The 56,997-nt window shown below is 72.1% G+C and carries 49 protein-coding genes (1 of these 49 only partly in view); 27 read left to right on the top strand and 22 right to left on the bottom strand.

Annotated features, from left to right (window positions below):
* The 3 genes from ETD85_RS15455 to ETD85_RS15445 all read right to left on the bottom strand — a co-directional run.
* A protein-coding gene (locus tag ETD85_RS15455; protein ID WP_138690396.1) for an SAM-dependent methyltransferase crosses the window boundary here: on the bottom strand, positions 1 to 593 show its 5' portion. The gene continues 223 nt to the left of window position 1, outside the view; only the first 593 of its 816 coding nucleotides appear in the window; it begins with the start codon at positions 591 to 593; its stop codon lies beyond the left edge, outside the window.
* A 47-nt stretch (positions 594 to 640) separates the two neighbouring features.
* Positions 641 to 1,993, bottom strand: coding sequence for a sensor histidine kinase (locus tag ETD85_RS15450; protein WP_138690395.1), 1,353 nt, complete (start codon positions 1,991 to 1,993; stop codon positions 641 to 643).
* Between the two features lie 65 nt (positions 1,994 to 2,058).
* Positions 2,059 to 3,552 carry a glycoside hydrolase family 13 protein gene (locus ETD85_RS15445; RefSeq protein ID WP_138690394.1) on the bottom strand — a complete coding sequence of 498 codons (1,494 nt, stop codon included), beginning with the start codon at positions 3,550 to 3,552 and terminating at the stop codon, positions 2,059 to 2,061.
* A gap of 312 nt (positions 3,553 to 3,864) precedes the next feature.
* On the opposite strand from ETD85_RS15445, the gene ETD85_RS15440 reads away from it, so the two are divergent.
* From ETD85_RS15440 to ETD85_RS15410, 7 genes are all read left to right on the top strand, one after another.
* Positions 3,865 to 5,139, top strand: coding sequence for a sugar ABC transporter substrate-binding protein (locus ETD85_RS15440; protein WP_138690393.1), 1,275 nt, complete (start codon positions 3,865 to 3,867; stop codon positions 5,137 to 5,139).
* Between the two features lie 4 nt (positions 5,140 to 5,143).
* Positions 5,144 to 6,715 (top strand): ABC transporter permease subunit, encoded by a 1,572-nt coding sequence (locus ETD85_RS15435; protein WP_138690392.1) that lies wholly within the window; start codon positions 5,144 to 5,146, stop codon positions 6,713 to 6,715.
* Positions 6,712 to 7,551, top strand: a complete 840-nt coding sequence (locus ETD85_RS15430; RefSeq protein WP_138690391.1) for a sugar ABC transporter permease — start codon at positions 6,712 to 6,714, stop codon at positions 7,549 to 7,551. The genes ETD85_RS15435 and ETD85_RS15430 overlap by 4 nt, the downstream gene beginning before the upstream one ends.
* A gap of 7 nt (positions 7,552 to 7,558) precedes the next feature.
* Positions 7,559 to 9,346 carry a glycoside hydrolase family 13 protein gene (locus ETD85_RS15425; protein WP_138690390.1) on the top strand — a complete coding sequence of 596 codons (1,788 nt, stop codon included), beginning with the start codon at positions 7,559 to 7,561 and terminating at the stop codon, positions 9,344 to 9,346.
* 58 nt (positions 9,347 to 9,404) lie between these two features.
* Complete coding sequence (locus ETD85_RS15420; protein ID WP_170246689.1) at positions 9,405 to 10,652, top strand: right-handed parallel beta-helix repeat-containing protein; 1,248 nt, start codon at positions 9,405 to 9,407, stop codon at positions 10,650 to 10,652.
* A 21-nt stretch (positions 10,653 to 10,673) separates the two neighbouring features.
* Positions 10,674 to 10,973, top strand: coding sequence for a hypothetical protein (locus ETD85_RS15415; protein WP_138690389.1), 300 nt, complete (start codon positions 10,674 to 10,676; stop codon positions 10,971 to 10,973).
* Positions 10,974 to 11,052: 79 nt separating this feature from the next.
* Positions 11,053 to 11,457 (top strand): VOC family protein, encoded by a 405-nt coding sequence (locus tag ETD85_RS15410; RefSeq protein ID WP_138690388.1) that lies wholly within the window; start codon positions 11,053 to 11,055, stop codon positions 11,455 to 11,457.
* Here the strand turns inward: ETD85_RS15410 and ETD85_RS15405 are convergent.
* The 3 genes from ETD85_RS15405 to ETD85_RS15395 all read right to left on the bottom strand — a co-directional run bounded on the left by ETD85_RS15405 (position 11,444) and on the right by ETD85_RS15395 (position 13,936).
* Entirely contained in the window at positions 11,444 to 12,145 is a 702-nt protein-coding gene (locus tag ETD85_RS15405) for an SDR family oxidoreductase (RefSeq protein ID WP_138690387.1), read from the bottom strand. The genes ETD85_RS15410 and ETD85_RS15405 overlap by 14 nt on opposite strands.
* Positions 12,142 to 13,299: a thiolase family protein gene (locus tag ETD85_RS15400; RefSeq protein WP_138690386.1), complete on the bottom strand. Its 1,158-nt coding sequence runs from the start codon at positions 13,297 to 13,299 to the stop codon at positions 12,142 to 12,144. The genes ETD85_RS15405 and ETD85_RS15400 overlap by 4 nt, the downstream gene beginning before the upstream one ends.
* 73 nt (positions 13,300 to 13,372) lie before the next feature.
* On the bottom strand, positions 13,373 to 13,936 hold the full coding sequence (locus ETD85_RS15395; protein ID WP_170246688.1) for a TetR/AcrR family transcriptional regulator: 564 nt from the start codon (positions 13,934 to 13,936) through the stop codon (positions 13,373 to 13,375).
* Positions 13,937 to 13,989: 53 nt separating this feature from the next.
* Between ETD85_RS15395 and ETD85_RS66840 the strand changes: the two genes are divergently transcribed.
* Positions 13,990 to 17,112, top strand: coding sequence for a bifunctional cytochrome P450/NADPH--P450 reductase (locus ETD85_RS66840; RefSeq protein WP_138690384.1), 3,123 nt, complete (start codon positions 13,990 to 13,992; stop codon positions 17,110 to 17,112).
* 237 nt (positions 17,113 to 17,349) lie between these two features.
* A complete protein-coding gene (locus ETD85_RS15385) occupies positions 17,350 to 17,952 on the top strand; it encodes an ACT domain-containing protein (RefSeq protein WP_138690383.1) in 603 nt (200 codons plus the stop codon).
* Between the two features lie 91 nt (positions 17,953 to 18,043).
* Here ETD85_RS15385 and ETD85_RS15380 read toward each other — a convergent pair whose 3' ends face one another.
* On the bottom strand, positions 18,044 to 19,063 hold the full coding sequence (locus ETD85_RS15380) for a nitrilase-related carbon-nitrogen hydrolase (protein WP_138690382.1): 1,020 nt from the start codon (positions 19,061 to 19,063) through the stop codon (positions 18,044 to 18,046).
* Between the two features lie 127 nt (positions 19,064 to 19,190).
* Here ETD85_RS15380 and ETD85_RS15375 point away from each other — a divergent pair, with 127 nt between their 5' ends.
* The 7 genes from ETD85_RS15375 to ETD85_RS15350 all read left to right on the top strand — a co-directional run bounded on the left by ETD85_RS15375 (position 19,191) and on the right by ETD85_RS15350 (position 26,269).
* Positions 19,191 to 19,703 carry a MaoC family dehydratase gene (locus ETD85_RS15375; RefSeq protein WP_138690381.1) on the top strand — a complete coding sequence of 171 codons (513 nt, stop codon included), beginning with the start codon at positions 19,191 to 19,193 and terminating at the stop codon, positions 19,701 to 19,703.
* A 15-nt stretch (positions 19,704 to 19,718) separates the two neighbouring features.
* Entirely contained in the window at positions 19,719 to 20,882 is a 1,164-nt protein-coding gene (locus ETD85_RS15370) for an acyl-CoA dehydrogenase family protein (RefSeq protein ID WP_138690380.1), read from the top strand.
* A gap of 109 nt (positions 20,883 to 20,991) precedes the next feature.
* Positions 20,992 to 21,150 (top strand): hypothetical protein, encoded by a 159-nt coding sequence (locus ETD85_RS63115; protein WP_170246687.1) that lies wholly within the window; start codon positions 20,992 to 20,994, stop codon positions 21,148 to 21,150.
* 95 nt (positions 21,151 to 21,245) lie between these two features.
* Positions 21,246 to 22,133: a cation diffusion facilitator family transporter gene (locus ETD85_RS15365; RefSeq protein ID WP_240779161.1), complete on the top strand. Its 888-nt coding sequence runs from the start codon at positions 21,246 to 21,248 to the stop codon at positions 22,131 to 22,133.
* 60 nt (positions 22,134 to 22,193) lie between these two features.
* Positions 22,194 to 23,582: an acyltransferase family protein gene (locus ETD85_RS15360; protein WP_240779160.1), complete on the top strand. Its 1,389-nt coding sequence runs from the start codon at positions 22,194 to 22,196 to the stop codon at positions 23,580 to 23,582.
* A 447-nt stretch (positions 23,583 to 24,029) separates the two neighbouring features.
* Positions 24,030 to 25,199, top strand: coding sequence for a hypothetical protein (locus ETD85_RS15355; RefSeq protein ID WP_138690379.1), 1,170 nt, complete (start codon positions 24,030 to 24,032; stop codon positions 25,197 to 25,199).
* Between the two features lie 446 nt (positions 25,200 to 25,645).
* The gene (locus tag ETD85_RS15350; protein ID WP_138690378.1) at positions 25,646 to 26,269 is read left to right on the top strand and encodes an FMN-dependent NADH-azoreductase; all 624 of its coding nucleotides are present in this window, start codon (positions 25,646 to 25,648) and stop codon (positions 26,267 to 26,269) included.
* Between the two features lie 2 nt (positions 26,270 to 26,271).
* On the opposite strand, the gene ETD85_RS15345 is transcribed toward ETD85_RS15350, so the two are convergent.
* The gene (locus ETD85_RS15345) at positions 26,272 to 27,558 is read right to left on the bottom strand and encodes an ABC transporter ATP-binding protein (RefSeq protein ID WP_138690377.1); all 1,287 of its coding nucleotides are present in this window, start codon (positions 27,556 to 27,558) and stop codon (positions 26,272 to 26,274) included.
* Between the two features lie 230 nt (positions 27,559 to 27,788).
* Here ETD85_RS15345 and ETD85_RS15340 point away from each other — a divergent pair, with 230 nt between their 5' ends.
* From ETD85_RS15340 to ETD85_RS15330, 3 genes are read left to right on the top strand one after another with little or no spacing between them, the layout of a single operon-like run.
* Positions 27,789 to 29,270, top strand: a complete 1,482-nt coding sequence (locus tag ETD85_RS15340) for a glycoside hydrolase family 13 protein (protein WP_138690376.1) — start codon at positions 27,789 to 27,791, stop codon at positions 29,268 to 29,270.
* Positions 29,267 to 30,292, top strand: coding sequence for a LacI family DNA-binding transcriptional regulator (locus tag ETD85_RS15335; protein ID WP_138690375.1), 1,026 nt, complete (start codon positions 29,267 to 29,269; stop codon positions 30,290 to 30,292). Before ETD85_RS15340 ends, ETD85_RS15335 begins: the two co-directional genes overlap by 4 nt.
* Before the next feature lie 35 nt (positions 30,293 to 30,327).
* Complete coding sequence (locus ETD85_RS15330; protein WP_138690374.1) at positions 30,328 to 31,203, top strand: carbohydrate kinase family protein; 876 nt, start codon at positions 30,328 to 30,330, stop codon at positions 31,201 to 31,203.
* A gap of 33 nt (positions 31,204 to 31,236) precedes the next feature.
* On the opposite strand, the gene ETD85_RS15325 is transcribed toward ETD85_RS15330, so the two are convergent.
* Positions 31,237 to 32,454 (bottom strand): MFS transporter, encoded by a 1,218-nt coding sequence (locus ETD85_RS15325; RefSeq protein ID WP_170246685.1) that lies wholly within the window; start codon positions 32,452 to 32,454, stop codon positions 31,237 to 31,239.
* Positions 32,455 to 32,744: 290 nt separating this feature from the next.
* Between ETD85_RS15325 and ETD85_RS15320 the strand changes: the two genes are divergently transcribed.
* From ETD85_RS15320 to ETD85_RS15305, 4 genes are read left to right on the top strand one after another with little or no spacing between them, the layout of a single operon-like run.
* Positions 32,745 to 33,482, top strand: coding sequence for a sugar kinase (locus tag ETD85_RS15320; RefSeq protein ID WP_276617228.1), 738 nt, complete (start codon positions 32,745 to 32,747; stop codon positions 33,480 to 33,482).
* 37 nt (positions 33,483 to 33,519) lie between these two features.
* Positions 33,520 to 34,140 carry a bifunctional 4-hydroxy-2-oxoglutarate aldolase/2-dehydro-3-deoxy-phosphogluconate aldolase gene (locus ETD85_RS15315; protein WP_138690371.1) on the top strand — a complete coding sequence of 207 codons (621 nt, stop codon included), beginning with the start codon at positions 33,520 to 33,522 and terminating at the stop codon, positions 34,138 to 34,140.
* A gap of 32 nt (positions 34,141 to 34,172) precedes the next feature.
* Positions 34,173 to 34,892: a FadR/GntR family transcriptional regulator gene (locus ETD85_RS15310; RefSeq protein WP_206058326.1), complete on the top strand. Its 720-nt coding sequence runs from the start codon at positions 34,173 to 34,175 to the stop codon at positions 34,890 to 34,892.
* Positions 34,893 to 34,937: 45 nt separating this feature from the next.
* Positions 34,938 to 35,873, top strand: a complete 936-nt coding sequence (locus tag ETD85_RS15305; protein ID WP_138690370.1) for a D-isomer specific 2-hydroxyacid dehydrogenase family protein — start codon at positions 34,938 to 34,940, stop codon at positions 35,871 to 35,873.
* A gap of 89 nt (positions 35,874 to 35,962) precedes the next feature.
* On the opposite strand, the gene ETD85_RS15300 is transcribed toward ETD85_RS15305, so the two are convergent.
* The 7 genes from ETD85_RS15300 to ETD85_RS15270 all read right to left on the bottom strand — a co-directional run bounded on the left by ETD85_RS15300 (position 35,963) and on the right by ETD85_RS15270 (position 44,681).
* A complete protein-coding gene (locus ETD85_RS15300; protein ID WP_138690369.1) occupies positions 35,963 to 37,846 on the bottom strand; it encodes a serine/threonine-protein kinase in 1,884 nt (627 codons plus the stop codon).
* Between the two features lie 147 nt (positions 37,847 to 37,993).
* A complete protein-coding gene (locus ETD85_RS15295) occupies positions 37,994 to 39,136 on the bottom strand; it encodes a cytochrome P450 (RefSeq protein ID WP_138690368.1) in 1,143 nt (380 codons plus the stop codon).
* A 212-nt stretch (positions 39,137 to 39,348) separates the two neighbouring features.
* Positions 39,349 to 40,140: an IclR family transcriptional regulator gene (locus tag ETD85_RS15290; RefSeq protein WP_138690367.1), complete on the bottom strand. Its 792-nt coding sequence runs from the start codon at positions 40,138 to 40,140 to the stop codon at positions 39,349 to 39,351.
* Positions 40,141 to 40,239: 99 nt separating this feature from the next.
* On the bottom strand, positions 40,240 to 41,010 hold the full coding sequence (locus ETD85_RS15285; protein ID WP_206058325.1) for an XdhC family protein: 771 nt from the start codon (positions 41,008 to 41,010) through the stop codon (positions 40,240 to 40,242).
* Complete coding sequence (locus ETD85_RS15280) at positions 41,007 to 43,355, bottom strand: aerobic carbon-monoxide dehydrogenase large subunit (RefSeq protein ID WP_138690366.1); 2,349 nt, start codon at positions 43,353 to 43,355, stop codon at positions 41,007 to 41,009. Before ETD85_RS15280 ends, ETD85_RS15285 begins: the two co-directional genes overlap by 4 nt.
* The gene (locus ETD85_RS15275) at positions 43,352 to 43,819 is read right to left on the bottom strand and encodes a (2Fe-2S)-binding protein (protein WP_138690365.1); all 468 of its coding nucleotides are present in this window, start codon (positions 43,817 to 43,819) and stop codon (positions 43,352 to 43,354) included. Before ETD85_RS15275 ends, ETD85_RS15280 begins: the two co-directional genes overlap by 4 nt.
* 1 nt (position 43,820) lies before the next feature.
* Complete coding sequence (locus ETD85_RS15270) at positions 43,821 to 44,681, bottom strand: FAD binding domain-containing protein (RefSeq protein WP_138690364.1); 861 nt, start codon at positions 44,679 to 44,681, stop codon at positions 43,821 to 43,823.
* 86 nt (positions 44,682 to 44,767) lie between these two features.
* Here ETD85_RS15270 and ETD85_RS15265 point away from each other — a divergent pair, with 86 nt between their 5' ends.
* Positions 44,768 to 45,676 (top strand): LysR family transcriptional regulator, encoded by a 909-nt coding sequence (locus ETD85_RS15265; RefSeq protein ID WP_138690363.1) that lies wholly within the window; start codon positions 44,768 to 44,770, stop codon positions 45,674 to 45,676.
* A 46-nt stretch (positions 45,677 to 45,722) separates the two neighbouring features.
* Here ETD85_RS15265 and eda read toward each other — a convergent pair whose 3' ends face one another.
* The 4 genes from eda to zwf all read right to left on the bottom strand — a co-directional run bounded on the left by eda (position 45,723) and on the right by zwf (position 50,942).
* Complete coding sequence (gene eda, locus ETD85_RS15260; protein ID WP_138690362.1) at positions 45,723 to 46,334, bottom strand: bifunctional 4-hydroxy-2-oxoglutarate aldolase/2-dehydro-3-deoxy-phosphogluconate aldolase; 612 nt, start codon at positions 46,332 to 46,334, stop codon at positions 45,723 to 45,725.
* Between the two features lie 69 nt (positions 46,335 to 46,403).
* A complete protein-coding gene (glk, locus tag ETD85_RS15255; RefSeq protein ID WP_138690361.1) occupies positions 46,404 to 47,369 on the bottom strand; it encodes a glucokinase in 966 nt (321 codons plus the stop codon).
* A 151-nt stretch (positions 47,370 to 47,520) separates the two neighbouring features.
* The gene (edd, locus tag ETD85_RS15250; RefSeq protein WP_138690360.1) at positions 47,521 to 49,464 is read right to left on the bottom strand and encodes a phosphogluconate dehydratase; all 1,944 of its coding nucleotides are present in this window, start codon (positions 49,462 to 49,464) and stop codon (positions 47,521 to 47,523) included.
* Entirely contained in the window at positions 49,461 to 50,942 is a 1,482-nt protein-coding gene (gene zwf, locus ETD85_RS15245) for a glucose-6-phosphate dehydrogenase (RefSeq protein ID WP_138690359.1), read from the bottom strand. The genes edd and zwf overlap by 4 nt, the downstream gene beginning before the upstream one ends.
* A 143-nt stretch (positions 50,943 to 51,085) precedes the next feature.
* Between zwf and ETD85_RS15240 the strand changes: the two genes are divergently transcribed.
* Positions 51,086 to 52,297, top strand: a complete 1,212-nt coding sequence (locus ETD85_RS15240; protein ID WP_138690358.1) for an ROK family transcriptional regulator — start codon at positions 51,086 to 51,088, stop codon at positions 52,295 to 52,297.
* Between the two features lie 43 nt (positions 52,298 to 52,340).
* Here the strand turns inward: ETD85_RS15240 and ETD85_RS15235 are convergent, their stop codons facing one another.
* On the bottom strand, positions 52,341 to 53,915 hold the full coding sequence (locus ETD85_RS15235; protein WP_138690357.1) for an ABC-F family ATP-binding cassette domain-containing protein: 1,575 nt from the start codon (positions 53,913 to 53,915) through the stop codon (positions 52,341 to 52,343).
* Positions 53,916 to 53,993: 78 nt separating this feature from the next.
* Between ETD85_RS15235 and ETD85_RS15230 the strand changes: the two genes are divergently transcribed.
* The gene (locus tag ETD85_RS15230; RefSeq protein ID WP_138690356.1) at positions 53,994 to 54,647 is read left to right on the top strand and encodes a TetR/AcrR family transcriptional regulator; all 654 of its coding nucleotides are present in this window, start codon (positions 53,994 to 53,996) and stop codon (positions 54,645 to 54,647) included.
* Positions 54,648 to 54,700: 53 nt separating this feature from the next.
* Here the strand turns inward: ETD85_RS15230 and ETD85_RS15225 are convergent, their stop codons facing one another.
* Entirely contained in the window at positions 54,701 to 56,119 is a 1,419-nt protein-coding gene (locus ETD85_RS15225; RefSeq protein ID WP_138690355.1) for an MFS transporter, read from the bottom strand.
* Positions 56,120 to 56,289: 170 nt separating this feature from the next.
* Here ETD85_RS15225 and ETD85_RS15220 point away from each other — a divergent pair, with 170 nt between their 5' ends.
* Positions 56,290 to 56,730: a nuclear transport factor 2 family protein gene (locus ETD85_RS15220; protein ID WP_138690354.1), complete on the top strand. Its 441-nt coding sequence runs from the start codon at positions 56,290 to 56,292 to the stop codon at positions 56,728 to 56,730.
* Positions 56,731 to 56,997 lie beyond the last annotated feature (267 nt).

The raw sequence follows: 56,997 nt of genomic DNA, 5'->3' as shown, positions 1-56,997 counted from the left end.
CGCTCGGTGGCCACGTCGTTGCCCACGTGCGAGATCGCCAGATAGCTGCCCGGCGCCAGCGCGTCGCGATAGGCCGCCAGGAAGCCGTGCGGGTCGTCCTCGTCGGGGACGAAGTGCAGGACGAACATCATCAGGACGGCCACCGGGCGGTCGAAGTCCAGCAGCCCGCGCACCTCCGGCGTGGCCAGGATCTCCTCCGGCCGGCGCGCGTCGCCGAGCACCATGGCCACCCGGTTGGGGTCGGCCAGCAGCGCCCGGCCGTGCGTGGCCACCACCGGGTCGTTGTCCACGTAGACCACGCGGGCCTCGGGGGCGTACCTGTGGGCCACCTCGTGCACGTTCTCCTGCGCGGGCAGGCCGGAGCCGAGGTCGAGGAACTGCGTGATGCCCTGGTCGCACAGGTACTTCACCACCCGGCCGATCAATGCCCGGTTCTCTCTGGTCCCGTCGCGGACCTCGGGCATCACGCTCAGCACCATCTCGGCGAGCTCCCGGTCGGCCTGGAAATTGTCCTTGCCGCCGAGGAAGAAGTCGTACATGCGCGCCGCGTTCGGAATGTGGGGGTCGACGCCCTGCGGCGCTCGTTCCGTCATGAAACCATGATCCACGACCGGAGCGCCGGAAATCTACAGAATCGCGGTCAAACGGCAGGTAGGCGGAGGACGAATCTGGCGCCGTGCCGGTAATCCTCCACGCAGATCGTGCCCCGGTGCGCCATCGCCACGTCCCGCGCGATCGCCAGGCCCAGGCCGGTGCCGCCCGCGTCGCGGCTGCGAGCGGCGTCCAGGCGGGTGAACCGCTCGAAGATGCGCTCGCGGTCCTCCGGCGCGATCTCCACGCCGTCGTTCTCGACCGCCAGCACGGCGACCGCGCCCGCCGGGCCGCTCTCCCGGGAGACCGTGACCTGGACGGTGTGCTCGGCGTGCCGCTGGGCGTTGTCCAGCAGGTTCGTCAGCACCCTGGCCAGCTGTAGCCGTACGCCCTCGACCATCACCCCCTCCTCCAGGTCCACCTGCACGGGGAGCTTGTCGCTGCGTACGGCCAGCTCCTGGCGCACCAGCTCGGCCAGGTCCACCCGCTCCTTGGCCACGTCCACCCGGGAGCCGATCCTGGCCAGCAGGAGCAGGTCGGTGATGATGGCCTCCAGCCGGTCGGTGTCGCGCAGCGCGCTGTGCACCAGCGACTCGATGTCGGTGTCGTCCGGATAGAGCTGGGCGCTCTCGAGCTGGGCGCGCAGGCCGGCGATCGGCGTGCGCAGCTCGTGCGAGGCGTCGGAGGCGAACTGGCGCTGCTGCAGCGAGGAACGTTCCAGCCGGGCCAGCGTGCTGTTGACGGACCTCGCCAGCTGCGACACCTCGTCGTCGCCGGACGGCTGGGTGACGCGGCGGCTCAGGTCGCCTGCGTGCACCGCGTCGAGCTCGGCCCGCATGGTCCCCACCGGCCGCAGCGCCCGCCCGGTGACCAGCCACGTGGCCCACGACGCCAGCGCGATCAGCACGGCCACCTGGCCGAACACGACCACGTCGAGGACGTGCGACGCGAGCACCTCGGGCGTGCTGCGGCCCGCGTAGACGATGGGGGAGTCGGCGAACATGGTGACCCTGACCGCCGACAGGTGGATGCACTCGGTCGGCAGGCAGTTCGTGGTGCTGATGACCCGGTTCTCGGCCGTCGGGCGCACGTCGCTGAGCTGCGGCAGATTCCTGGCGGCGTCGCTGGTGGCCAGGATGCGCCCGTTGGCGCCGACGACCTGGATCAGGTCCACCGAGGGGATGGGCACGGGGATGGCGGCGCCCATGGGCAGGGCGCCGCCGCGCATCTCGTACGCGATCCGTTCGGCGGTGTCCCGGGTGTCCCTGAACACGCTGGCCGCGACCAGGGTCTTCGACGCGGTCACCCCGGCGATGCCCACGGGGATCAGCACGAGGGCGGCTACGGCCGTCGCGATCAGGGTGACGCGTCCCCGCAGGGACCTGGTCCACCGGGCGCCCACCCCCTGAGGTTACCGAGAGTGATTGCCGCCAAATGCCGCGTTAAGGGAAAGATTCCACCAATGGTTCAGCGCTGGACCCAGACGGCGGTGTCCGGCGGGATCGTGCCGTCCGCGCCGAGCGGGCCGCTGGACAGCAGCACCCGGCCGCCCAGGTCGAGGCGTACCGGCTCCTCGCCCGTGTTGAGCAGCACGACCAGCCCGGGGTCACGCTCGATGGCCAGCACGTCCTTGGGGGAGTCCAGCCAGGTGAGCGTGCCGCCGCCGAGCGCGGGGTGCTCCTTGCGGATCTTCAGTGCGGCCCGGTAGAGGTTCAGGGTCGAGGCGGGGTCGTCCTCCTGGGCCTCGGCCGACAGCGGACCCCAGGAGGCGGGGATTGGCAGCCAGGGGTCGCGCCAGCCGAAGCCGTCGGAGGCGGTCCAGGGGATCGGCACCCGGCAGCCGTCGCGGCTCTCGCCGGTGCGCAGGAACGCCGGGTCCTGGCGCAGCTCGTCCGGCAGGTCGAGGACCTCGGGCAGGCCCAGCTCCTCGCCGTTGTAGAGGTAGGCCGAGCCGGGCAGGGCCAGCATGAGCAGGGTGGCCGCCCGGGCGCGGGCCAGGCCGCCGTGCCGGGTGACGTGGCGGGGCTTGTCGTGGTTGGACAGCACCCAGGTGGTGGGCGCGCCGACCAGCTCCGCCTCCTTCAGCGACTTCTCGATCACCGTACGGAACGACTTGGCGTGGAAGTCCGCCATCATGAACTCGAAGTTGAACGCCTGGTGCAGCTCGTCGGGCCCGACGTAGCGGGCCAGCCGCTCGGGCGAGGACACCCACGCCTCGGCCACCGCCATCCGGCCGCCGGGGTAGGAGTCGAGGATCGGCCGCCACTCGCGGTAGATGTCGTGCACGCCGTCCTGGTCGAAGTAGGGGACCTGCTCGTCGCCGAGCATCTCGGCTTGGCGGCCCTCCTTCGGGCCCACGTCCGGCAGCCCGTCGGCCTTGATCATGCCGTGCGCCACGTCGACCCGGAAGCCGTCCACGCCCCGGTCCAGCCAGAAGCGCAGGATGTCGCGGAACTCGGCGCGCACGTCCGGGTTGTCCCAGTTGAGGTCCGGCTGCTCGGGCGCGAACAGGTGCAGGTACCACTGCCCGTCCGCGGTCTGCGTCCAGGCGGGGCCGCCGAAGATCGACTCCCAGTCGTTCGGCTCGTCCCTGAAGATGTAGCGGTCGCGCAGCCCGGCCTGGAACCAGGGGTGCCGGTCGGAGGAGTGGTTCGGGACCAGGTCCACGATCACCCGGATGCCGCGACCGTGCGCGTCGCGGACGAGCGCGTCGAAGTCGGCGAGCGAGCCGAACATGGGATCCACGTCCCGGTAGTCGGCCACGTCGTAGCCGCCGTCGGCCATCGGCGAGGTGTAGAAGGGGCTCAGCCAGAGGGCGTCCACGCCCAGGTCCGAGAGGTAGCCCAGCCGGCGGCGCACGCCTTCGAGGTCTCCCGTGCCGTCGCCGTCGGCGTCGGCGAAGCTTCGGGGGTACACCTGGTACACGACGGCGTCGCGCCACCAGTCGTCGTTGCCGAGCATGGTTGTCCTTCCCCCGGATGCCCCGAGATGTCGGGTGATGTTCTGCTGCGAGGATGTCGCGATCTCTCGCGGACGGTCAAGTGCAAGTTTCGGAAAGTTGCAAATCTCACCGTTGGCCTGCGCCAGGCGTCGTTCGCGAGGTCAGAGGGGTGCAGGTGGGATGTGGTTCGGGTAACGCTCTTTCGCAAGTTCTTCCAATTCTTGCAAAGAGCCGCTAACGTCCCGGAAACATAACCGCGGAAGCGGATCAACGATCTTTTGGGCGGCGGTGCTCGCGGGCGCCGCCGCTCCTCCATGACCTCAGGAGGTCCCATGCGCATGCGGGCTCTGGGTGTGGCCGCCCTCGCGACACTCGCGTTCGCCGCCACGGCCTGTGGCGAGTCCCCGTCGGCCACTCCGGCGGCGCCCAGCGGATCGGCGAGCGCCTCCGCCTCCGCTTCCGCGGCCGGCGGCACGCTCGTGATCTGGGCCGACCCCAACCGCGTCAAGCCGCTCAAGCCCTTCGCCGACCAGTTCGGCGCGGAGAACGGCGTGAGCGTCGAGGTGAAGGAGATCAGCAAGGACAACCAGCAGACCTTCCTGACCGCCTCCCAGCAGGGCAGCGGCCCCGACATCGTGATCGGTGCGCACGACTGGATCGGCAACCTCGTGCAGAACGGCGCCATCGACCCGGTCACGCTGACCGACGCGCAGAAGGCGGCCTTCTCCGAGAAGGCGATCCAGGCGGTGACCTTCAACGGCCAGATCTACGGAGCCCCGTACGCGGTGGAGAACATCGCGCTGATCCGCAACACCGAGCTCGCGCCCGACGCGCCCGCCACGATCGAGGACCTGATCGAGAAGGGCAAGGCGCTCAAGGCGGCCGGGAAGGTCAAGGAGGTGCTCTGCCTGCCCGTCGGACTGAAGGGCGACGCCTTCCACGTCTACCCGATCTTTGCCTCCGGCGGTGGCGCGCTGTTCGGCACCACCGGCACCGGCGACCCCGACCCCAAGCAGGTGCTGCTCGGCTCCACCGGCTCGGTCGAGGCGTTCGAGAAGCTGAAGGACCTCGGCGAGAAGGGCGACGGCGGCCTGCGCACCTCGCTCACCAACGAGAACTACATCGTCAACTTCGCCGGCGGCAAGTGCGCCTACCTCGTCTCGGGCCCGTGGGCCATCAGCGAGGTCAAGAAGGGCGGCATCAGCTACGACATCACCGCCGTCCCGCCGTTCAAGGGCGGCAAGCCCGCGACGCCGTTCGTCGGCGTGCAGTCGTTCTTCGTCGCCTCCAAGGGCAAGAACAAGACCCTGGCCCAGGAGTTCGTGGCCAACTACGTGACCAACAAGGACGTCGCCAAGGCCCTGTACGAGGCCGACCCGCGGCCCCCGGCGCTGACCGCGGCGCTCCAGGAGGTCCAGGCGAGCGACCCGGACGCCGTCAAGTTCATGGACGCGGGCAAGGACGGCCTGCCGATGCCGGCCATCCCCGAGATGTCGGCGATCTGGGAGCCGTTCGGCATCGCGGAGACCGCCGTGGTCAAGGGCGGCGACGCGGCCAAGGCCGCCGCGGCGGCGCAGAAGGCCATCGACGGCGCGCTCAAGAACTGACGACATGGCTCTCGACGTCCGAGAGAAGGCCGCAGCGCACAGGGTGCCGCCGCGGCCCCGCCGGGAGATCACCACGGCGTTCGTGGTGAGCAGGATCGCGGTGCTCGCCGTGGCGGCCGCGATCCTGCTCTACGCCGTGCCGCCGCTGGTCGCCACCGGGTCGTGGGTCTCGCTCGCGCTGCTCGGCCTGGCCAGCGCGGCCATCGCCGGCCTCTACCTGACCCGCCGCCTCATCCCGGCCAAGTACCTGGTGCCCGGCACCGTCTTCCTGATCGCCTTCCAGGTGTTCCCCGTCGCCTACACGGTCACCACCGCGTTCACGAACTTCGGCGACGGTCACCGAGGCGACAAGGCGGCCGCCGTGACCGCCATCGAGACCGGCTCCGTCCGCCAGGCCCCCGGCTCGCCCGAATACGCCCTGACCGTGGCGCTGCGCGACGGCGAGCTGGTGTTCCTGCTCGTCGACCCCGCGACCAAGCAGGCGCGGCTGGGCACCGCGGAGGGCCTGTCCCCGCTGGACGGCGCCCAGGTGGGCGTGACCGGCAAGGTGCTCCAGGCGCCGGGGCTGACCGTGCTCAAGGCCCCGGAGGCCGCCGCCCGCGGGCAGGAGATCTCCGCGCTGGCCGTCCCGGCCGGCGACGGCGTGATCAAGGCCAACGGGCTCAGCAGAGCCGTCGAGGGCAAGGCGGCGCTGGTCTACGACGCGGCCTGCGACTGCGTCAAGGGCAACGGCGGCACCTGGACGGCCGACGAGAGCCAGGGCTACTTCGTCAACGCCGCGGGCGAGCACCTGGCGCAGGGCTGGCAGGTCGGCGTCGGATTCGGCAACTTCGCCCGGGTGCTGACCAACCCCACCATCTCCGGCTATTTCGCGGGCGTGCTGGGCTGGAACCTGGTCTTCGCGCTCGCCTCCGTGCTCGGGACCTTCGCGCTCGGCATGGGCGTCGCGCTGGCGCTGCACCATCCGCGCATGCGCGGCACGCGGGTCTACCGGATCGCGCTGATCCTGCCGTACGCGATGCCCGCCTTCGCGATGCTGCTGGTGTGGCGCGACATGTTCAACCGCGACTTCGGCCTGGTCAACCAGCTGCTGGGGGTCAACATCGACTGGCTGGGCGAGCCGCTGACCGCCAGGCTCGCGGTGATCCTGGTCAACCTCTGGCTCGGCTTCCCGTACATGTTCCTGGTCACCACCGGCGCGCTGCAGGCGATCCCGCGCGAGCTGACCGAGGCCGCCTCGATCGACGGCGCCACGCCGTGGAAGGCGTTCCGGCGGGTGACGCTGCCGCTGCTGCTGGTCGCGCTCACGCCGCTGCTGATCTCGTCGTTCGCGTTCAACTTCAACAACTTCAACGCGATCGCGCTCACCAGCGAGGGCGGGCCGTTCCCCGCGGAGAGCCCGCAGGTGGGAGCCACCGACCTGCTGATCACGTACACGTTCCGGCTGGCCTTCGGCGCGGGCGGCGCCCAGTTCGGGTTCGCGGCGGCGATCTCGGTGTTCATCTTCGCGATCGTGGCGCTCATCTCGGCCGTGGCGTTCCGCCGCACCCGCAAGCAGGAGGAGGTCTACGCATGAAGCTCGTGCTGCGGCACGCGTTCGTGCTGGTCATGTGCGTGTTCGCGCTGTTCCCGATCCTGTTCGTGGTCTCCGCCGCGATCAACCCGAGGGGGACGCTCGCCTCCACCGACCTGCTGCCCTCCGGCGCGAGCCTGACCAACTTCGCGAACCTCCTCGGCTCCGACACCTATCCCTTCGCCCGGTGGTTCTTCAACTCGGTGTTCATCGCGCTGACGGCCTCGTTCGCGAGCCTGCTGCTGTCGATGTTCGCCGCGTACGCCTTCAGCCGCATGCGCTTCGCCGGCCGCCGCGCCGGGCTGCTGGCGCTGCTGCTCATCCAGATGTTCCCGCAGTTCCTGGCCATCGTGACGATCTTCATGATCTTCACCGAGGTGACCGAGCTCTACCCGGCCTTCGGCTTCAACACCGTGTGGGGCCTCATACTGCTCTACCTCGGCGGCGCGCTCGGCGTGAACACCTGGCTGATGAAGGGCTTCCTCGACACGGTGCCGAAGGAGCTGGACGAGGCCGCCACCGTGGACGGGGCCACGCACGCGCAGATCTTCTGGCGGGTCATCATGCCGCTGGTCACGCCGATCCTCGCGGTCACCGCGCTGCTGGCGTTCATCGGCACCATGAGCGAGTTCCTCATGGCCAACGTGTTCCTGCGCGACCCCGGGAGCAAGACCCTGGCCGTGGGCATGTACGGGATGATCGCCGGCGACCACCGGAACGCGAACTTCGGCATGTTCGCCGCGGCCACGCTGCTCACCGCCATCCCCACGGTGGGTGTGTTCCTCTGGTTGCAGAAGTACATCGTCTCCGGGCTCACCGCCGGGGCTGTGAAGGGATAGGACCGCATTGCGCTTCATCGGGGAGCCGCACCACGACGGCTCAGCTCTGTACGTCTCCGACCAGACGCCCGCGCTCGGCTCGCGGGTGACACTCTGGCTGCGGGCGCCGCTGGCCGCCGGGGTCGCCGCCGTGCACGTGCGCACCGTGCACGACGGCGAGCCGCGTTACGCGGCGGCGGCCGTGGACGCCACCAGGAGCCGGGCGGGCGGGTACGGCGCCACCGACGTCTGGTGGCGCGCCGAGATCACCGCCGTCAACCCGGTCACCCCCTACCGCTTCCTGCTGCGCACCGGGAAAGGCCAGTCCTGGCTGACCGCGGGCGGGCTCGTGGCCCACGACGTGACCGACGCGAGCGACTTCCGCCTGGTGTGCCACCAGCCGCCGCCCGCCTGGATGACGGACGCGATCGTCTACCAGATCTTCCCCGACCGCTTCGACCGCTCCAGGCCGATGTCCGAGCTGCCCGAGCTGCCCGACTGGGCGCTGCCGCGCGACTGGGACCGCGACCCGGTCATCCCCAGCGGCCCCGGCACCTCCCAGCAGTTCTACGGCGGCGATCTCGACGGCATCACCGGGCGGCTCGACCACATCCAGAGCCTCGGGGCCGACACCGTCTACCTGACGCCGATCTTCCCGGCCCGGTCCAACCACCGCTACAACGCGGCCGGCTTCGACCGGATCGACCCGCTGCTCGGCGGCGACGAGGCGCTGCACCGCCTGTCCGGCGCGCTGCACGCGCGCGGCATGCGGCTGCTCGGCGACATCACCACCAACCACTGCGGCGACACCCACGAGTGGTTCACCGCCGCCGTGTCCGACGTGAACGCGCCGGAGCGGGAGATGTTCTACTTCGACCCCGTCACCGGCGACTACGAGTCCTGGTGGGGCGTCAAGACGCTGCCCAAGCTCAACTGGGGCAGCGACCTCGTGCGGACCGGCATGACGAGCGTGCTGAAGAAGTGGCTGGGCCCGCTCGACGGCTGGCGCGTGGACGTGGCGAACATGACCGCCAGGCGGGGCGCCGACGACCGCAACCACGAGGTCGCCGCGCTGCTGCGCGCCGGGATCGGCCCGGAGGCCGCCTTCATCGCCGAGCACAACCACGACGCCTCGCTCGACCTCGACCGCGACGGCTGGCATGGCACCATGAACTACGGCGGCTTCACCCGCCCCGTCTGGGCCTGGCTGCGCGGGCCCGAGCTGGACCTGGACCACTTCCTCGGCGTGCCGGGCGGCGTGCCGGCGCGCGACGGGCAGGCCACGCTCGCCACGCTGCGCACGTTCGCCGCGGCCATGTCGTGGCGCTCGTTCGTGCACTCCTGGCAGCTTCTCGACTCGCACGACTCGCCGCGCATCCGCACAGTCACCGGCTCGCGCGCGCGCCACCTGCTCGCCCTCGGCCTGCAGGCCACGCTGCCCGGCACGCCGATGGTGTTCGCCGGCAGCGAGTTCGGCCTGACCGGCGTGAACGGCGAGCACTCGCGCACCCCGATGCCCTGGAACCGGCCGGGCGACCAGGACCTGGAGACGCTGGCCGGCTACCGCGCGCTGCTCGGCCTGCGCAGGAGCGAGCCCGCGCTGCGTCACGGCGGCCTGCGCTGGCTGCACGCCGACGCCGACTGCCTGGTCTTCGCGCGCGAGACGTTCGAGGAGTCACTCATCGTGTGCGCGCGCCGCGCCCCGGGTGAGCCGCTGTCACTCGGCGTCGCCGCCGCCGGCGTGCACGAAGCCGAGGACGGCGACATCCTGCCAGGCGACGGACCTTCGCTGCGTATCTGGCGCCTCACACGCTGATCACGCTACGGTTGCCTCTGCCGAGTCTCCGTTCCCAACTAGATAGTGGTGTGCTCGCATGAGGTTGCTCTCCGTAGCCGTCCTGTCCGCGCTCCTGCCTGCCGTGCCGTCCGCGGCCCTCGCTCAGGCGAGCACGACCTACTACGTGGACTCCAGAGCGGGCGACGACGCGGCCGCGGGCACCAGCGCCACCACGCCGTGGAAGTCGCTCGACAAGGTCAACGCCGCGGAGCTCAAGCCCGGTGACAGCGTCAGCTTCAAGCGCGGCAGCGCCTTCACCGGCGGCCTCACCCTCACCGCCAGCGGCACCGCGGCCCGGCCCATCGTGATCAAGGCGTACGGGAGCGGCGCCCTGCCCAAGATCAGCGGCACCGAGGCCGACTGCGTGGTGGTCAAGGGCAACCACTGGCGCATCAGCGGCCTGCGGGCCTCCGGCTGCCGCTGGTCCGGGTTCGAGCTCGACGGCGACTCCAACGAGCTGTCGGGCGTGCAGGCCGACCGCAACATCGCCGGCGTCTTCGTCACGCCGTCCGGCTCGCGCAACACCATCCGCGACAGCGTCCTGACCGACAACAACCGGATGAGCGTCAACGACTCGGGCGGCGACAACGACTCCGGCGCCTTCGGCGTGCTCCTCAACGGCGACGACAACGTGGTGACCGGCAACACCATCACCGGCAGCTACGCCAAGAGCGAGGACTACGGCACCGACGGAGCCGCCGTCGAGATCTTCAACGGCGACCGCAACCGCGTCACCCACAACATCTCCAGGAACAACGAGACCTTCACCGAGCTCGGCGCCCAGAAGGGCAAGACCGCCACCGGCAACATCTTCGCCTTCAACGTCGTGACCTCCTCCCGCAGCCGCGGCTCCTTCCTCATCACCCGCGGCCCCCGCCACGTCGTCGGCCCGGTCAAGGGCACCGTGGCCGTCCACAACTCGGTCAACCTGCCGGCCAGGGACACCATCGGCTGGTCCTGCCACGACGGCTGCGCGCCGTCGATCCTGAGGCTGCGCAACAACGTCATCGTGGTCGGCGGCGAGAGCGGCTGGGAGGACGGCGCGGGCGCCGACGAGGCCGGCAGCGTCTACAAGGGCCGCACGGCCAGGTTCAAGCTCGGGCCCAAGTCCGTCATGGCCGACCCGAAGTTCGTCTCCCGCACCGACCTGCGGCTGCGGCCCGGCTCGCCGGCGCTCGGCCGCGGCGTGACCCTCACCCCCGCCTGGTACGGCGGCAAGGCCTTCGCCAAGGACGTCAACGGCAAGCCGCTGAGCAAGCCGGACGCGGGCGCCTACCAGAGCTGACTGGGCTCTAGAGTGAGGGACGTGGTTCCAGATCTACGCCAGCCGCTGGTGCGGCAGCTCGCCGAGTCCGAGGCCCCGCGCCACTACTGGCACATGGCCGACGAGGACGGGCGGGCGTGGCTGTTCGAGAGCGTCGAGGGCGACGGCGAGCACTGGGCGACCAGGCAGGTCGAGGTCGGCCCCGATCGCGTCGCGCGCCGCTACTGGTGGCGGCACCTTCAGGACGAGCGTGGTTTCCTCACCGACCAGCCGCTGGAGATCTGGGAGCTGACCGAGATCCCCGAGACGGCCTTCGAGGCCGTCTGGGAGGCGGGCGGCTGAGCCCTCCTGTCGATCCGGGCACCGTTCGATCGACGCCTTGGTGACAGGCGAGAACAGAACGCGTGAAAGGGAGAACCCCATGGAGTGGAAGCTCGAAGTGGTCCCGATCCCGGTGTCCGACGTGGAGGAGGCGAAGCAGTTCTACAGCGAGCGGCTGGGGTTCGTGGTGGACCACGACACCCAGATCGGCCCCGGCGTGCGGGTCGTCCAGCTCACCCCGCCGGGCTCGGCCTGCTCCGTCGTCATCGGCGCGCCCACCGGCACGACGCCGGGTGCGATGCAGGGGCTCCAGCTCGTGGTGCCGGACATCGACGGCGCCCGGGCCGAGCTGGCCGGGCGCGGCGTCGAGGTCGGCACCGTCAAGCATTACGAGCAGGACGGCACCCTGGCCGAGGGCAAGGGCGGGCGCTGGAACTCGTTCGTGTTCTTCAACGATCTCGACGGCAACGGATGGATCCTGCAGGAACGCGCTACCGGCGAGTGACCAGCGCGGGATAGAGGAGCTCAAGGCCGCCCGAGAGGGCGGCCTTCGTCTCCCGGCTGAGGTCGTCGGCGAAGACCTCGTACGCCCCGGCCTCCAGCCCGTCGAGCGTCCGGCCGGCCACCTCCGCCGCGCTGGTCTTGGGACCTTCGACGCCGGCCGCCATGTCGGTGTCGATGTAGCCGGCGTGCACGCCGACCACCTGCGTGCCCTGCTCGGCCAGCTCCACGCGCAGCGCGTTGGTCAGCGACCAGGCCGCGGCCTTGCTCGCCGCGTACGTGCTGAGCTGCGGGAACGTCACGAACGACAGCACCGACAGCACGTTCACCAGCGCGCCGCCGCCGTTGTGGGCCAGGACCGGGGCGAAGGCGCGGCTCATGGACAGCGTGCCGAAATAGTTCGTCTCCATCTCGGCGCGGGCCGCGTCCGGGCCGGGGGAGCTCGACAGGGAGACGCCCGCGTTGTTGATCAGCAGGTCCACGTCGGCGCAGCGGGCGGCCGCGGCGGCGACGGAGGCGGGGTCGGTGATGTCGAGCGCGACCGGGGTCAGCTCCCGGTCGGTGACCGTGTCCGGATTGCGCGCGCCCGCGTAGACGGTACGCGCGCCCCGGTCGAGCAGGGCGCGGGCGAAGGCGGCGCCGAGGCCGCGGTTCGCGCCGGTGACGAGGACGGTGCTGCCGGAGATCTTCATACTCGCTCCAGAATGAGGGCGTTGGCCAGTCCGCCCGCCTCGCACATGGTCTGCAGGGCGTAACGGGCGCCACGCTCGCGCATGGCGTGGACGAGGGTGGTGGTGATGCGGGCGCCGCTGGCGCCCAGCGGGTGGCCGAGGGCGATCGCGCCGCCCTTGACGTTGACCTTGGCGGGATCGGCTCCGGTCTCCTGCTGCCAGGCGAGTACGACGCTCGCGAACGCCTCGTTCACCTCGAACAGGTCGATGTCGGCCAGCCGCAGTCCGGCGCGGCGCAGCACCTTCTCCGTGGCCGGGATCACGCCGGTGAGCATGAGGAGGGGGTCGGAGCCCGTGACGGCGAACTCGCGCAGCCTGGCCAGCGGGCGCAGGCCCAGCCGGGCCGCCGTCTCCGACGTGGTGATCAGCACGGCCGCCGCGCCGTCGTTGATCGGGCTGGAGTTGCCCGCGGTGACCGACCAGGAGATCTGCGGGAAGCGCTCGGCGTAGCCGGGGTCGGCGAAGGCCGGCTTGAGCCCGGCGAGGATCTCCGGGGTGGTGGCCGGGCGTACCGACTCGTCCCTGCCGAGTCCCGCGAGGGGCGCGAGCTCGTCGGCGAAGGAGGCGGCGGCGGCCTTGGCGTGCGAGCCGGCCGAGAACGCGTCGAGCTGCTCGCGGCCGAGCGACCACTTGGCGGCGATCAGCTCGGCGCTGATGCCCTGCGGTACCAGGCCCTCCGGGTAGCGCCCGGCGAAGGCGGGGCCGAAGGGGTCGGCGCCCGCGGGCACGTTCGACCACATGGGCACCCGGCTCATCGACTCCACGCCGCACGCCACCACCAGGTCGTACGCGCCGGAGATGACGCCCTGCGCGGCGAAGTGCACGGCCTGCTGGGACGAGCCGCACTGCCGGTCCACGGTGACCGCGGGCACGGAGTCGGGGAAGCCGGCCGCGAGCCAGGCGTAGCGGGTGGTGTTCATGGCCTGCTCGCCCACCTGGTCCACGCAGCCGCCGATGACGTCGTCCACCAGGGCCGGGTCCACGCCGCTGCGCTCGATCAGCGCGCGCAGGGCGTGGGCGAGCAGGTCCACCGGGTGGACCCCGGACAGGGCGCCGCCGGGTTTGCCCCTGCCGATCGGGGTGCGTACGGCTTGCACGATGACGGCGTCGCGCATCGCGGCCTCCTTGTTGGTTGGAAAACCCAACCCACTCTAGCGCCAGTGGGTTTGGTTTTCCAACTAACAACAATCAGGACGCGAAGCCGGCCAGCCCGTTGATGATCAGGTTGAGGGCCGTGTCGAAGTTGCGGTCGATCTCTCCGGGGTCGTCCGGCATGTGCCCCTGGATCTCGCCGATGATGAACCCCGTGACGAACGCGTGCAGCACGTCGCTCGTCCGCCGCAGCTCCGACTCCGGCACCCCGGCCAGCCGCAGGACGCGATAGAGCGTCTCCCAGACCGGCAGCCGGCGGTCGGCGATCAGCTCCGGATGCAGGTGCACGTAGGTCCACATGGCCGGATGCTCCCGCGCGTGCTCGTGGTAGGCCGTCGCCAGCGCCCTGAGCTGGTCCTGCCAGGGGGTGTCGTCGTCGGGCGGCATGTGCATGCGCTCGGCCGCCGTCGCGCACATCTGGGCGAGCAACGCCTCTTTGCTCTCGACGTGGTGGTAGAGCGACATCGGGTTGACGTCGAGCTCCGCCGCCAGCTTGCGCATGGAGAGCCCCTCCACGCCGCCCGCGTCCATCAGGCGCAACGCCGTGGAGCTGATCTCTTCGAGACTCAGGGGTGCACCCCTGCGCGCGCTCACTGCCATACACCGTATGGTAGCGTCAGCCATACGGTGTATGGCTACTCAAGGGAGCACTCATGGCGCGGATCCCCGCCCCGCAGGGCCTGCCGATCGTGGGCAACACGCTGCAGATTCCCTCTCACTCGCCGGTGGAGCACTTCGTGGAGGTGGCCGCCGGATACCCCGAGGGCATCTTCAGGATGGAGATCGCCGGCCGCACGGTCGTCCTCGTCTACGACCCCGACCTGGTCGCGGAAGTGTGCGACGAGAGCCGGTTCGTCAAGCGGATCCGGCCGCCGCTGTCGATCGTGCGCGACTTCGGCGGCGACGGGCTGTTCACGGCCGAGCCGCACGAGCCGGTGTGGGGCCACGCCCACCGCATCCTGATGCCCGCCTTCAGCCAGCGCTCGATGAAGGCGTACTACCCGCAGTTCCTCGAGGTCGCCGAGCAGCTCGTCGAGTCGTGGGCAGGTCGCCAGGGGGAGGACCTGCCCGTCGCCGACGACATGACCCGGCTGACCCTGGACACGATCTCGCTCACCGGGTTCGGCTACCGCTTCAACTCCTTCGACTCGCCCGAGCTGCACCCGTTCCTGCAGGCCATGGGCGGTGCGCTGACCGAGGCCATGCTGCGCAACCAGCAGCTCCCGTTCGTCACCAAGCTCAAGCGCCGGCACGAGGAGACCTACCGGCGCGACATCGCCACCATGCAGGCGCTCGTCGACGACGTGATCAAGCAGCGCCGCGCCGAGGGCGGCAGCGGCGCCAAGGACCTGCTCGGGCTCATGCTGGAGGCGTCCGACCCGCAGAGCGGCGCCCGCCTGTCCGACGAGAACATCCGCAACCAGGTCCTCACCTTCCTGATCGCCGGCCACGAGACCACCAGCGGCCTGCTCTCCTTCGCCCTGTACAACCTGCTGCGCGAGCCCCACACCCTGGCCCGCGCCTACGACGAGGTGGACCGGCTGCTGCCGGGCGACGAGCCGCCGACCTACGAGACGATCATGAAGCTCGACGTCATCCCGCGCATCCTGGAGGAGACGCTGCGGTTCTGGTCGCCGATCCCGGTGTTCGGCGTGAGCGCGGTCGAGGACACCGTGATCGGCGGGCCCGGCGGCTACGAGGTGCCGGCCGGCCAGGGCGTCGGCGTGCTGCTGCCGCCGCTGCACCGCAGCGCCAAGGCGTGGGAGCGGCCGGAGGAGTTCGACATCGACCGCTGGCTGCCCGAGCACAGGAAGGGCCACCACCCCGGGGCGTACAAGCCGTTCGGCAACGGCGAGCGGGCCTGCATCGGCCGCCAGTTCGCGCTCACCGAGGCCAGGCTGGCGCTGGCGATGATCCTGCGGCGCTTCGCCCTGTCCGACCCGAACGTCTACCGCATGAAGATCAAGCAGACCCTCACCCTCAAGCCGGACGGGTTCACCCTGAGGGTGCGCGAGCGCCGCGCCCACGAGCGGGCCGTTCCGGCCGCCGTCCAGGAGACGGCGAGCGAGCAGCAGGACATCGCGGTCACCGGCGTGCCGCTCACCGTCGCCTACGGCTCCAACCTCGGCACCAGCGCCGACATCGCCGAACGCCTGGCCGAGCGGGCCGGCCGGGCCGGCTTCGCCACCACGCTGACCACCCTGGACGAGCTGCGGCCGCCCGGCGAAGGACTGCTCGTCGTGGTCGCCTCCTCCTACAACGGCAAGGCGCCCGACAACGCCCAGCGCTTCGACGCCCTGGAGACGCTGCCCGACCTGTCCGGCGTGCGGCTGGCCGTGCTGGGCTGCGGCAACACGCAGTGGCCGACGTACCAGGACTTTCCCCGGCGCGCCTTCGAGAAGCTGACCGCGGCGGGAGCCGTGCCGCTGGTCGAGCGGGGCGAGGCCGACACCGACGGCGACTTCGACGGCGACGTGTCCGCGTGGACGGCCCGGCTGTGGGCCGCGCTGGCCGAGCAGTACAGCACCGGCTCCGACCTGGCCGCGGGGCCGCGCTACGAGATGGAGGTGCTCAGCGAGGCCGAGGTCAGGCCCGCGGTCGTCTCCGAGCGGGCCTTCCCGCTGACCGTCGTCTCCAACGAGGAGCTGACCGGCGACCCGGCCGGGCTCTGGGACTTCTCGATCGAGCCGCCTCGCCCCGGCGTGCGCTCCATCGTGGCCAGGCTGCCCGAAGGCGTCACGTACGCGGCGGGCGACCACGTGGCCGTCTTCGCCAAGAACGACCCCGAGCTGGTGGAGTGGGCGCTGCGCTGCCTGCGGGTGCCGCGCGAGCAGGTGGTGCGGCTGCGCGCGGCCGGATCCACCCACCTGCCCGTGGACACGCCGGTGACGGCGGGCCTGCTGCTGACCGAGTTCGCCGAGCTGCAGGAGGTGGCCACCAGGGCCGATCTGGCGGCGCTGGCGGCGCACACCGGCTGCCCGTGGACCCGGGGGCAGCTCGACGCGCTGACCGCCGGCTACGCCGACGAGATCCTGGCAAAGCGCGTGTCCCCGCTGGCCCTGCTCGAACGCTTCCCGGCGATCGAGCTGCCGCTGCCGGTGTTCCTGGAGATGGCCGGGCCGATCAAGCCGCGCTACTACTCCGTCTCCTCCTCGCCCGCCGCCGACCCCGGCCTGGTGCGGCTGACCGTCGGCCTGGTCGAGGGGCCCGCCTGGTCCGGCACCGGCACCTACCAGGGCATGTGCTCGGCCTACCTCGCCGGGCTGGCCGAGGGCGAGGTGTTCTACGGCTACGTCCGCGTGCCCGCGCCGCCGTTCCGGCTGCCGGACGACCCGGCCACGCCGGTGATCCTCGTCGGCCCCGGCACCGGGTTCGCGCCGCTGCGCGGCTTCCTCGAGGAGCGCGCGCTGACGGGGGCGACCGGGCGCGCCGCGGTGTTCACCGGGTGCCGCCATCCGGCGCACGACCTGCTGTACGCGGGGGAGGTGGCGGCCTGGGGCGAGCGGGACGAGGTCACGGTGCACGCGGCGTACTCGGCCGTGGCGGGGCACCCGTACCGGTTCGTCCAGGACGCCGTCGCCGCGCACGGCGACGAGGTGTGGGAGCTGCTCACGCGGGGCGCGCACGTGTACGTGTGCGGCGACGGGCTGCGGATGGCGCCCGCCGTCCGGCAGGCGCTGCTGGACCTCCACCGGGAGCGGACCGGCGAGGACGGCGCGGACTGGCTGGCGGGGCTGGAGGCGGACGGGCGCTACCAGCAGGACGTGTTCGCCTGACCCCTCCTTTGCCCGACGCCGGGCGGGCTTTCCTGCCGGGGGCAGGCAGGGCTCGCCCGGCGTTCCGGGCGTGTCGCCGGGGTGGGGCTACAGCAGGCATAGGGCGGGCATCAGTATCGACAAATCCGGACTTAACCTTGCATCCTGGGATATAACCGCAGCATGTGCGACATATCCGTGGAACATGCGCGAAACCTTTCCACGGCACTGTGAGAGCCTCTGGAAAGGGGGCGGGCAATGCTGTTGCGACTGAGAGTGTCACTGCCGGACCGGCCGGGCGGTCTCGGCCAGGTGGCCAAGGCTCTGGGCGCGCTCGGGGCCGACATCCTGCAGGTCACCGTCCTTGAACGCGAGGGCGGGCGGGCGGTGGACGACTTCACCGTCGCCTGGCCCGGCCCGGTGACCGCATCCGAGGCGCGCGAACGGCTGTCAGCCATGCCCGGCGTACGCGTGGAAGGTGTCTGGCCGACCAAGGAGGCGCCGGGCTCGGCGCTGGACTACGACCTGCTCATGCACGTGGTGGCCGAGCCGGCTCGGGGGTTCGCCACGCTGGTGGACGCCCTGCCGGGGCTGTGCGGCGCGGAGTGGTCGCTGGCGCTGGCCGACGGCGCCGTCCGGCACGCGTCACTGGCCGCGCCCGAGAAGTTCGACCTGCCCGAGCCGCCGCCGCGGGCGGCCGCCATGGGGGCGCAGGAGCTGCAGCTCATGCTGCTGCCCGTGGTGGCGCAGGGGTTGCACGTGGTCGTGGCCCGCGCGGACGGCCCGGTGTTCCACCGGGCGGAGGTGGAACGCGCCGTCCGCATCGTGGACGTGGTCGCCAAACTCGCCGCCCGCGCCTGACCACCGGACCACCTGCTCCGATGGTGCGTGCCCGATGCCGGGTCCGGGCTGTCCCGGGGCGCGCGTGCCTGAGCGGTCGCCGGCCGGCGGGTCAGGATGTGGGGTCGCCCGGCCCGTACCGGCGTTCGATGATCTCGCGCTGCCTGCGGGCGAACCAGTTTCGCTCCGGCGCCGCCTCGGCGAGGCCGTTGGGCTCCTCCCCGCGGTGCCTGGCGTACTCGGCGGCCCACAGGCCCGTCTTCACCCGGGCCGGCAGGTTCGACATGCCGGGCCTGCGGCGGGCGCGGCGCAGGGCGGCCAGGTCCAGCTCGGCCGCGGCGACGATCGACTCGCCCGAGGCCGCCTGCGCCAGCGCCCGCCCCTCGTGGTCGATCAGCTCCGAGCCGCCGTTCGTGGAGTCGCGCGGGATCGGCAGGCCGTCGAGGCCGCCCGAGTTCGCGCTGACGACGCAGGCCAGGTTCTCCACGGCGCGGGCGCGGCGGGCGACGGCCTTCGGCGTGAGGTGCGGGGCGGAGATCTCCGAGGTGGAGTGGCAGAACACCTCGGCCCCGCGCAGGGCGAGCACCCGCGCCAGCTCCGGGTAGAGGATCTCCTCGGAGGCCACGCACGCCAGGTTGCCGATCTCCGTGGCGGCCACCGGAAAGACCGCGTCGATGCCGTAAATTTCCAGATATTCGTCCCAGACGTCGTACGGCGTCGGCGAGAACATCGAATGCAGCCGCCGATACCGCAGCACCACGTCGCCGCCGGGCCCCAGGATGAACGACGTCTGGAAATACAACTCGGGAAAATGCGGATCGCTCTCGTAGGCGTTGCCCGCCAGGAACACCGAATGCCGCGCCGCCACCTCACCGAGCAGCGCGTACTCGGCCCCGTCCGGCGCCAGCGCCGCCTTGGCCAGCCACTCGGCCGCGCTCTCGCCCATCGGGAACCCGGTCAGCACGTATTCGGGCAGCACCACCAGCCGCAGCTCGGGCCCGTACCAGGCGCGGGCCCCGGCCAGCCGGTCCGCCACCCGCTCGACGGCCCGCAGGATCTCGCCGCGCGGTTCGGCCGCCCTGTTCACCGCCTTGGTCGCGACCTGCAGGGCCAGTGCCAGGAAAGCCGTCATCCGCACCCGTCCCGATCTTCGGCTTTCTGGAACCTAGACCGGAGGCTCGCCCGTACGCAAGCAATTGACCCCCAAATCATCAGACGATTAACGTGTGCGTTCTGATCAGTGTGAACAGGAGCCGCCCGTGACCGTTCACGAGCCGAGCATCGGCCGTTACTACGAGGACTTCACCATCGGGGACGTCTATCAGCACCCCTTGGGACGCACGATCAGCGAGACGGACAACACCTGGTTCACGCTCCTGACCATGAACACGAACCAGAACCACTTCAACGCCCATTTCGCCGCGAAGGCCCCCACCGGCAAGATCATCGTGAACTCCGGGCTGTCCGTGGCCATCGTGCTCGGGCTGTCCGTGATCGACGTCAGCCAGACGGCCATCATGAACCTCGGCTGGGACGGCATCAAGCTCACCCATCCGGTGTTCGTGGGCGACACCGTCTACGCCGAGTCGAAGGTGACGGCGAAGCGGGAGTCGAAGTCGCGCCCGTACGCGGGCATCGTCACGTGCTTCACCCGCGGCCTCAACCAGGACGGCGACGAGATCATGTCCTGGACGCGCACCGTCATGGTCTACAAGCGCGACGCCCCGCACGACAAGGACTACTTCCCCCAGGCCAAGAGCGGCCCGCTCTGAGGATGTGAGAGACACGTGGACTTCGAGCTGACCGACGAGCAGAAGGCGTTCCGCGAGACCCTGCGCGCGTTCGTGGAGAAGGAGATCGTGCCGGTGGCGACCGAGTGGGAGCACTCCGGGCGCTATCCGACGGAGATCGTCGAGAAGATGAAGCAGATGGGGCTGTTCGGCCTGTCCGTGCCGGAGGAATACGGCGGGCTGGGGGCGGACATGGTGTCGTTCGCGCTGGTCTTCGAGGAGATCGCGCGCGGCTGGATGGGCGTGGCGGGCACGATCGGCTCCCACTCGCTGGCCTGCTCGATGATCGCCCGCCACGGCACCGACGAGCAGAAGAACCTCTACCTGGCGGACCTGGCCAGCGGCGTCCGGCGTACCGGGATCGCCTTGACCGAGCCCGGCGCGGGCACCGACCTGCAGGGCATCCAGACCCGGGCCGTCCGCGACGGTGACCACTACGTCGTGACCGGCACCAAGACGTGGATCACCAACGCCCGCCACGCCGACCCGCTGCCCGTCCTCGTCAAGACCTCCGTCGTCGAGCCCGCGCACAAGGGCATGTCGGTCCTGCTCGTCGATCCGTCCTCGCCGGGCTTCAGCGTCAGCCGCGACCTGCCCAAGCTCGGCTACAAGGGCACGGAGACGTGCGAGGTCGTGCTGGCGGAGGTACGCGTACCGGTGTCGAGCCTGCTCGGCGGCGTCGAGGGACGCGGCATGCAGCAGGTGCTGGGCGGGCTGGAGATCGGGCGCATCAACATCGCCGCGCGGGCGGTGGGCGTCGCCCAGGCCGCGTACGACGCCGCGCTCGCCTACGCCCGCGAGCGGACCGCGTTCGGGCAGCCGATCGCCGAGTTCCAGGCCATCCAGCTCAAGCTCGCCGACCTGGCGACCGAGATCCAGGCCGCCCGCCTGCTCACGTACTGGGCCGCCACCCAGGCCGACTCGGGCAAGCGGGTGGACATGGAGGCGGGCATGGCCAAGTACTTCGCCTCGGAGGTGGCGCTGAAGGCGTCGCTGGAGGCGATGCGGATCCACGGAGGGTACGGGTACTCGCAGGAGTACATGGTGGAGCGGCTCTACCGGGACGCGCCGCTGATGGCGATCGGGGAGGGCACCAACGACGTCCAGCGGATGGTCATCGCCCGTGCGCTCGTCTCCGGCTCCGGCAAGGTCGGGTGGTGACGGCCGGGCCGGCGGCGGCGTGGACAGGTGCTCGGCGGGGATGAGTTGGGTAAGTGAGGGGGTGCCATGTCTGATCAGCGGGATTCCACTCCGGCGCCGCACCGGCCCCATGGAGACGGCGCCGGCGGCGGAGACGGGCACCCCGGACCCGACGCCGACGCACACGCACAGGACGCGCACGCACAGGACGCGGACGGCCACGGGCACGACCACGGCCATGGGCACGGGCACGGGCACGCCGCGGACGGGGCTCGTCGCGGTGGCGTGAAGGCGTTCTTCGGGCGTGCGTTTCACGCTCTGACCCCGCACAGCCACGACAGCGCCACCAAGACCGACACCGCTCTGGAGACCAGCAGTCGCGGCATGCGCGTCCTAGGCATCTCCTTCGCCGTCCTGATGTTCACCGCCGCCGTCCAGGCGGTGATCGTGGTCGCCTCCGGCTCGGTCGCGCTGCTCGGCGACACCCTGCACAACGTGGCCGACGCCCTCACGGCCGTCCCGCTGGCGATCGCGTTCTCGCTCGGCCGCCGCGCCGCCAACCGCCGCTTCACCTACGGTTACGGCCGGGCGGAGGACCTCGCGGGCATCGTCATCGTCCTGATCATCACCGCCTCGGCCGCCCTGGCCGGGTACGAGGCGGTCAAGCGGCTGCTCGACCCCCAGGACATCCGCGCCGTCGGGTGGGTGGCGGCCGCCGCGCTGATCGGGTTCCTCGGCAACGAGTGGGTGGCCCGCTACCGGATCAAGGTCGGCAGGGAGATCGGCTCGGCCGCCCTGGTGGCCGACGGCCTGCACGCCAGAACCGACGGCTTCACCTCGCTGGCCGTCCTGCTGGGCGCGGGCGGCGCGGCGCTCGGCTTCCCGATCGCCGACCCCGTCGTGGGCCTGCTGATCACCGTGGCCATCTGCTTCGTCCTGCGGGACGCGGCCCGCGAGATCTACCACCGCCTCATGGACGCCGTGGACCCCGCCCTCGTGGACGCCGCGGAACAGATCCTGGCCAGGGTCGAGGGCGTCCGCCGCGTCGGCTCCGTACGGCTGCGCTGGATCGGGCACACCCTCCACGCCGAGGTGGAGATCCTCGTGGATCACGACATGTCGGTCGTGGACGCGCACGCGGTGGCGGTGGAGGCGGAGCACCGGCTCATCCACGACCTGGCCCGCCTGCGGGCGGCCACCGTGCACACCGATCCGGACGGACCTCCGAACGCCGACCACCACGCCTCCCTGACCGCCCACCGCACCCGGTAGACGGGGAACGCCGCTTCCCGGATAACCAGCCGCATCACTTGCACCGATACGGGTATGTTGATGCGGGTGTCCGCAGCCGCCTCCGTTCAGCCTGCCGCCGTCCCCGCGCCCACCGGCTCGTCGAGCAGGCTCGCCTGGCTGGACGCGCTTCGCGGCCTCGGCGCGCTGGCGGTAGTGGCCGAGCACCTCCTGCCCTGGTTCCTGCCGGAGCTGCGGCCGTACTGGTTCAGCCTCGGCGTCTACGGCATCCTGGTGTTCTTCCTGGTCAGCGGCTACATCATCCCCACCTCCCTGGAACGCCACGGCGACGTGCGGGCGTTCTGGATCAGCCGGCTGTTCCGGCTCTACCCGCTCTACCTCGCCGTGATCGTCCTCGTGCTGGCCGTGGCCTGGTGGGTGCCGGTACGCGGGGAGGTGCCGCGCGACGGGAGCGCGGTGGCGGCGCACGCGACCATGCTGCTCGACGTCGTGAGCGTCGGCGGCGTGGCCGACACGATGTGGACGCTGTCGTACGAGATGGTGTTCTACCTGCTGGTCACCGCGCTGTTCCTGATCGGGGGACACGGCCGCAGCGGGCTGCTGTCGATGCTGTTCGCGGCCGGCTCCGTGGTCGTCGGGCTGGTCGCGTCGGGGGCGGTGGTGGCCGGGGCGTGGCCGGCGTACCTGTCGTGCGCGGTCTTCGTGGTGGGGCTCGGCTGCGTGCTCCAAGGCCGGCTGCGTACGGCGTCAGCTTGCGTGCTCGCCCTCATGGCGGTGGCGTTGCTGCTGCTGAGCAGCCGGGTGCCGTGGCTGGGGGTGGCGGTGCTGTCGGTGATGTTCGCGGGGACGGCCATCCACCGGTGGGAACGCGGCACCGGCCGGCTCTGGCCGGTCGCGGTCACCACGGCGCTGGTCGCGATCGCGCCCCTGTGGGCCGTCGAAGGCGGCTGGTGGTGGGTGCAGGCCGACGTGTGGTTCACCACGATCGCGCTGGCCGGTGCCACGTTCGCGGGCGGCATGGCGTTGCGCGGGCGGCGGCTGCCCAGGGTGCTCACCTGGCTGGGGCTGGTCAGCTACTCGCTCTACCTGGTGCATCATCCGCTGCTGAAGTACTTCGTGGAGATCACCGGTGACCTGCGGCGGGCGGAACGGCCGTACCAGCTCGCCATGGCCGCGCTGGCGGTGGCCGTGATCCTGGCCGCCAGCGCGCTGACCTACAGGTACGTCGAGAAACCCATGCAGGCACTGGGCCGCCGCTTCGCACGCCGGCACGCCGGGCGGCCTGGTGCCGCAGGCCGGCCCTCCCGCGGGCTTCGTGTCTCAGGCCGGCGCGCCGGCCGGCTCCAGGGCGGGGCCGATGCCGGGGTGGCGGGACAGGACGCGAGCCACGACGGGGTCCTCGGCCACGAGGAACGCCAGGTGCCTGATGGCGTGCGCGACCACATTGGCCAGGGTGACGCGGTCAGGTGACGGCATCGACGGCGCCTCGCCGCGGGCGATCTCCAGCACCGGCAGCTCGATCGCGGGCAGCCACGGCGCCGGATCAGGACACACCGCATATGTCAGCACGACCCGCCCCTCAGGCTCATACCGCCAGCTCGTCGAGTGCACGACGACCCGCCGGTCACCCGGCTCGACCCCGCCGAGCCTCCGCGCGGCCTCGTCGGGACTCTCGCCGTGCACAGGCTGGGTAATGGCATGCCGGTACGACCAGCGATTGCCGGTACCCACCCGTAGCATGAGCGTCTCAACCGAGACCACGTGTCTTCCCGTCACCGACAACAACTTACTGCCAACCATATGCAAGTACGTTCATGACGCATATGTGAACCCGCCCTTGAACACCCCGGCGGGCCGGGCTGTAGTCGATAGCGTGCGAGAGAGAGGCCGACATCCATGCCCGGTTTGCTGGTTCTGATGGGATCGGGCGAGACGAGCCCGACCATGGTCGAGATCCACCGCGCCGCGGCCCGGACCCTGCGCCCCGGCGCGCGGGCCGTGCTGCTCGACACGCCCTACGCCTTCCAGGAGAACTCCGCCGACATCTCCGCCCGCGCCTGCCGGTACTTCGGCCGCAGCGTCGGCCTGGATGTTGAGGTGGCGGCCGGGATCGCCGGTGCCGACTGGGTCTTCTCCGGCCCCGGCAGCCCCACCTACGCCCTGGATCGGTGGGCCGGCTCGGGTGTGGCCGGGGACCTGCGCGCCCGGATCCGCGCGCGAGAGGGGGTGACGGTCCTCGCCTCCGCGGCGGCCTGCACGGCGGGTCTGGCCACCGTGCCCGTCTACGAGATCTACAAGGTCGGGGCCGAGCCGCACTGGCGTGCGGGCATCGACCTGCTGGAGCCGCTCGGCCTGCAGGCCGTCCTGATCCCGCACTTCGACAACGCCGAGGGCGGCACCCACGACACCCGCTACTGCTATCTCGGCGAACGCCGGCTGTCGCGCATGGAGCGCGAGCTGCCGCCCGGCACCGCGGTGCTCGGCATCGACGAGCACACCGCGCTGGTCATCGACCTGGAGACCGAGTCGGTGCGGGTGGCGGGCCGGGGCGGCCTGACCGTCCGGCGGCCGGGCTCCCAGACGATCCTGCCCACGGGCGCCCGTACGGACCTCGCCGAGCTCCGCCGCCTGGCCGAGGGCGCCACGGCCGGCCCGCTCGCGCCGCCGCCACCCGCGCCGGAGGACGCGCCCGTCCAGGTCACCCTGGAGGAGACGATCCACTCGTGTGAAGAGGTGTTCAAGGCCGCCGTCGCCGAGCCCGACATGGTGGCGGCCGCGCAAACCGTGCTCGACCTGGAGGCTGAGCTGGTCAAGTGGGCCGCGGACACCGAGGAGGACGCCGGGGGCGTGGACCAGGCGAGGGAGCTCATGCGGCGGCTGATCGCCCGGCTCGGCGAGCTGGCCGCCACGGCGAGCCGGCACTCCCAGAGCCTGGGCGCGCTGGTGGAGCCGCTCCTCGGGCTCCGGGCCGAGCTGCGCGCGCGGGGCGGCTACGAGAACGCGGACGCGCTGCGGGCGGCGATGCTGGCGGGCGGCATCGCGGTCGAGGACACCCCCGACGGCCCCCGCTGGACCCCGATCCCGTGACCCCGGCCTGGTGACCCCGGCCTGGTGACCCTGTACTCCGTCTGGCCCCGCACCTCGTCTGGCCCCGCACCTCGTCTGGCCCCGCACCTCGTCTGGCCCCGCACCTCGGTCTGACTCCGCACCTCGTCCGGCCCCGCATCCGTCGCCCGCCCGCGACCTCGTTTCGCCCAGCTCGCCTCACCCCTCCCCTCCACCTCGCCTGACCTCGGCTCACTCCATCTCGCCTTCATCGTGTCCAGCAGCGCCATCATCGCGAAGTGCTCGGCCTGGGGGCGAGGGGCGAGCCACCAGCCCAGGACGCGCACCTGGCGTCCGATGAGCCGTCGAGGAACTGGAGATCACCCGCCTCGCCCGCGCGCCTCGATTTCGGATTGACGAAACGGACCGTAGTCCGTATGGTCGTGGACAACAAACGGACCACAGTCCGGAAAGGATGGCACACACTCATGAGCAGACTGCTGCACATCTCCGCCTCGCCGCGCGGAGGCGAGTCGATCTCGCTGGGGATCGCACGGACGTTCACCGAGGAATACCTGGCCGCGCACCCCGGCGCCACCGTCGACCACTTCGACCTCTGGGACGGGACTCTCCCCGAGTTCGGGCCGGCCGCCGCCGGGGCGAAGATGACGGTGTTCGGGGGCGGCACGCCGGAGGGGGAGCAGGCCGAGGCGTGGGCGGCGGCCGTGCGGACGTTCGACCGGTTCGACTCCTTCGACCGCTACCTGTTCAGCGTGCCCATGTGGAACGGCGGCGTGCCGTACAAGCTCAAGCAGTTCATCGACGTCGTCAGCCAGCCTGCGATGATCTTCGACGTGCATCCGGAGACCGGCTACCGGCCCCTGCTGACCGGCAAGCGCGCGGCCGTCGTCTACACCAGCGCCGTGTGGGGCCCCGGGCTGGGGCCCGAGTTCGGGACCGACTTCCAGTCGGCGTTCTTCGGCGACTGGCTGCGCTGGGCCGGCGTCACCGACGTCCAGGAGATCCGCCACCACCCCACGCTCACGGGTTCGTACGAGAGCGAGCGCAAGCAGGCCGACGAGCGCGCCCGCCAGGTGGCGAGGACCTTCTGAGCTCAGCGGCGGGGCGGGTCGATGCGGGCGCCGTCGCTGGTGAAGATCATCAGCCGGGACAGGTCCACGCCCACCTTGGCGGCGTCGCCGGCGCGCCAGATGGGCCGGTTGCCCAGGCGCACGATCAGGTCGGAGCGGCGATGGATGCCGCTGTTCGGGTGCTGGCCCACCCGCTCCTGATCCTGGTGCTGCTGCTGCTCCTCGTGCGAGAAGAGCCGGCGCACCAGCTTGGTCAGCCTCCCCGACCCGTTCTGCTCGCCGTTGACGCGCACGCGCGGGTCCGGCGGCTCGGGCACCGGTACGGCGGGCATGCCGCACTCCAGGTACGCCAGCCACTCGTGCCCGTGGTACTCCAGCGCCCGCACCCGCCCGTAGAAGGACGGCCCCTCGTACGACTCGGGCACCGGGGCCAGCCCGTCCGGCCGCATACCCACCAGCACCTGGCCGCCCGTGTGCTGCGAGATGGCGTACGCCCTGGGATCGCTCCAGGGCAGGGTCAGCCGATGAGGGCCGAAATCGAGCATCACATATTGGTTCTGCGGGGTCCTGACATTGGCCGCCAACAGGTTCAACTGCTGGGAGTTGAGAAAGGCGGCCACGAACGCCGTCGCTGGATCGTTGTAAATCTGGGCCGGAGTGCCGACATCTTGCAAGACCCCGCGATTCAGGATGGCGATCCTGTCGGCCAGGGTCAGCGCCTCGACCTGGTCGTGCGTCACGTAGATCGTGGTGACGCCGAGGGATCTGACCAGCGCCGAGATCTCCATGCGCAGCTCGGTCCGCATGCCGGCGTCGAGGTTGGACAGCGGCTCGTCCATGAGGAACAGCTTGGGCTGCCGGACGATCGCCCGGCCCATCGCCACGCGCTGACGCTGGCCGCCGGACAGCGTGCCGGGGCGGCGGTCCAGGGTCTCGTCGATGTGCAGGGCCTTGGACAGCTCCGTCACGCGCTCGCGCACCAATGCGGGGTCGGACTTGGCGATTTCCAGGGGGAAGGCGATGTTGCCGCGTACGGTCCTGTGCGGGTAGAGCGCGCCGTTCTGGAACACCATGGCGACGTCACGGTCACGGGGCGCGAGGTGGTTCGCCATCTGGCCGTCCAGCCAGAGGTCTCCTTCGGTGATCTCCTCCAGGCCCGCGATCATGCGCAGCAAGGTGGACTTTCCGCATCCGGACGGACCGAGGAGGACGAGGAACTCGCCGTCTTCGGCCCTGAGGCTCAGCCGGTCGACTGCTAGGTAGTCGCCCGGATACACCTTGGTCACTTTGTCAAGAACGACCGAGCTCATGGGCTCACACCTTGCGCGCGTGTCACCTGTGACGAGGCTGATTGAAGAGGTAGTACATCGCGCCTTAACGCTAGATGTCCACCCTTGACATAAAGAATCTCGTTCCAAGGCGTTTCGGTCGGGGGTTTTGGGTGTCCGTACACCGAAATTTCCGGATCTGGGGTTGATGGAAGGGCTTGCGTAAACTTGCGGCAAGGGCTTTCATAGTCCGGGACGTTCGGGGGGAGACTATGACCGCTTGGTGGCGGAACGCTGCGATCTACCAGGTCTACGTGCGCAGCTTCGCAGACGGCAACGGCGACGGCGTGGGTGACCTGATCGGTGTTCGCGATCGCCTGCCCTATCTGGCCGGGCTGGGCGTGGACGCGATCTGGCTGACGCCGTTCTACACCTCGCCGATGGCCGACTTCGGCTACGACGTGGCGGACTACCGGGACGTCGACCCGCTGTTCGGCTCGCTCGCCGACGCCAAGGCGCTCATCGACGAGGCGCACGGGCACGGCCTGCGGGTGATCGTGGACGTCGTCCCGAACCACACCTCCTCGGCCCACCCCTGGTTCCAGCAGGCGCTGCGCGGCGAGCACCGCGAGCGCTACATCTTCCGCGACCGGCCCAACGACTGGGAGTCGATCTTCGGCGGGCCGGCGTGGACCCAGGTGGCGGACGGCCAGTGGTACCTGCACCTGTTCGACCCCGCTCAGCCCGACCTCGACTGGGAGAACGAGGAGGTGCGCGGGGAGTTCGAGTCGATCCTGCGGTTCTGGCTCGACCTGGGCGTGGACGGCTTCCGGGTGGACGTGGCGCACGGCATGGTCAAGCCGCGCGACCTGCCCGACATCGGCCGGGGCAACCAGGCCAGGATGGTCGGCAGCGAGCCGGTGCCGTTCTTCGACAACGACGGCGTCCACGAGATCCACCGGGCCTGGCGGCGCGTGCTCGACTCCTATCCCGGAGAGCGGATCGGCGTGGCCGAGGCGTGGGCGCCGACGGCCGAGCGCCTGGCGATGTACGTCCGGCCGGACGAGCTGCACCAGGCGTTCAACTTCCACTACCTGTTCACCCCCTGGGACGCCGCCAGGCTGCGCGAGGTGATCGACTCCTCGCTGGCCACGGCCGGATCCGTGGGGGCGCCCACCACCTGGGTGCTGTCGAACCACGACGTCAAGCGGCACGTCACCCGCTACGGCGGCGGCGAGACGGGCCTGCGCAGGGCCCGCGCCGCCGCGCTGCTGACGCTCGCGCTGCCCGGCTCCGCCTACGTCTACCAGGGCGAGGAGCTCGGCCTGCCCGAGGTGCTCGACCTGCCGGCCGAGCTGTGCCAGGACCCGCAGCGGCTGCGCGACCCCGACAGCGGCCGCGACGGCTGCCGCGTCCCGCTGCCCTGGACGCGCGAGTCCGGCTGGCAGGAGCCGTGGCTGCCGATCCCGGCGGAGTGGGCGGAGCTGAGCGTGGCGGCCCAGCAGGGCGTGCCGGGCTCGACGCTGGAGCTGTACCGGGCCGCGCTGCGCCTGCGGCGCTCGATCGACGGCGACCTGACCTGGCACGACTCGCCCGAGGGCACGCTGGTGTTCTCGCGGGGGTCGTTCGTCTGCGCGGTCAACCTGACGGAGACCCCTGTGGACCTCGGCGTCGAAGGGGAGCTCCTGATCGCCTCGGATGTGCCTGGAGCAGGGGATTCGGCGGCCTGGTGGAAAGTAAAGTGTGGGACATGAACGGTCACGCTCGCCTCGCCGACATCGCCGCCCAGGCCGGGGTGAGTGAGGCCACGGTCAGCCGCGTGCTCAACGGCAAGCCCGGAGTCTCCGCGGCCACCCGCCAGGCGGTGATGGCCGCGCTCGACCTCATGGGCTACGAGCGGCCGCCCCGGCTGCGGCAGCGCAGCAACGGCCTGATCGGCCTGGTGACGCCGGAGCTGGACAACCCGATCTTCCCCGCGTTCGCGCAGGCCATCGAGAAGGCGCTCACCCAGCACGGCTACACGCCCGTGCTGTGCACCCAGCTCCCCGGCGGCGCGCCCGAGGACGAGTTCACCGAGCTGCTGGTGGACCGCGGTGTCAGCGGCATCGTGTTCGTCTCGGGGCTGCACGCCGACACGACCGCGCGCATGGACCGCTACACCCGCCTGACCGACCGGGGCCTGCCGATCGTGCTCGTCGACGGCTACAGCGAGCACATCGACGCCCCCTTCATCTCGCCCGACGACCGCCTGGCCGCGCGGCTGGCCGTGCAGCACCTGGTCGATCTCGGCCACGAGCGCATCGGGCTGGCGCTGGGGCCGCGCAGGTTCGTGCCGGTGATCAGGAAGATCGAGGGCTACAAGCAGGCCATGGCCCAGCTCCTGGGCGCGACCGGCGTGGACGAGCTGATCTCCCACTCGCTGTTCTCCGTCGAGGGCGGCCAGGCCGCCGCGGCGCAACTGCTCGCCCGCGGCTGCACCGGCATCGTGTGCGCGAGCGACCTCATGGCGCTGGGCGCGATCCGCGCCTGCCGGGAGAAGGGACTGTCCGTGCCGGGAGAGGTGTCCGTCGTCGGCTTCGACGACTCGCCGCTGATCGCCTTCACCGATCCGCCGCTCACCACCGTGCGCAAGCCGATCGGCGCGATGGCGTCGGCGGCCGTGCAGACGCTGCTCGAAGAGGTCAACGGAGTGCCGGCCAAGCACGTCGAGCTGGTCTTCCAGCCGGAGCTCGTCGTCCGCGGCTCCACCGGCTCCGGCCCGCTGGTCAACCGGTGACCGCCTCGCCTCTCCCGAAGCCGGGCCACGAACACGTGACACGCGACATCCTGGTCCTCGGCGGCGCCGGGGTCGACACGACGGTGTACGTTCCCGAGCTGCCGCTGCCGTACAAGGACACCTACCATGTGCCGCCGGTCGCCGACCGGATCGGCAACACCGGCGCGGGCGTGACGCTCGGGTGCCACGCGCTCGGGCTGCGGGTGGCGTTCGCCGACCTGATCGGCGACGACCCGCAGGGCGCGCTGATCCGGCACGCGCTACGCGACGTCGACTGCCGGTGGGGGCGGGCGGAGGCGGGCACCCGGCGCAGCGTCCTGCTCGTCGGCCCGGACGGCCGGCGCACCTCCTTCTTCGACCCCAAGGCCACGCCCGGCGAGCGCCTGGCGCGCGAGCTTTACGCGGACGTGCGGCCGCGGCACGTCCACGTGTCGATCACGGACTTCTGCCGCCACGTCTACCCCGACCTGAACGGCACGCCCGTCTCCAGCGACCTGCACGACTGGGACGGCGTCGCCGACTACCAGAAGGACTTCGCCTACCGATCCGACCTGGTGTTCATGTCGGCCGCCGCGCTGGCCGACCCGGCCGCCACGATGCGCGGCATCCTCGGCCGGGGCCGCGCCCACACGGTCGTGTGCACGCGCGGCGCCGACGGCTGCCTCGTCCTGACCCGCGACTCCGGCCTGCGGGCCTTCCCGGCCGCGCCGCTGCCCGGCCCGGTGGCCGACAGCAACGGCGCGGGGGACGCGTTCGTCTCCGGCTTCCTGTACGGCACGCTGCACGGCCGGCCGCTGGAGGAGTGCGTCCGGCTGGGCGCGATCGCGGGGGCGCACGCCTGCACGGTCGCCGGCACGCACGAGTCCCCGATCACCGAGGACCTGCTGCTCGGCCGGTCCGCCACCGTGTGATCCCACGCTCGCCCGGCTGCCGCGTGGCGGGGCTCAGGTGCTCGCGGCCTGCTGGCGGTCCAGCTCCCGCCAGGCCCGGAAGACGAACGGCGGGATCGACGCCAGCAGGTACACGCAGGCGAACGCGGCGAGCGTGAACGTCAGGCCGGTCAGCTCGGTGAGCGAGCCCGCCAGCAGCCCGCCCACCGGCATGCCGGCGTACGCGGCGGCCGTGATGCTGCTCAGCACCCGCGCCCGCAGCCGCACGGGGATCCGGCCGAACTGAAGGACGCCGAGGATCGGATTGATCGCGCCCGCCGCGAACCCGGACAGCGCCGTCACCCCGAGCGCCACCGGGAACGGGGCGCCCAGGGCCAGCACCAGGATCCGCGGGACACCGGCGAGCAGGAAACAGCATCCGTAGGTCAGCCTGCGGGGTAATCGCTCGCCGGCCGCGCCGTAGACGATCGTCCCGGCCACCGCGCCCGCGCCGAGCGCCCCGGTCAGCAGGCCGAACGCGCGGGGGTCGCCGGTGACCTCGCGGGCGTAGAGGGCCAGCAGCACCTGCGTCACGCCCGTGTCGAGCATGTTGGTGACCACGATCATCGTGGTGGCGCTCATCTGCAGCCGGTCGCGCCAGAGGAACGTCAGCCCGTCGCGCAGGTCGCTCACGTACCCGCTCGATCCGCGCCGCGCCCGCTCGTGCCCGGTGCGCGGGACCCCGAGCCCGATCAGGGCCGCCGAGAGCAGGAAGGTGATCGCGTCGAAGAGCAGCAGCGCGCTCGGGCCGAGCCACAGGATCAGCACCCCGGCCACCGGCGCGGCCACCATCGTGGCCCCCCGGCTGACGCCGTCGTAGGCGGCCGTCGCGCGTTCGATGCGGACGCCTCCGAGCGCCGACAGGTCGGGCAGCATCGCCTTGCGCGCGGTCTCGCCCGGGGTGGCCGCCAACCAGCGGACGAACAGGAGCAGCAGCAGGGCCGGATAGCCCAGCCCGGTCGTCACGAACAGCACGGGGATCGCCAGGACGATGAGCCCGCTCATCAGATCGGACACCACGCTCGCGGCCCGGAATCCCATCCAGTCCACGATCGTCCCGCCGAAGGCCGCCGAGACGACGACGGGGAACGTGGTCGCGAACGCGGCCAGCCCGGTGAGCCCGGCGCTGCCCGTGGTGTCGAGGACGAACCACGGCACGGCGAGCATGGACAGGATGTTGCCCGTGACGGAGAGAGCACTGGCGGCCAGCAAGGTGATGAATGGACGCCTCACGCGCGATGCCCCCCGGTTTTCAGCGTTGCTCATGCCCGGCGGCCGGTCAAGGGAGCCGCGAGGGGGCTCCCGGAGCCTGAGGGGGTGAGCGCGGCCGGCCGGGCCCGGCGTCCGGTGGCGTCGGCAAACATGATTTGATATCACCAATCATGATCGGTGGAGAAGGTGCGGGAATGATCGAGGAGCCGGCTCTGTGAGCGTCGCCGGGTCCGCGCCGAGCCTGCCTATCCAGCGCACGTCGTGGCCGAGCCGGGCCAGGCCGGCGGCCACGTTGGACTCCGGGCAAGTCCGTGCCGGCGATGCTCAGGGCGGAGGGCATCGACACCCGCCACGCCGTCGTGGACCCGTCCGCGCCGACCGGGTTGCTGCTGCGCGACAGCCACCCGTCCAGGGCGATCGACGTGCAGTACTACCGCGCGGGCTCGGCCGCCTCCCGGCTGTCGCCCGGCGAGCTCACGGCGGAGATAGTGCGCGGCGCGCGGATCGTGCACATCACCGGGATCACGCCCATGCTGTCCGGCTCCGCGCACCAGGCCACGCTCCGGCTGCTGGAGCTGGCCTCGGAGGCGGGGGCGCTGGTCTCGTTCGACCCGAACATCCGGCTCAAGCTCGGCACGCCCGGCGAGTGGCGCGAGCGCGTCGCGCCGCTGCTGGCCCGCGCCGACGTGGTGCTGGCGGGCGCGGACGAGCTCGGCCTGCTCCAGGTGGACCCGTCCGGGCTGGCCGGCCTCGTCGTGATCAAGCACGGCGACAAGTCGGCCACCTGCGGCGAGCTGCGGCAGGAGGCGTTCCGGGTGCCGGTGACCGATCCCGTGGGGGCCGGGGACGCGTTCGCCGCCGGATTCCTGTCCGGGCTGCTGCGCGGGCTGCCGTACGAGGTGTGCCTGCGCGAGGCGGCGGCCGTCGCGGCGCTCGTGGTGCAGTGCGCCACCGACACCGACGGGCTGCCCGACCGGGCGGGCCTGGACCGCGCGCTGGCGGCGTTCACCGGGGCGTCCGCCGGCACCGGCGAGACCGTCCACCGTTGACCCGTGTGATCGGGGATCACGCGTAAGAAGGGAAGTCATGTACCGCTGGGAGATCGTCCAGGCCGTTACCGAGCAGCGCGTGTTCGGGATCGTCCGGACCGCGGGGCCCGACGAGGCGGTGGCCGCCGCGCAGGCCGTGCTGGACGCGGGGCTCAAGGCCGTGGAGGTGGCGCTCACCACGCCGCGCGCGCTCACCGCCGTCGCGCGGCTCACCGAGCAGCGCCCCGAGGCGCTCGTCGGCGCCGGCACCGTGCTCGACGCCGCCGCGGCCCGCGCCGCCGTGGAAGCGGGCGCGCGGTTCCTGGTCTCGCCGAACCTGCACCCCGAGGTCATCCGCGCCGGGCACCGCTACGGCGTGCCCGTCTTCCCCGGCGTGTCCACCCCGACCGAGATCGTCCGGGCGCTGGAGGAGGGCGCGGACGCGGTGAAGATCTTCCCCGCGTCCGCGGTGTCGCCGTCCTGGCTGCGGGACGTGCGGGCCGCGCTGCCACAGGTCCCCGCAATCCCCACCGGCGGCGTGACCATCGACAACGCGCCGGAGTGGATCGCGGCCGGTGCCGTGGCCTGCGGCATGGGCTCGGCACTGACCTCGGGCGGCGCGCAGGCGGCGGGCGAGCGGGTCACCGCGCTGCTCGCCAAGCTCGCCGTAGCCCGCTGACCAGCACACCCACCAGAGCGACGGAGATCGGCGTGGAGCTTCAGGGCCTGCACGGACAGGTGGTCGACCGGATCGGCCGGTCGCTGGCGGCCGGGGAGCTCCGCGCGGGCGAGGTCCTGCGGCTGGAGGACGTCCAGGAGCGCTACGGCGTCTCACGTACGGTCGCGCGCGAGGCCGTACGCGTGCTGGAGTCCAAGCGGGTGGTCACCAGCCGCCCCCGCGTCGGCGTCACCGTGCGCCCGATGAGCACGTGGAACCTCTACGACCCCCAGGTGATCCGCTGGCGGCTGGCCTCGCCCCGGCGCGAGGCGCAGCTGCGCGAGCTGGCCGAGCTGCGGGCCGCGGTCGAGCCGCACGCCGCCGCGCTGGCCGCCGCGCACGCCGGGCCCGGCGTGCGCCAGGAGCTGATCGCCCACGCGCGGGCCCTGACGAGCGCGGCGCGGGCCGGTGACCGCGAGGGGTTCGTGGCCGCCGACTCGGCCTTTCACCGGGTGCTGCTCACGGCGTCGGGCAACGGCATGTTCGCCCAGCTCGCCGACGTGACCGAGGAGCTGTTCGCGGCCCGGCGCGACCTGCTGCTCCTGCCGGAGAAGCTCGACACGGACGCCGTCATGAGGCACCTCGACGTGGCCGAGGCCATCGCGGCGGGCCGCAGGGCGGAGGCGGCGCAGGCGGTCGGCTCCATCCTGGAATCGGCCCGCAACGAGGTCGAACGCCTCCTCGAAGGCGGCGCCTGCGCCCTGACGGGCTAGCGCGTCCACCGTACGCACCCACCTCGAACACCAGGAGAATCACCCATGACCGTCGCCGTCCACGTCGGCCCGGAGCCCGTGCCCGCCCTCATCGACGCCGTACGCCGGGCGGGCGGCGACGTGGTGCCGCTGGAGCGGGCCGAGGCCATCGTCTATTACGGCAGCGACGACCCGGCCGAGCTGCGCGCCATGCTGCACGACCGCATCCGGTGGGTGCAGCTCCCGCACGCGGGCGTCGAGCGATGGGCCGACGCGGGCGTGTTCACGGCTGCCGATCCCGGGTCCGCTCCCGGGTCTGCGGGGCCGGTGTTCACCGCCGCCGCGGGCTCCTACGGGGCGCCGGTCGCCGAGCACGCGCTGGCCCTGATGCTGGCCGCGGCGCGCGGGCTGCACCGGCTGGCCAGGGCGACGGAGTGGGGGCCGAACCGGTCGCGGGAGCTGGCCGGCTCGACGGTCGCGATCGTGGGCTGCGGCGGCATCGGGCGCGCGCTGATCCGGATGCTGGAGCCGTTCGGCTGCACGATCGTGGCGGTCACCGACAGCGGCGCGGCGCCGGGCGCGACCACCGTGCTGCCCCGCGCCCGCTACCGCGACGCGCTGCCCGAGGCCGACTACGTGGTCATCGCGGCGCCCGCCACGCCCGAGACCAGGGGCATGTTCGGTGCCAAGGAGCTCGGGCTCATGCGGACGGACGCCTGGCTCGTGAACGTCGCCAGAGGCGGCCTCGTCGTGACCGGCGACCTGGTGGAGGCGCTGCGTGCCGGCCGCATCGGCGGCGCGGCGCTCGACGTCACCGACCCGGAGCCGCTGCCCGCCGGTCATCCGCTGTGGCAGATGGACAACGTGCTCATCACGCCGCACTCCGCGAACCCGCGCCCGGCCTACTGGCGTGGCCTGGCCGAACGCGTGACCGCCAACGTACGGCGTTTCGAGGAAGGCGCGCCGCTGGAGGGCGTGATCTCCTCGACCCAGGGCTTCTGAGCCGGCTTGGGCCAGATTCGGGCCCGGTCTGGGCCCGGCTTGGGCCCGGTCTGGGGCCGGTCTGGGGCCGGTCGCCCGGGACGGAACTGCTAGTCCGCCAGCCTGACCCGGGCGCCCTGGCTCAGCCCCGAGTCGTGCACCTCCAGGCCCGCCGGCTCCAGCCCCTTGGGCAGCTCGAACACCAGCGAGCCGGTGAACGCCGCCCCCGCCTCGATGCGGATCGGCGTGATCTCCTTGCCGGCCTCGTCCAGCAGCTTGGTGCCGCCGTGCAGCGCGTCGTCCTCGTCGATCAGCTTCTGCTGGCCCGGGTAGAGCACCCTGGCCTCCTGGCCGACGTTGTTCACCTGCACGCCGACCTGGCAGGTGCGCTTCGTCGCGGTCTTGGCCGGCTTGGGGCACTTCGTGCTCGTCACCGCGAAGCGCAGCCTGCCGTCCTGCACGGGCCCGTCCGCGCCGGCCGAAGGCGAGCGGAGCAGCCACGCCACCACGGCCACTACCACCACCATCAGCACGACCGCGATCACCAGCGCGGTCAGGCAGCCCGTGAACAGGCTCCGCTTGCGCCTGGGCGGCGGGTAGCCGGGCAGCGGCCCCTGACCGGTGGTCGCATGGTGGGGCAGCGGCCCCTGCCCGGTCGGGTGGGGGAGCAGCCCGTGACCGGTCGGCAGCGGGCCGGTCCGCTCGGGAGGCGGCGGCTGGTGCCCGCGCGCCGTCCCCGGCACGGGCCCGGTGCGCTCGACGGGCGGCGGCATCTGCGGGATGCGGCCTGCTCCGGGCGTGGGTCCGGTGCGTTCGGCGGGTGGGGGTTGCTGCGGGATGCGGCTGGCTCCGGGCGTGGGTCCGGTGCGTTCGGCGGGCGGCGGCTGCTGCGGCCCCCGGCCCGTGCCGGGCACCGGTCCGGTGCGCTCAGGGTGCGGCGGGGCCTGCGGGCCGCGGGCGGACGCCTCCGGGTGCGGGCCGTGCCGGTCGGGACGCGGACCGCGGCCGTCCGGGTGCCGCGGCGGCTGCGGCCGCCCCGAGCCGGGGACGGCGCCCGTGCGGTCGGGCGGCATCCGGTGCGGCGCCTGCGGCATCTGCGCCAGCGGCGGGAACTCCGAGGCGTTCCACGCGCTGGTCAGGTGTTTGGTCGCGGCGAGCTGCGCGGCCGGCTCGTCGGCCGCCTCCACCAGCTCCAGCAGCAGCTGCCTGGCCGCGGGCCGCCGTGCCGGGTCGGGGTGGATGGCCGCCGCCACCAGCCGGTCGAGCGGCGCGGGCAGCCCCCGCAGGTCCGGCGGCGCGGTGCGGGCCCTGGCCGCCATCACGTACGCGTCACCCTCGCCGAACGGATGCCCGCCCAGCCCCGCGTAGGCGATCAGCGACCCCCACGCGAACACGTCGCCCGCCGGGCTCGTACGCCCCTCGAAGACCTGCTCGGGAGCGATCCAGCCGGGCGTGCCCATGACCATGCCCGCGTTCGTGTGGCGGGAGTCCACGTGCGTCGAACGGGCCAGCCCGAAGTCGATCACCCGGGGCCCGGCCAGCGTCAGCATCACGTTGGCCGGCTTGAGGTCGCGGTGCACCAGCCCGGCGGCGTGGATCGCGGTCAGCGCGGCGGCCACGCCCACGGCGGCCGCGTGCAGCACCGACGGGGACAGCGCCCCGTGCTCGATGAGGTGGTCCTCCAGCGAGATGCCGTCGATGTACTCGGTGACGAGGTAGAGGACGCCGTTGTCCTCGCCGTGGTCGAGCACCCGCGCCGTGCAGAACGAGGCGACCTTGCGCGCGTTGGAGACCTCTTCGTTGAAGCGCGCCCGGTAGACCGGGTCCGCGGTGTAGTCGCGCCGGATCGCCTTGAGCGCCACCCGCGAGCCGTCGGCGGCCTTGGCGAGGTAGACGACCCCCATGCCGCCGGAGCCGAGACGGCTGATCAGCTCGTAGGGGCCGATCGCCGGCGGATCTTCCGGCTTCAGCGGAGTGCCTGCGGAGCGCCCCAACGTCGCCGTCCTCTCGCCGTCGTCATCCCGTCTCAACCCGAACCGATCCTCCCGCCGGCCCGTTATCGTGAAACCCGAACCGTTCCGCCGCCCGGCATGCCGTTTGTACCCCAGACTCTAACGGAGGAAGGGCCTGCCCGTTGGCCACTAGCCCTGAGCAGGCCGGCGTCGCGCGGGACGCAACGTCACCCGCAGGGTGGCCATGTTGAGCGTGTGCGGCAGGGGGCGATGGGGGGAGAGCACCCGCCCCACCGGCTTGGGCCGGGCCGCCTGCAGCAGGCCGCCGAGGAAGGCCGTGCCGACGGCCAGCGTCAGGTGCACGCCGTCGCAGCCCGGCATGGCCCACCACTCCTCCGCCGCGGTGCCGTCCAGCCAGATCTCGGGGGTGAAGGCGTTGGCGTACGGCAGGCTCGGGTTGCGCTGGTGCGTGGCGAGCGGCACGAGCACGGTCACGCCCGGGGGCAGGGTGGTGCCGTACCAGGAGGTCTCCGTGGTGGTGACGCGCGACAGCGCGGGCACCGGCGGCCACAGGCGCAGCGCCTCGCGCAGGCAGGCCCGCAGGTAGTCGCAGTCGGCGCGGGCCGACTTGCGGTGGGCCGGGTGGGCGGCGAGCAGGGCGAGCGTCTGCATCAGCCCGGTCGCGGCCACGCCGAGGCCCATCAGCCAGAACGCCGCCTGCATGAGCCCGCGCGACTCGGCCTCAGCGGGGGTCTCCGCGATCAGCCCCGCCAGGCTGCCCGGCTCCGCGCGGCGCAGGTGGTCGATGATCCGCGCGTCGTAGCGGCCGGACAGGAGGTCCTGGCGCCGCCGGGCCCGCCGCCGCCCGGCCCGGGTGACGCCCTCCAGCAGCCGGGTGAGCTCCTCGTCGCCGGCCGCGCCGTCGCCGTAGACGCAGCGCCTGGCCACGCGCTGCCAGCGGGCGCCCAGCCGGGCGTGGTCCACCGTGCCGACCATGCCCTGCGCCTCCTCGCGGGCGATCTCGATGAACCCCGGCCGCAGGACGTCGGTCGGCAGCGCGAAGGCGCGCTCGTGGCCGGCCGGCGCGTAGGAGTCGTCGTCGCCCGCCAGCACGCGCAGGGCGTCGCGCCCGGACAGGATCAGCAGCGCCTGGCCGCCGCGCACGCGGATCAGCACGGGACGGCCGCCGTACTCGGCCTCGAGGTTCGCCAGCAGCGAGCGGGAGCGCAGCAGGTCGCGCCCCGGGGTCATGTGGGGGGTGCCCGGCGGGATGAAGGCCGAGGCGAGGCGCAGGCTCTCGAAGGCGGTGGCTCTGGGGAGGCCCCTAGGCACGCGCGGCCTCCAGCGATCCGGCCGCCCGCGCCCGCGAACTCGCGACCGCCCGGGGCCGGCCCCGGTGGGTGGCGGGCGTCTTCATGGTGGCCGGAGCGGGAAGGACGTTCATATTCCAAGGTGATCGCCGTGCCGCCGCGTTCGCAATCGAGGTTTCGGTTACCGGAACACTTCCGTCACGTGCTTCACAGGTGTTCCGGTGGCCGGAACGCTCAGGCGCCGAGCAGGGCCGCCGAGATGGCCTGCGCCGCGCCGCGCACGGAGATGCCGAGCTTGGCCAGCGGCGCGGCCGAGGCGGGCGCGGCCACGCCCACCGACATGCAGACGCGGCCGCCCGGGCCGAACACCGGGGCGGCCACGCAGGCCACACCCTCGGTGTACTCCTCCTGCGCGTAGGCCACCCCGTGCCTGCGGACCTGGGCCAGCTCCCGCTCCAGGGCGGCCAGGCTGGTGATCGTCCGGCGCGTCATCCGCTCGAACCCGCCGCGCGCAAGCAGCTCCTGGCGCAGCTTCGGGTCGAAGGCCAGCAGCGTCTTTCCGGTCGCCGTGCAGTGCAGCGGCGCCCGGTCCCTGCCGTCGGAGCGGGAGCCGACCCGGTTGTGGCCGTACAGGCGCTCGACGTAACGGGTCTCCAGGCCCGCGGGCACGGCCAGGTTCACCGTCTGCCGGGTGGTCTCGTACAGGTAGAGCAGGTAGGGGAGCACCGCCCTGCGGCTGCCGGGCACCCGGGTGCGGGCGCTGGCGGCCATCGACTCCAGCAGCTCACCCGGCAGGTACGCGTTGCCCGTCCGCGTGGCCAGCTCGCGCGAGCACAGCACGCCCAGGAGGCGGTGCGCGGTCGACTTGGGCAGGCCGGTGCTGCGGCACAGCTGGGACAGGGTGACCGGGCGGGTGGCCGCCCCGAGCGCGATGAGCAGGTCGATCCCGCGCTCCAGGCTGCCCGGCTGCGTCGCCGCCCGGACGAGGTCGAGAGGTTGTTCCTGACTGGCCGTTCTCGTCGGCATTGCGCTCCCTTTCGCTTTCCGAGGAGCGGAAGGGAGCTTCCCGGGGCGGCGGTTTTACATCCCCTGGCCTACCCGGTCGCGCCCGCACGATACCCCTGCTCAGCGAAGACCGATGATCTCCGCGAACACGGAAACCGCCACCTCACCAGGCGTTCTGGCTCCTATGTCCAGACCTGCTGGGACATGTACGCGCTCGCCTCCCTCCACCTGTGCCAGCACCGCCGCGCCGCGCTTGCGGCTGGCGATCAACCCGACGTACGGCACGCCCTTGGCCAGGGCGTCGCGCAGGACCGGCTCCTCGGCCACGCCGTGCGAGGCGACGAGGACGGCCGAGGTGTCCTCCGCGACCGCGGCGAGCGGATCGGCGGTCGACTCGACCTGGTAGCCCATCGCCGTGCCGACCGAGGCGAAGGCGCGCGCGATGGGGCTGTCGCCGTACACGTGGACCAGCAACGCCGGCAGCACGGCCTCCAGGAAGATCTCCAGCGTGCCGCCGGACAGGCACGGCTGGCCCACCGCGACCAGCCCGTCCTCCTCGTGCGGCGCCTCCGCCTCCGGGGTGATCCGCAGCAGGGTCGCCCGCCCGGTGTGCCGCAGCAGGCGCAGGCTCTGCGCGCGCACGGTGTCGGTTGCGCACACGCCGCCGACGAACCCCTCGATCGTCCCGTCGGGCAGCACCAGCGCGCGGTCGCCCGCCTTGGCGCTGGTCGGCCGCTGCGCCCGCACGACGGGGGCCAGCACGTACGGCTCCCGCCGCGACCGCAGCGCCGCGAGCCTGGCCTCCAGGTCCGCCACCGCCACTGCCACCGCCACCGGCGCCCCGCCGCGAGGGCGGGGACGGGGCGCCGGCATGCCGATGAACTCGGTCACGGGATGGCCAGGTCCGTGCGGAAGGGGTCGCCGTTGACGACGCGCCACACGTTCGCCGGGGTGAGCGGCATGTCGGCGTGGCGCACCCCGTACGGCTGGAGCGCGTCGATCACGGCGTTGACCACGGCGGCCGGCGACCCGACGGTGGCCGACTCTCCGACGCCCTTGGCCCCGATGGGGTGCGTGGGCGAGGGCGTCACCGTCTCGCCCAGCTCCCACGACGGGCACTCCATCGAGGTCGGCAGCAGGTAGTCCATGAACGACGCGCCCAGGTGGTTGCCGTCCTCGTCGAACGCCATCACCTGCATGAGCGCCATCCCGACCCCGTCGGCCAGCCCGCCGTGGATCTGGCCCTCGACGATCATGGGGTTGATCCGCACTCCGCAGTCGTCCACCGCCACGAACCGGCGCACCTTCACCTGCCCGGTCCCCGGGTCCACGTCCACGACGCAGATGTAGGCGCCGAACGGATAGGTCAGGTTGGGCGGGTTGTAGACCGTGACCGCGTCCAGGTGGCCTTCGACGCCCTCGGGCAGCTCCAGGTTCGAGTGCGCGGCCAGCGCGATCTCGGACAGGGACTTGCCGGTGGCCGGGTCGCCGACGACGGACCAGCGGCCGTCGGCCCACTCCAGGTCGTCCGGGGCGGCCTCCAGCATGGCCGCCGCCACGATCTTGGCCCGGTCCCGCACCTTCCTAGCCACGATCGCCGTGGCGGCGCCGGAGACGGGCGTGGAGCGGGAGCCGTACGTGCCCAGGCCGAACGGCGTCTGGTCGGTGTCCCCGTGCACCACCTCCACGTCGTCGGCCGGGATGCCCAGCTCCTGCCCGACGATCTGGGCGAACGTCGTCTCATGCCCCTGGCCCTGCGACTGGCACGAGACCCGCAGCACCGCCTTGCCCGTCGGATGCACCCGCAGCTCGGCGCCGTCGGCCATGCCGAGGCCGAGGATGTCCATGTGCTTGCGCGGGCCCGCCCCGACGGCCTCGGTGAAGAAGCTGATGCCGATGCCCATCAGCTCGCCCCTGGACCGCTTGTCGGCCTGCTCGGCGCGCAGTTTGTCGTACCCGGCCATGTCCATGGCCAGGCGCAGCGCCCTGGGGTAGTCGCCGGAGTCGTACTCCCAGCCGGTGGGGGAGTGGTACGGGAACTGCTCCGGCTTGAGCAGGTTGCGCATCCGCACCTCGGCCGGGTCGAGGCCCAGCTCGGCGGCCAGCACGTCCACCATGCGCTCGACCAGGTAGACGGCCTCGGTGATCCGGAAGGAGCAGGCGTAGGCGACGCCGCCCGGCGCCTTGTTGGTGTAGACGCCGGTGACCTCGCAGTGGGCGGCCTCGATGTCGTACGAGCCGGAGAAGACGTGGAAGAACCCGGCGGGGAACTTGGTCGGCTGCGCCGTGCCGTTGAACGCGCCGTGGTCGGCCAGCACCTTGACCCTGATCGCCTGGATCCGGCCGTCCCGGGTCGCGGCCACCTCGCCGCGCATGTGGTAGTCGCGGGCGAAGGCGGTGCTCATGAGGTTCTCGGAGCGGTCCTCCATCCACTTGACCGGCTTGCCGGTGACGATCGAGCCGACGATCGCACACACATATCCTGGATAAATCCCGACTTTGCCGCCGAAGCCGCCGCCGATGTCCGGCGAGATCACCCGGATCTTGTGCTCGGGCAGCCCGGCCACCATCGCGTACAGCGTCCGGTGCGCGTGCGGGGCCTGCGTGGGGCACCAGACGGTGAGCTTGCCGGTGACCTTGTCGAAGTCGGCGACCGCGCCGCAGGTCTCCAGCGGCGCCGGGTGGACGCGCGGATACAGCATGTCCTGCGCGACCCTGACCTCGGCCTGCTCGAAGATCGCGTCCGTCCGCCCCTTGTCGCCGGCCTCCCAGTCGAAGATGTGGTTGTCGGTCCGGCCCTCCAGGTCGTCCCTGATCACCGGGGCGCCCTCGTCGAGCGCGCGGCGGGCGTCGATGACGGCGTCGATCGGGTCGTACTCGACGTCGATGAGCTCCAGCGCGTCGCGGGCCGAGTAGGCGTCCTCGGCGACCACGAACGCGACCTCCTGGCCCTGGAAGCGCACCTTGTCGGTGGCCAGCACGGCCTGCGTGTCCTGCGACAGGGTGGGCATCCAGGCCAGGTTCAGCCCGGCCAGGGTCTGCCCGGTGATGACGGCCTTGACCTTCGGGTGCGCCTCGGCGGCCGAGGTGTCGATCGAGACGATCCTGGCGTGCGCGTACGGGCTGCGCAGCACGGCCCCGTACAGCATGCCGGGCAGCCGTACGTCGTCGGTGTAGTTGCCGCGCCCCCTGATGAAGCGGGCGTCCTCCTTGCGGCGCATGGGGCCGTAGCTCATGATTTCGACTCCAGTTCGGCTGCCCAGCGAATGGAACGGACGATGTTCTCGTAGCCGGTGCACCGGCAGAGCTGCCCGGAGATGGCCTCGCGGATCTGGCCCTCGTCGGGGTCGGGCACGCGGTCGAGCAGCGCGCGTGCGGTCAGCAGCATGCCCGGCGTGCAGAACCCGCACTGCAGCCCGTGGCACTCCACGAACCCCTTCTGCACCGCGTCCAGCTCGCCGTCGCGCTCCAGGCCCTCGACCGTGGTCACCTCGTGCCCGTCGGCCATGACGGCGAGCACGGTGCACGACTTGACGGGCACGCCGTCGAGCCGCACCGTGCAGACGCCGCAGTTGGAGGTGTCGCAGCCCCAGTGGGTGCCGGTCAGGTCCAGCTCGTCGCGCAGGAAGTGCACGAGCAGCAGCCGCGGCTCGACGTCCCTGGTGTACGGCTGCCCGTTCACGGAGACCGTGATGCGCATGTCAGATCCTCCCTGCTGCCCTGGCCAGCGCCCGCCGGGTCAGCTCGGCGGCCAGGTGGCGCTTGTAGTCGGCGGGCCCGCGCTGGTCGGCGTGCGGGTCGCAGTGCTCGGCGGCGATCCTGGCCGCCTCCGCGAACGCCTCGTCACCGGGCGGCCTGCCGTTCAGATACGTCTCGGCCTCGGGGGCGCAGAAGTGCTCGGCGCCGACCGCGGTCAGGCCGATGCCCGCCCGGGTGATCACGCCGTCCTGGACGCTGAGGACCGCGCCCGCCGCCGCCACCGGCCAGTCGCCGACGCGCCGCTCGACCTTCTCGTACGCGCTGCCCGTGCCCGCCACCACCGGCACGCGGAGCTGGAGCAGCAGCTCGCCCGGCTGGACGGCGGTCTCGTACGGGCCCTCGTGGAACTGCCTGATCGGCACGGTGCGCGTCCCGCCCGGGCCCTGGATGACCGCCGAGGCCCGCAGCGCGGAGAAGACGGCCGACAAATCCTCCGAAGGGTCGCCCTGGCAGAGCGAGCCACCTACGGTCCCCCGATTTCTGACTATCGGATCGGCAATAACTCGCTCCGCGTCACGAAATATCGGGAAAAGGTCGGTGGCGGTGGTGCTGCCGAGCAGCTCTGTGTGCCGTACCAGCGCGCCGATGACCAGCTCGTCGCCGTCGACGGAGATCTGGCCGAGCTCGGACAGGCCGTTGATGTCGATCAGTGCCTCGGGCTGGGCCAGGCGCAGCTTCATCATCGGGATGAGGCTGTGTCCACCTGCGACGATCCTGGCGTCGGGACCGTACCGCTCGAGGAGCTCGATCGCGTGCGGCACGCTGTCGGCTCTCTCGTATTCGAACCTCGCGGGAACCTGCATGACTGCACATTGCTGTCATCCGATTTGTCGCGACAATCCGCAAATAAGGGATTCCTTAATGCGGTCCGGCGAACTAAGAATGTGGGGTGACACTCAGCCAGCTCGGCGCGTTCGTTTTCGTCGCCCGCCTGGGCTCGGTCAAGGCCGCGGCGCGGGCGCTCGGCGTGAGCGAGCCCGCGGTCTCCCAGTCGCTGGCCCAGCTCCGCAAGCACCTCGGTGACCCGCTGCTGACGCGGTCCGGCGACCGCATGGTCCTGACCGAGGGCGGGCGGCGGCTGCTCGGCATCGCCGCCCAGATCGTCGCGCTCGGCGCGGAGGCGGTCGCCGCCGTCCAGCCCGGCCACCCCGCCCGGCTGCACGTGGTGATGGACGCGGGCCTGGCCGAGTACGTCGCGGGCCCGCTGCTGTGCCTGTTCACGCAGCGCAAGTCGGTGGACGCCTCCACCGGCGTGGCGGGGACGGCCGAGATGCCGCTGCTGCTGGCCAGCCGGCTGGCCGACGTCGCGCTCGGCGCCCAGCCGGCCGAGGAGGGCCTGGTGAGCCGGCCGGTGCTGCGCTGCCACCTCATCGTGGTCGGCTCCCCGCGCGGGCGCAGGGACCAGTGGCTGGTCGGCCCATCGGGCACGGACCCGGCCGGCGACACCAGCCGGCTGCTGCGGCTGCTGCGCGTGCCGGAGTCGCAGGTGCGGGTCTTCGCGAACCAGACGGCCGCGTGGAAGGCGGCGGCCGAGGGCGCCGGGGTCGCGCCCGCCACGGCGCACCTGGTGGCCTCGCAGTTACGCAGGGGCGAGCTGGTGGCCATCGACACCGCGGCCACCCCGCTGCCCGCCTACTGGTACGCCACCACCCTGGAGCCCTCGGCCCGCTCGGCCGCCGCCGGCACCTTCCTGGACTTCCTCACCACCCCGGCGGCCACCCAGATCATGCGCACCCCGGACGACGGCATCCCGCGCAGCCGCTTCCGCCCGCCGGTGCACGTGTCGATCTGGAGCTGACCGGTCCGGCGGCGCGAGAGCGGGCCCCCGAGCACGCCGCGCGGGATCAGCGCAGCGCGGCGGCCTCCGACGCCAGCTTCTCGACGCGGCCCCAGTCGCCCGCCGCGAGGGCGTCGGCCGGGGTCAGCCAGGTGCCGCCGACGCAGCCCACGTTCGGCAGCGCCAGATAGTCCGGGGCGGTGGTCACCTTGATCCCGCCCGTGGGGCAGAACCGCAGGTCCGGCAGCGGCCCGCCCATCGACTTCAGGTAGGGGACGCCGCCTGCGGCCTCGGCGGGGAAGAACTTCAGCTCCTTGATACCCCGCTCGGCCAGCGCCATCACCTCCGACACGGTGGCGGCGCCCGGCAGGTACGGGACGCCGCTGGAGTCGAGCGCCTCGACCAGCGACAGGGTCGTGCCGGGCGAGACCAGGAACTTGGCCCCCGCCGCCACGGACGCCGAGATGTCGTCGCTGGTGCGGATCGTCCCCGCGCCCACGGTGGCCTCCGGGACCTCGTCGGCGATCCTGGCGATGGCCTCGCGCGCCGCCGGGGTGCGCAGGGTCACCTCGATGACCGGCAGGCCCCCGGCGACCAGCGCGCGGGCCAGCGGGACGGCGGTCTCGACGTCCTCGATCACCACGACGGGGATCACTGGGGCGAGATCGAGCAGGCTCATGAATCCTTCTCCTCATCGGCCCCGGACAAGGGGCCGTTCAGTATTCGGGGCCGTCGGGACAGCCGTTTGTCAGCTCACCAGCTCGGAGCTGGCCCGCTGGCTCAGCCAGGCGGCCGCGCCGGTCAGCGCCGGTTGGGGCGCGACGATCAGCACGGTCCCGATGGCCGCCAGATAATCGGCCATGTCGGGATTGGTGGCGAACCGCGAACGGAAGCCACTGGTGCGCACGCGTTCCACGATACGTGGCAGCACTCCGCCGCCCAGGTAGACCCCACCCCGCGCGCCGAGCGTCAGCGCCACGTTCCCGGCGAAGCTGCCCAGCATCCCGCAGAACACCTCGACCGTCTCCGCGCACAGCGAGTCGTCCAGCCTGGCCACGATGTCGGAGGCGGTCAGCTCGGGCGCGCTGACCCCGTTGACCTGCGCCAGCGCCCGGTGCAGCCGGACCAGGCCCGGCCCGGACAGCACGTGCTCGGCCACCACGTGCGGCAGCCCCTGCGACTGCAGCGCCTGGACGATCTCCAGCTCCCGCGGCTCGACGATCGGCACCGTGACGTGCCCGCCCTCGCCGGGGATCGGCGTCCAGCCCTGCTCGGCGGGCGCCAGCCCGCCCACGCCGAGCCCGGTCCCGGGACCCAGCACGGCCTTGACCCCGTGGCCGGGCTCCGGACCGCCCAGCGACACCAGGTCGTCGCCCTCCAGGTGGGGCAGCGACACGGCCAGCGCTTCGAAGTCGTTGAGCAGGCGGACGTACGGCACGTCGAGATCGCGTACGGACCCGGCCCACGTCGAGTTCGTGAGCCGGTAGCAGTCGCCGTCGATCGGCCCCGCCACGGCCAGGCAGGCCGCCCCCGGTCGCACTCCGCCCGCGTGTTCGGCGAGATAAGCGGCTACGGCTTCGGGGAGGGTGGCGTAGTCGGCCCCGGCCAGGACCGCGACGTTCGACGGCCGCGCTCCCAGCGAGGTGACCAGGCCGAATCGGGCGTTGGTCCCCCCGATGTCGGCGACGAGCCAGGGAAGGTCAAAGGCACTCACCGCATACCTCCGGCATTCAGGGCGGCGTCAAGATCGCTCGCCGTACCCCGAAGAATGTCACGAACGCGCACACCGTCCCAGAGCGGATCGTGAGCACGAGCGGTCACCGGCCGCGATGCGGGCATGTGGTGCCGGACAGCCAGGTATGCGGTCACCGCGCCAGCCCGGCGGACCGCGCGCCGACCGGCGCGCCCGTCTCCAGGTGCGAGGAGCCCGCCTCGGCCGGGAAGCCGAGCCCGGGGCCGTGGTGCGGCGACTCGGCGCCGCTCACCCCGAAGATCCCGGCGCCCTGCTCCGCGTGCCCCGCCATCCGGCGGAACGTCGCGAACAGCTCGCGTCCGGTGCCGACCCACTGCGCGTCGCTCAGCGGCCGGCCCTCGGGCGTCCGCCTGGCCAGCTCCTCGGCCGGCACCAGCAGCTCCAGCGTCCCGGCCGCCGAGTCCAGCCTGATCACGTCGCCCTCGTGCACCAGCGCGATCGGCCCGCCGTCGGCCGCCTCGGGCGACAGGTGGATGGCCGCGGGCACCTTGCCGGAGGCGCCGGACATGCGCCCGTCGGTGACGATCGCCACCCGCTGCCCCCTGTCGAGCAGCACGGCCAGCGGCGGCGTGAGCTTGTGCAGCTCCGGCATGCCGTTCGCGCTCGGCCCCTGGTAGCGGATGACCGCCACGAAGTCCTGCCCGTCCAGCTCGCCCGTCTCGAATGCCCGCAGCAGGTCGAGCTGGTCGTCGAAGACCTTGGCCGGCGCCTCGATCACCAGGTGCTCCGGCTTGACCGCGGACACCTTGCTGACCGCGCGGCCCAGGTTGCCCTCCAGCATGTGGATCCCGCCGTCCGCCGAGAACGGCCGCGCGACCGGCCGCAGCACGTCCAGGTCGGCGCTGCCGCCGGTGACCGGCGACCAGACCAGCTCGCCGCCGACCAGCTCGGGAGCCTCGCGGTAGCGGTCGAGCCCGCGCCCGGCCACCGTCAGCACGTCGGCGTGCAGCAGCCCCTCGTCCAGCAGGTCCCCGATGAGGACCTGCATGCCGCCGGCGTCGCGGAAGTGGTTCACGTCCGCCTGGCCGTTGGGGTAGATCTTGGTGAGCGACGGCACCACCGGCGACAGCCGGGCCAGGTCGTCCCAGGTCAGCACGATGCCCGCGGCCGCCGCCATGGCCACCAGGTGCAGCGTGTGGTTCGTGGAGCCGCCGGTGGCCAGCAGGGCGACGCAGGCGTTCACGATGGACTTCTCGTCGACCAGCTCGCCGATCGGGGTGTACTCGGAGCCGTGCGCGGTGATCTCCACCGCACGCCGCCCGGCCGCCTCGGTGAGCGCGTGGCGCAGCTCGGTGTGCGGGTTGATGAACGTCGAGCCCGGCAGGTGCAGGCCCATGACCTCCATCAGCGCCTGGTTGGAGTTCGCGGTGCCGTAGAAGGTGCAGGTGCCGGGGGAGTGGTAGGACTTGGCCTCGGCGTCGAGCAGCTCTTCCCTGCCCACCTTGCCCTCGGCGAAGAGCTGGCGGGTGCGCGCCTTGACCTTGTTCGGCAGGCCCGAGGCCATCGGCCCGGCCGGGACGAAGATCGCCGGCAGGTGCCCGAAGTGCAGCGCCCCGATGAACAGGCCCGGCACGATCTTGTCGCACACGCCCAGCAGCAGCGTCGAGTCGAACATGTCGTGCGACAGCGCGATCGCCGTCGCCATGGCGATCACGTCGCGGCTGTAGAGCGACAGCTCCATGCCGGCCCGCCCCTGGGTGATGCCGTCGCACATCGCGGGCACGCCGCCCGCCACCTGCGCCACGCCGCCGGCGCGGCGCACGGCCGCCTTCAGCTCCGGCGGGTAGGTCTCGTACGGCTGGTGGGCCGAGAGCATGTCGTTGTAGCTGGTCACGATGGCCACGCCGGGCTTGGCCGTGCCGCGCAGGGCCGGCTTGTCCTCGGCGGAGGCGCCCGCGAAACCGTGCGCCAGGTTCGCGCAGCCGAGGTGCGCCCGCGCGGGGCCCTTCGCCCGCGCGGCCTCGCCGTCCTGCCTGATCCGCCTCAGGTACGCGGCCCGGCTGGCGGCGCTCCGCTCGGCGATCCGCTCGGTGATGTCCTGGATGACGGAATTCACTTTTCCTCCTCGTGCCAGGCGCGACCGCTGCGGCCAAGCAGTTCGTGGGCTCCCGCGGGGCCGGTGGTCCCGGCGGGGTAGGGCTCGGGCAGCTCGGCGGAGGACTCCCAGGCCGACAGGATCGGGTCGATCCAGCGCCAGGCCGCCTCCACCTCGTCGCGGCGCATGAACAGCGTCGGGTTCCCGGCCAGCACGTCGGTCAGCAGCCGCTCGTACGCCTCGGGCACCCGCGCCGTGAACGTCTTGCCGAAGCTCAGCGACATCGGCACCGGCTTCAGCGTCACCTCGCCCGCGCCCGGCTCCTTGGCCATGATGTGCAGCTCGATGCCCTCCTCCGGCTGCAGCCGCAGCACCAGGCGGTTGGGCCCGCCGCCGGGGAAGATGGAGTGCGGCACGTCCTTGAACTGCACCACGATCTCCGACCTGCGGTACGGCATCCGCTTGCCGGTGCGCAGGTAGAACGGCACCCCCGCCCACCGCCAGTTCTTGACCTCGGCCCTGATCGCGGTGAACGTCTCCACCCGCCGCGAGGCCTCCGTCGTCGGCGTGGAGGCGGGCTCGTCGAGGTAGCCCGGCATGTCGCCGGACTCGACGTACTGGCCGCGCACCGTGAACCGGTCCGCCTCCGTGCCCGTGATCGGCCGCAGCGCCTGGAGCACCTTGACCTTCTCGTCGCGGATGGCCTCGCGGTCGTTGCGGGCCGGCGGCTCCATCGCGGTCAGCGTGAGCAGCTGGAGCAGGTGGTTCTGCACCATGTCACGCAGCGCGCCCGCGTGGTCGTAGTAGCCGCGGCGGCCGGGCGTCCCCACGGTCTCCGCGGCGGTGATCTGCACGTGGTCGATCCAGAGCGAGTTCCAGATCGGCTCCAGGAAGGCGTTGGCGAAGCGCAGGACCAGCAGGTTCTGGACGGTCTCCTTGCCCAGGTAGTGGTCGATGCGGAAGATCTGGCGCTCGTCGAAGATGGCGCCGACCTCGTCGTTGATCCGCTGCGCGCTCGGCAGGTCGTGGCCGAGCGGCTTCTCCAGCACCACGCGCGACTGCGGCGTCACCAGCCCGGCCTCGTCCAGCTCCCGGCAGAAGGGCCCGAACGTCCTGGGCGGGCTGGCCAGGTAGAACACCCGGTCGCGCTGCTCGTGCCCGGCCAGCAGCCTGGTCAGCGCGCTCCAGCCGGACTTGTCCGCCCCGCCCACGTCCACCGACACGTGCTGCAGGCGGCCGAGAAAGCGCTGCCACACGGCGGGGTCGTCGACCGGGACCTGGTCGCGTACCTCGGCGTCCACCTTGCCGCGGAAGTCCGCGTCGGTCAGCCCGCCCCTGGACATGGCGATGACGCGGGTCTCCGGGGAGAGCCGGCCGTCCCTGTCGCTGTGGTAGAGCGCCGGGAGCAGCTTGCGCATGGACAGGTCGCCGGTCCCGCCGAAGACGACGAGATCGGCGGCGTACGAGCCGGATTCGGGTGAGGTCGAGAGGGGGGACACGGTTACGGACTCCGATGATCTACCGAAGGAAGGACAGAACGGACACTAACGAGAGTTTGGGTCTTAGACAAGCGGAGTTTTGACATGTGAGATAAAAAAGTCACGACTTTTCATGACCTAACCCCATGTGGTTCACTTAGCCGATGCCACGACGTACCGCCGCGACCCTTGCCACAAGTGGTGAGGTGCTCCGCCTCATCCGCACCGGTGAGGCCGTGACGCGGGCCGACCTGGGCCGGGTGACCGGCCTGTCGCGCCCCGCGGTGCAACTGCGCGTCGGCGAGCTGCTGGAGCGCGAGCTGGTCGTGGAGCGCAGCGACGCCCCCTCCACCGGCGGGCGGCCGCCGGTCAGGCTGGAGTTCAACGCCTCCGGCGGCGTGGTGCTGGTGGCGGCGCTCGGCGCCAGCCGCACGCGGGTGGCGGTGTGCGACCTGTCCGGCCGCGAGCTGGCGGGCCGCGACTTCGCGATGGACGTGGAGCAGGGGCCCGACGCCGTGCTGCCGCTGCTCATGGACACCTGGGACGAGCTGCTCGGCGACCGGCCGCCCTCGCTGATCAGGGGCGTCGGGATGGGCGTGCCGGCCACCGTGGAGTTCGCGCAGGGGCGCACGGAGAGCGCCCGCGTGATGGCGTCCTGGACCGGCGTGGTGATCCCGCCGATCATCCACGCGCGCTTCCCCGTGCCCGTGCTGGTGGACAACGACGTCAACGTGCTGGCCATCGGCGAGCACCGCGGCGCCTACCCCGACCTCGACGACCTCATGTTCGTCAAGATCTCGACCAGGATCGGCGCCGGCGTGATCGCCGGCGGCGGCATCCTGCGCGGAGCCATGGGCGCCGCGGGCGAGATCGGGCACATCCCGGTGCTGGACGGCGGCGGGGTGCTGTGCCGCTGCGGCAACACCGGCTGCGTCGACTCGGTGGCCAGCGGCACCGCGCTGCTGCGCGACCTGCGCGCACGGGGTAAGGACGTCAGGACGATCGCGGACGTGACCGCGCTGGTGCGGGCCGGCGACGCCGAGACCATGGCCACGGTCCGCGAGGCCGGCCGCCGGATCGGCGAGGTGCTGGCCGGGGCGGTCAACATCCTCAACCCGTCGGTGGTGGTGCTCGGCGGGGACATGGCGGAGGCGTTCGGGCCGCTCGTGTCGAGCATCCGCGAGGTCGTCTACCGCCGCTCCACGGCGCTGGCGACCCGGCGGCTGCGCATCGAGCCGAGCCGGCTGGGCGCGGCGGCGGGCATCAGCGGGTGCGCGGTGATGGTGCTGGACCACGTGCTGTCGCCGGACGCGGTGGACGAGACGATGACCGTCTCCCCCCTGCGCCGCGAGCGCGGCCTGGCCGCCTCCAGCTAGCCCGCGCCCGGCCGGCGACCCCCGCGCCCGGCCGAGGAGCGCGTCAAAGGTCCCACCGCGGCTCGTCGCTCTCCCGCACCAGCCCGTCGGCGCAGAACACCAGATGGCGATCCAGCTCGGCCGCGAACCACCGATCGTGCGTGACGGCCAGCACCGTGCCCTCGAACCCGCCCAGCCCCTCCTGCAACGCCTCGGCGCTGGCCAGATCCAGGTTGTCCGTCGGCTCGTCGAGCAGCAGCAACGTGGCCCCGGCCAGCTCCAGCAGCAGGATCTGCAGCCTGGCCTGCTGCCCTCCCGACAGCGTCTCGAACGGCTGCCCGCCCGCCGGCGCCAGCTCGTAGCGGGCCAGCGCCGCCATGGCCTCGTTGCGCGTCATGGCGTGCTCGCGCATCAGCACGTCGGCGGCGGCGCGCCCGTGCAGGTCCGGCCGCCGGTGGGTCTGCGCGAAATGCCCCGGTGAGACCCGGGCGCCCAGCCGGGCCACGCCGGTGTGCGCGATCGGCTCGCCCGCGAGCAGCCGCAGGAAGTGGGACTTTCCGGTGCCGTTCAGGCCGAGAACGCCGACCCGCTCGCCGTACCAGATCTCGGCCGAGAACGCCCGCAGCAGCCCGGTCAGCTCCAGGCTCTCGCACGTCACAGCCCTCTTGCCGGTACGCCCGCCGCGCAGCCGCATGCGGACGTTCTGCTCCTTCGGCGCCCGCTCCGGCGGCCCCGCCCGCTCGAACCGCTCCAGCCGCGTGAGCGCCGACCGGTACGCCCCGGCCAGCGCGTCGTTGTTCGCCGATCGCTGCCGCAGCGTGTGCACCAGCGCGCGCAGCCGCGCCCGCTCGTCCTCCCAGCGCTGCCGCCGCTCCTCCAGCCGCTCCTTGCGCCGCCTGCGCGCCTCGGCGTATCCGGTGAACCCGCCGCCGTGCACCCACACGCCGCGCCCCTCCACGGTGACGATCCGGTCGGCCGCCTCCGCCAGCAGCCGGCGGTCGTGCGAGACGAGCAGCACCGTCTTGGCCGAGCCTGCGATCGCCCGCTCCAGCCACTGCTTGGCCCGCACGTCCAGGTAGTTGTCCGGCTCGTCGAGCAGCAGGATCTCGTCGGGCCCGCGCAGCAGCGCCGCCAGCATGAGCCGCTTCTGCTCCCCACCCGACAGCGTGGCGAGGCTCCTGTCCTTGACGGCCGCGTACGGCAGGCCCAGAGCCTCGGTCGCGCACACGTCCCACACCACCTCCAGCTCGTAGCCGCCCGCGTCGGCGTAGTCGGCGATGGCCTGGGCGTAGGCGAGCTGGGTGGGCTCGTGGTCGCGGGCCGCGATCGCCGCCTCGGCCGTCACCAGCCCGGCCGCCGCCTCCCGCACCCGCCCGGGGGCCACGCTCAGCAGCAGGTCGTGCACGGTGCCCTCGCCGAGGAACTGCCGCATCACCCCGATGCCGCCGCTGCTCGCGATCCGGCCTTCGAAGGGCTGGAGCTCGCCCGCGATCAGGCGCAGCAACGTGGTCTTGCCCGCGCCGTTCGGCCCCACGAGCGCCGCCTTGGCCCCGTCGCCCACCCTGAACGACGTCTCCAGCAGCAGCGGACGCCCGTCGGGCAGCAGGTACGTCAGCCCGCTCACCTCGATGTGCCCCATGGGAGACCCTCCCCCGCTCGACCCACGTTCCACTCACTAGACCATCGATCCGGTCGCCGTACAACGTATTATCGCGACGTGGACAACGTGTGGTCGCGACCTTCCAAGGCCCCCAGGCAGACCCTGACCCTCGACCGGATCGTCACGGAGGCGGTGGCGCTGCTCGACGAGGAAGGCACCGGCGGGCTGACGATGCGCCGGCTGGCAGAGCGGCTCGGGACCGGATCGACCACCCTCTACTGGCACGTCAAGACCAAGGACGACGTGCTGGACCTGGCCCTGGACGCCGTCTTCCGCGAGGTCCGCCCGCCGCGCCCGCCGCACGCCGGGTGGCAGGCGCCCGTGGGGGAGCTGATGCGCGGCTGGCGCGCGGCGCTCCTGCGCCACCCGTGGTCGGCGACCGTCCTCGACCGCCCGCTCATGGGCCCGAACGCGCTGGAGCGCACCGAGTTTCTCTACGAGACCCTGGCCGATGCCGGTTTCCCGGCCCCGAAGGCGGCCGCGTACAGCCTGTCCAACTACGTCATGGGCTCGGTCCTCATGGAGGTCACCTGGCAGGACCGCGGCCGCCTGGACACCGGCGCGTTCCTGCGGGAGCGGGCCGCCCGCTACCCGGCCCTGGCCGAGCACGGCCTCGACCACGAGTGGGACGCCACGTTCGAGGAGGGCTTGGGCTACCTCCTGGACGGCATGGAGCAGGCCAGGAAACGCCATGCCGGCCCGCTCGGGTGAGCGGACCGGCGCGGCGGGGACGAGTTCGGTGGGATGGGCTCGGTGGGATGGGCTCAGTGGGCCGGGCTCGCGGCCTCTTCCTCGCGAGCCTGGCGGGGCAGCATCAGGCCGACCAGGAAGGTCGCGGCGATCATGCCCGCCGCCACGCACAGCGTGATCTCGACGCTCGCGGTGCCGAAGTAGACCGACCCGAGCAGCGCCACGCCCAGCGCGCCGCCCACCTGCTGCAGCGCCGTCAGGGTGCCGGACGCCGAGCCCGTCTCCGCCGGCTCCACCGCGGCCATCACGATGCTGAAGTACGGGCTCATGATCAGGCCGCTGCCCAGCCCGGCCAGCGCCAGCACCGGAGCGAGCTGCCAGGGGGAGACGCCGGGGGAGGCGACGGCGATCACGCCGGCCACGCCGAGAGCCATGACGACGGCACCCGCCAGCAGCACCTTGCGTCCGTGCCTCCTGGTGGCCTGCGCGACGCCCATCCCCGCGATCATGCCGAGCGACGAGGGCACGCCGGTCAGCGCCGCCTTGAGCGGGGAGTAGCCCAGGCCGAGCTGGGTGTAGAGGCCGATCACCAGCAGGAACCCGGCGAAGGCCGCGAAGTAGATCGTGCCGGTCGCCATGCCGGAGACGAACGCCCGCTTCGCGAACAGGCTGGGTGCCACCAGCGGGTCGCCGCCGCGCCCGGCCCGGCGCCGCTCGTACGCCGCGAAGATCGCGAACACCGCCGCGGCGGCCACCATCATCCCGAACGTCCACGCCGGCCACCCCAGCTCGCCACCCTGGACCAGCGGGAACACGATCAGCACGGTGCCGATGGAGGCGAGCACGGCGCCCGGCAGGTCGAGCCGCACGCCCCGCACCGGCCGGGAGGCCGGCAGGAACCGCAGGGCGGCCAGCGCGGCGCCGAGGCCGACGGGCAGGTTGATCAGGAAGATCAGCCGCCAGTCGATGCTGGTCAGCACGCCCGCCAGGATCGGCCCGCCCACCGCGGACAGCCCCATGACCGGCCCGAACAGGCCGAACGCGGTCTGCAGCTCCTTGGGCGGGAACATCTCCTTCATCATCCCCATCCCCTGCGGGATCATCGCCGCCCCGAACAGCCCCTGCACGATCCGGGCCGCGATGATCGTCTCGGGGGAGAACGCGAGCGCGCAGAGCAGCGATCCGGCGGTGAACCCGGTGACGCCGATGAGGAACATCCGCTTGCGGCCCACGATGTCGCCGAGCCGGCCGCCGGTCAGCAGGCCCGCGGTCATGGCCAGGGTGTAGGCGGCGCCCAGCCACTGGATGAGCGAGGTGCCGCCGCCGAGCTCGGCCCGCATGGTCGGGCCTGCGACGTTGGTGACGGTGGCGTCGAGCAGCTCCATCACCGAACCGGCGAGGATCACCGCGAGGGCCGGCCAGCGCCACTTGTAGAGGCCGGGCTCGGCGGGGGTGCCGGTCATGCGCGCCGGGCGGGTGTCGAGGGCGGTCATCTCTGCCTCCAGATCGGAACGGCTTGTTCTGTTCCAGAATAACAGAACGGAACGCTTCATTCCACAAGTGTGGCGGAATTATTTCGCCGAGCCATTGTTGGCGCGACCAATGAAATCGTGACTATAGTGGGTCCTGCCAACATTGGCTCGACCAACAAAGCGAGGCATCGATGACAGACGACCGCGGAGACCTCACCCAGCTGATCTACCGGCTCTACGCCTGCATGGATGAGGGGCGGTTCACCGACCTGGGGTCGGTGTTCGCCGAGACCATCGCCGTACGCACTCCCGGGGGCCTCGCCGAAGGGAAGGAGGCCGTGATCGCCCAGGCGGCGCGCAATCACTCGCCCGTGGAACGGGTCCAGCACTTCGTCCACAACGTCCTGGTCGACGTCGAGGGCGACCACGCGGGCGTGCGCGCTGACGTGATCGTGACCTTCAGCGACGGCGCCGCGCCGGAGGGGCGACTCGCGCCGGAGCCCCGTTTCACGCTCAGCGAGCGCTTCCGCTACGAGGCGATCCGCTCACCGGAGGGGTGGCGCCTATCGCGCGTCGACGGCACCCCCGTATGGGCCAGCGAACGGCAGCTCCAGACCACCCCGGCCCCGTAGCCGGTGACCCGCACCCCGGACTCGGACTCGGGACCTGGACCTCCACCCGGGACCTGGACCTGCCACCCGGGACCTGGACCTGCCACCCGGACCTGGACCTGCCACCCGGACCTGGACCTGCCACCCGGACCTGGACCTGCCACCCGGACCTGGACCTGGTGGCCCGGACCCACTGACCCGGATCGGACCCGGTGACCAGCGACCCGGTGACTAACGGGGACTCGTCGCGGGCCAGGGGGGCGGGTGGCTGGTCTGTGCGGGCACGAC

The organism is Nonomuraea zeae, assembly GCF_005889725.1.
Lineage (GTDB): Bacteria > Actinomycetota > Actinomycetes > Streptosporangiales > Streptosporangiaceae > Nonomuraea > Nonomuraea zeae.
The sequence above is the reverse complement of the archived record's forward strand: the minus strand, read 5'-3'. Positions and strand labels throughout refer to the sequence as shown.

Coding starts and splice junctions, on each gene's coding strand:
- ETD85_RS15355 (WP_138690379.1), top strand. CDS start 24,030: ATGGGATCGGGCGAGACGAGCCCGACCATGGTCGAGATCCACCGCGCC.
- eda (WP_138690362.1), bottom strand. CDS start 46,334: ATGAGCCTGCTCGATCTCGCCCCAGTGATCCCCGTCGTGGTGATCGAG.
- ETD85_RS15445 (WP_138690394.1), bottom strand. CDS start 3,552: ATGCTCGGCAACGACGACTGGTGGCGCGACGCCGTCGTGTACCAGGTG.
- ETD85_RS15360 (WP_240779160.1), top strand. CDS start 22,194: ATGCGGGTGTCCGCAGCCGCCTCCGTTCAGCCTGCCGCCGTCCCCGCG.
- ETD85_RS15275 (WP_138690365.1), bottom strand. CDS start 43,819: ATGCGCATCACGGTCTCCGTGAACGGGCAGCCGTACACCAGGGACGTC.
- ETD85_RS15420 (WP_170246689.1), top strand. CDS start 9,405: ATGAGGTTGCTCTCCGTAGCCGTCCTGTCCGCGCTCCTGCCTGCCGTG.
- ETD85_RS15410 (WP_138690388.1), top strand. CDS start 11,053: ATGGAGTGGAAGCTCGAAGTGGTCCCGATCCCGGTGTCCGACGTGGAG.
- ETD85_RS15440 (WP_138690393.1), top strand. CDS start 3,865: ATGCGCATGCGGGCTCTGGGTGTGGCCGCCCTCGCGACACTCGCGTTC.
- ETD85_RS66840 (WP_138690384.1), top strand. CDS start 13,990: ATGGCGCGGATCCCCGCCCCGCAGGGCCTGCCGATCGTGGGCAACACG.
- ETD85_RS15430 (WP_138690391.1), top strand. CDS start 6,712: ATGAAGCTCGTGCTGCGGCACGCGTTCGTGCTGGTCATGTGCGTGTTC.
- ETD85_RS15385 (WP_138690383.1), top strand. CDS start 17,350: ATGCTGTTGCGACTGAGAGTGTCACTGCCGGACCGGCCGGGCGGTCTC.
- ETD85_RS15350 (WP_138690378.1), top strand. CDS start 25,646: ATGAGCAGACTGCTGCACATCTCCGCCTCGCCGCGCGGAGGCGAGTCG.
- ETD85_RS15315 (WP_138690371.1), top strand. CDS start 33,520: ATGTACCGCTGGGAGATCGTCCAGGCCGTTACCGAGCAGCGCGTGTTC.
- ETD85_RS15335 (WP_138690375.1), top strand. CDS start 29,267: ATGAACGGTCACGCTCGCCTCGCCGACATCGCCGCCCAGGCCGGGGTG.
- ETD85_RS15305 (WP_138690370.1), top strand. CDS start 34,938: ATGACCGTCGCCGTCCACGTCGGCCCGGAGCCCGTGCCCGCCCTCATC.
- ETD85_RS15270 (WP_138690364.1), bottom strand. CDS start 44,681: ATGCAGGTTCCCGCGAGGTTCGAATACGAGAGAGCCGACAGCGTGCCG.
- ETD85_RS15345 (WP_138690377.1), bottom strand. CDS start 27,558: ATGAGCTCGGTCGTTCTTGACAAAGTGACCAAGGTGTATCCGGGCGAC.
- ETD85_RS15435 (WP_138690392.1), top strand. CDS start 5,144: ATGGCTCTCGACGTCCGAGAGAAGGCCGCAGCGCACAGGGTGCCGCCG.
- ETD85_RS15380 (WP_138690382.1), bottom strand. CDS start 19,063: ATGACGGCTTTCCTGGCACTGGCCCTGCAGGTCGCGACCAAGGCGGTG.
- ETD85_RS15225 (WP_138690355.1), bottom strand. CDS start 56,119: ATGACCGCCCTCGACACCCGCCCGGCGCGCATGACCGGCACCCCCGCC.
- ETD85_RS15365 (WP_240779161.1), top strand. CDS start 21,246: ATGCGCGTCCTAGGCATCTCCTTCGCCGTCCTGATGTTCACCGCCGCC.
- ETD85_RS15400 (WP_138690386.1), bottom strand. CDS start 13,299: ATGCGCGACGCCGTCATCGTGCAAGCCGTACGCACCCCGATCGGCAGG.
- ETD85_RS63115 (WP_170246687.1), top strand. CDS start 20,992: ATGGAGACGGCGCCGGCGGCGGAGACGGGCACCCCGGACCCGACGCCG.
- ETD85_RS15395 (WP_170246688.1), bottom strand. CDS start 13,936: ATGGCAGTGAGCGCGCGCAGGGGTGCACCCCTGAGTCTCGAAGAGATC.
- ETD85_RS15340 (WP_138690376.1), top strand. CDS start 27,789: ATGACCGCTTGGTGGCGGAACGCTGCGATCTACCAGGTCTACGTGCGC.
- ETD85_RS15240 (WP_138690358.1), top strand. CDS start 51,086: ATGCCACGACGTACCGCCGCGACCCTTGCCACAAGTGGTGAGGTGCTC.
- ETD85_RS15280 (WP_138690366.1), bottom strand. CDS start 43,355: ATGAGCTACGGCCCCATGCGCCGCAAGGAGGACGCCCGCTTCATCAGG.
- ETD85_RS15290 (WP_138690367.1), bottom strand. CDS start 40,140: ATGCCGACGAGAACGGCCAGTCAGGAACAACCTCTCGACCTCGTCCGG.
- ETD85_RS15405 (WP_138690387.1), bottom strand. CDS start 12,145: ATGAAGATCTCCGGCAGCACCGTCCTCGTCACCGGCGCGAACCGCGGC.
- ETD85_RS15235 (WP_138690357.1), bottom strand. CDS start 53,915: ATGGGGCACATCGAGGTGAGCGGGCTGACGTACCTGCTGCCCGACGGG.
- ETD85_RS15220 (WP_138690354.1), top strand. CDS start 56,290: ATGACAGACGACCGCGGAGACCTCACCCAGCTGATCTACCGGCTCTAC.